We start from the raw sequence: 55,299 nt of genomic DNA on the forward strand, positions 1-55,299 counted from the left end.
TTGTAGTTTTCCAGCACCACGTCCGACTGCTGCGCCAGCTCGCGGATCAGGGCCTGGCCTTCGGCGGTCGAGATGTCGACGGTGACGGAGCGCTTGCCCCGGTTCGCGGCCAGGTAATAGGCCGCTTCGCGCGTATCGTTGCCGTCCGCATCCTTTGCATACGGCGGCCCCCAGGCGCGCGTGTCGTCGCCGGCGCCGGGCCGTTCGATCTTGATGACGTCGGCGCCCAGGTCCGCCAGGTTCTGCGAGCACCAGGGGCCGGCGAGCACGCGCGACAGGTCGAGCACGCGGATATGTCCCAAGGCTCGTGGCCCGGGAGTAGGAGTGGTTTGCATCGATGGTCTCGTTGTTGTTCGAAGGGCCACAGCTTAGCCTATCTGTACCCGGGCATCCACTCGTGGTACTGTTTCACGCATGTGGCCCTATCCCAGAATGATCGCCCACCGGGGCGGTGGCACCATGGCGCCGGAAAACACGTTGGCGGCGCTGGCGGCCGGCCTGCGCCACGGCTATCATGCCGTCGAGTTCGATGTGATGCTCTCGCGCGACGGCATCGGCGTCGTCATGCACGACCCGGACTTCGGCCGCACCGTCCTGGGCCCGGGCAGCGTCGCGCAGACGGATGCGGCGGCCATCGCGGCGCTCGATGCCGGTAGCTGGTTCGGCGCGGAACACGCGGGCGAGCCGGTGCCACTGTTCGTGCCGTTCGCCGAGTACTGCAAGGGGCACGACATCTGGATGAACATCGAGATCAAGCCTGCGCCCGGCCACGACGAGGCGACCGGCCGCTGGGTCGCCAGCACCGTCCGCGACCTGTTTCCGGACGAGAGTGACCAGGCCAGGCTGCCGCTGCTGTCGTCGTTCAGCGCCGCGGCGCTGCGGGCGGCGCGGGCTGCGGCCCCGGGCTTGCCCCGGGCGCTGGCCTTCGGCGCGCTGCCGCCCGACTGGGAAGGGCAGGCGCGCGAACTGGGCGTGCTGTCCGTCCACGTCGACCACAACCGGCTGACACCGGCCCTGGCGCAGTCCGTCAAGGCGGCCGGATTCGGGCTGTTTTGCTATACCGTCAACGATCCCGCGCGCGCCCGGCTGCTGCTGGGGTGGGGCGTGGACGCGATCTGCACCGACCGGATCGATCTGCTGGCGTGGGACTTCAAGTAGCTGCCAGCGTTATATAATCAGCGTTTTACCCAATCCAGCCAGGGCACGCGCGCCCGCACTAGCCAACCAACATGAAATCATCTGAAATCCGCGAGAAGTTCCTCAAATTCTTCGAGTCCAAGGGTCACACGATCGTCCGCTCCAGCCCGCTGGTGCCTGGCAACGATCCGACCATGCTGCTGACGAACTCCGGCATGGTGCAGTTCAAGGACGTGTTCCTGGGCCTGGATACGCGTCCGTATTCGCGCGCCACGTCCGTGCAGCGCTGCGTGCGCGCCGGTGGCAAGCACAACGACCTGGAAAACGTGGGCTACACGGCGCGTCACCACACGTTCTTCGAGATGCTGGGTAACTTCAGCTTCGGCGACTACTTCAAGCGCGACGCCATCGCCTACGCCTGGGAACTGCTGACGAAAGTGTACCTGCTGCCGGCCGAGAAGCTGACCGTCACCGTCTACCAGGAAGACGACGAAGCGTACGACATCTGGGCCAACGAGATCGGCGTGCCGAAAGAGCGCATCATCCGCATCGGCGACAACAAGGGCGCCCGCTACGCTTCCGATAACTTCTGGCAGATGGCCGACACCGGCCCGTGCGGCCCGTGCACCGAGATCTTCTACGACCATGGCGCGGAAATCTTCGGCGGCCCTCCGGGTTCGCCGGACGAAGACGGCGACCGCTTCATCGAAATCTGGAACCTGGTGTTCATGCAGTTCAACCGCGACGAAGCGGGCAACATGACGAAGCTGCCGAAGCCTTGCGTGGACACGGGCATGGGCATGGAACGCCTGGCCGCCGTGCTGCAGCACGTGCACAGCAACTATGAGATCGACCTGTTCCAGAACCTGATCAAGGCGGCCGCACGCGAAACGGGCGTGACGGACCTGGAAAGCAAGTCGCTGCGCGTCATCGCCGACCATATCCGCGCCGCGTCGTTCCTGATCGTCGACGGCATCATCCCGAGCTCGGAAGGCCACGGCTACGTCCTGCGCCGCATCATCCGCCGCGCGCTGCGTCATGGCCACAAGCTGGGCCAGACCAAGCCGTTCTTCTACAAGCTGGCCGCCGACCTGAACACGGAAATGGGCACCGCCTATCCGGAGCTGGCCGACAAGCTGTCGTACGTCCAGCAGGTGCTGAAAACGGAAGAAGAGCGCTTCGGCGAAACGCTGGAAAACGGCATGAAGATCCTGGAAGCGCAGCTGGGCAAGGATCCCCACAAGCTCGATGGCGCCACCGCCTTCACGCTGTACGACACCTACGGCTTCCCGCTGGACCTGACGGCGGACATCTGCCGCGAGCGTGGCGTCACGCTGGACGAAGCCGGCTTCGCCGAGGCGATGGAAAACCAGAAGAAGACGGCGCGCGCGGCCGGCAAATTCAAGATGGCCGCCAATGTGGAATACAGCGGCGCCAAGACGAGTTTCGTCGGCTACGAGCAGCTCCATTTCGATTCGACCGTCATCGCGCTGTACAGCAACGGTGCGCCGGTGCAGGAACTGAACGCGGGCGAGCAGGGCATCGTCGTGCTGGACACGACGCCGTTCTACGCGGAATCGGGCGGCCAGGTGGGCGACCAGGGCGCCATCCAGAGCGCGACCGCGAAGTTCGCCGTGGACGACACGCTGAAGATCCAGGCGGACGTGTTCGGCCAGCACGGTGTGCTCGACAGCGGCACGCTGAAAGTGGGCGACAAGGTCTCGGCACTGGTCGACACGGAAAAGCGCAACCGCACGATCCGCAATCACTCGGCAACGCACCTGATGCACAAGGCGCTGCGCGAAGTGCTGGGAGGCCACGTGGCGCAGAAAGGCTCGCTGGTCGATCCTGACAAAACCCGTTTCGACTTCAGCCACAACGCGCCCGTGACGGCCGAGCAGATTGCCCAGGTCGAAGCGCTGGTGAATAAAGAGATCCTGGAGAACCATCCGACCAAGGCCCAGCACATGTCGTTCGACGACGCCGTCAAGCATGGCGCCATGGCGCTGTTCGGCGAGAAGTACGGCGACCAGGTGCGCGTGCTGGACATCGGCACGTCCAAAGAGCTGTGCGGCGGCGTGCACGTCAACCGCACGGGCGACATTGGCCTCTTCAAGATCGTTTCCGAAGGCGGCGTCGCGGCCGGCATCCGCCGTATCGAAGCGGTGACGGGCGAAGGCGCGCTGGCGCTGGTGCAGTCGATGGCGCGCCGTCTGAACGAAGCGGCGGCGGCTCTGAAGGCCACGCCGGAAGAAATCACGAGCCGCATCGGCCAGGTACAGGACCAGGTCAAGTCGCTGGAGCGGGAACTGAACGCGCTGAAGTCGAAGCTGGCCTCGGGCCAGGGCGACGAGCTGGCGACCAAAGCCGTCGACGTCAAGGGCATCAAGGTGCTGGCGGCAACGATGGAAGGCGCCGACGTGGCGGCGCTGCGCGAGACGATGGACAAGCTGAAGGACAAGCTGAAGACGGCCGCCATCGTGCTGGCCAGCGTGGCCGACGGCAAGGTCAGCCTGATCGCCGGCGTCACCGCCGATTCGATCGGCAAGGTCAAGGCAGGCGAGCTGGTCAACTTCGTCGCCCAGCAGGTGGGCGGCAAGGGCGGCGGCCGTCCGGACATGGCGCAGGCGGGCGGCACCAACCCGGCCGGTCTGCCTGATGCGCTGGCTGGCGTGGCCGGCTGGGTCGAGGCCAAGCTGTAAGGGCCGCTAGGGCGGGGCAGGGAGGGCGGCATTGGCCGCCCTTTTTCTTACGCGCGCCACACGCAGCCAAAATCCAGGGACAGCCCCCTATTTTCGGGACACATTACCTGGAAATAGGCGGCTGTCCCTGCTTTGTGGTCCAGCGGTCACCAACGTAGTGCGCAGGATGCACCGTGATGACGCAGTGCATCAGCGGCCATTTTTGGTCTATACTCCGCTCCCTGCGCGTCAGATCGGGGTCTCGTTGTCTTACATGAATCTGACGTTGCAACTTTGCAACGACATATGAACAATTTTGGTGCAGTGCGTCACGCCAGGTAATTTGGAGTAGACTGTGCCGACTCTGCACAAAAATTGGCGAGAAATTTGATGAGCGAAACTCTACTCGAAACCGAAATCATGGAATTTCACAAGGAACTCGATGCACGGGGCCTGAACTGCCCGCTGCCGATCCTGAAAGCAAAAAAGGCGCTTGCCGAACTGGAAAGCGGCCAGGTGCTGCGCATCATGGCGACCGACCCCGGTTCCGTGCGCGACTTCCAGGCGTTCGCCAAGCAAACGGGCAACCCGCTGCTGTCGCACGTCCAGCATGGGGCCGAGTTTACCTTCCTCATGCAACGCAAGTAAGCTGGCAACATTCGCGGGTGCCTCGCCGGCCCGCGCGCGGCACAGAACCTAGGACAGTTCCTGCTTCAGGACTGTCCTTTGTCATTTTAGAGCGCTGCCACTAACAAAAAATCGCACGATCGTGCTTTAATTCTGTACCGGGCTAGAAATACTCATATAATCTAGCCCACATTTTCGCTAACACCACTATCACTTTTCCAAAGGCATCCCATGAAAGTCCTGGTACCTGTCAAACGCGTGGTCGACTACAACGTCAAGGTACGCGTCAAGTCTGACGGCACTGGCGTCGATATCGCCAACGTCAAAATGTCGATGAACCCGTTCGACGAGATCGCAATGGAAGAGGCGACCCGCCTGAAAGAAGCGGGCAAAGTGACCGAAGTGGTGGCCGTCTCCTGCGGCGTGACGCAGTGCCAGGAAACGCTGCGCACGGGCATGGCGATCGGTGCCGACCGCGGCATCCTGGTGGAAACCACCGCCGACCTGGAGCCGCTGGCAGTGGCCAAGCTGCTCAAGGCGCTGACCGACAAGGAGCAGCCGCAGCTGATCATCCTGGGCAAGCAGGCCATCGACGACGACTCCAACCAGACCGGCCAGATGCTGGCAGCCCTGCTGGGCTGGCCACAGGCGACGTTTGCGTCGAAAGTGGTGCTGGAAGACGGCAAGGCAACCGTGACGCGCGAAGTGGACGGGGGCCTGGAAACGGTGGCCCTGACGCTGCCGGCCATCGTCACCACCGACCTGCGCCTGAACGAGCCGCGCTACGTGACGCTGCCGAACATCATGAAGGCCAAGAAGAAGCCGCTGGAAACGATCAAGCCGGAAGACCTGGGCGTGGACGTGGCGCCGCGCCTGAAGACGCTGAAGGTCGTCGAGCCGGCCAAGCGCTCCGCCGGCATCAAGGTACCGGACGTGGCAACGCTGGTGTCTAAGCTGCGCACCGAAGCCAAAGTCATCTAATTCACTAGCGGCGCGTACAAAAACCGGGGTCAGCCGATTCGTCGGACCGCCCCTTTGGGGACAGATCCCGGACTGGGGTCACCGGGCCAACTCGCCACAGCAAACAAGGACACAGAAATCATGGTCGCACTCGTCATCGCAGAACACGACAACGCCAGCCTGAAAGGCAGCACCCACCACACCGTCACCGCGGCAGCACAAGCCGGTGGCGAAGTCCACGTCCTCGTCGCCGGCTCGAACGCCGGCGCCGCGGCGCAGCAGGCCGCGCAGATCGCTGGCGTCACCAAGGTGCTGGTCGCCGATGCACCGCACTTTGCCGACGGCCTGGCCGAAAACGTGGCCGAGCAGATCCTGGCCATCGCCGGCAACTACAGCCACATCCTGGCGCCAGCCACCGCCTACGGCAAGAACATCCTGCCGCGTGTGGCCGCCAAGCTGGACGTCGCGCAGATCTCCGAAATCACCAAGGTCGATGCGCCCGACACGTTCGAGCGCCCGATCTACGCCGGTAACGCCATCGCCACCGTGCAGTCGTCGGACAAGGTGAAAGTCATCACGGTCCGTACCACGGGCTTCGACGCCGCTGCCGCCACCGGCGGTTCGGCCGCCACGGAAAACGTGACGGCAGTGGGCGACGTCGGCAAGTCGTCGTTCGTCGGCCGCGAACTGGCCAAGTCGGACCGTCCCGAGCTGACGGCCGCCAAGATCATCGTTTCGGGCGGCCGCGGTATCGGCTCGGCCGACAACTTCAAGCTGCTCGAACCGCTGGCCGACAAGCTGGGCGCGGCCATGGGCGCCTCGCGCGCTGCGGTGGACGCGGGCTTCGTGCCGAACGACTGGCAGGTAGGCCAGACCGGCAAGATCGTCGCGCCTTCGCTGTACGTCGCCGTCGGCATCTCCGGCGCGATCCAGCATCTGGCCGGCATGAAGGATTCGAAGACGATCGTGGCGATCAACAAGGATCCGGAAGCGCCGATCTTCTCGGTGGCCGACTACGGCATCGTGGGCGACCTGTTCGAGATCGTGCCGCAACTGGTCAAAGAGCTGGGCTAACCAGCCCGCCGCAGGACTGAATCACGAGCCACGCTGGCCAGGCACAGAACGCCGGCCACCGTGGCTTTTTTCTTGGAGAAGACAATGCCTTATACCGCCCCATTGAAGGACATGCTGTTCGTGATGAACGAACTGGCCAACCTGTCGGCCGTCAGCGCGCTGCCGGGTTGCGAGGACGCGACCCCGGAGACCGTCGAAGCGGTGCTGGAGGAGAACGCGAAATTTGTCAGCGGCGTCATCGCCCCGCTGAATCATGCCGGCGACAAGGAGCCGAGCTTCTGGCATGACGGCCAGGTCACCACCAGCAAAGGCTTCAAGGAAGCGTTCCGCCAATTCGCGGACGCCGGCTGGCAAGGCCTGCAGCACCCGCAGGACTTCGGCGGCCAGGGGCTGCCCAAGCTGGTCGGCACGCCATGCGTGGAGATGCTGCAGGGCGCGAACATGTCGTATGGCCTGGTCGCGCTGCTGTCCGACGGCGCCATCGAGGCGCTGCTGACCGCAGGCAGCGACGAGCAGAAGGCCACGTACCTGGAGCCGCTCGTCACGGGCAAGTGGACCGGCACGATGAACCTGACGGAACCGCAGGCCGGCTCCGACCTGGCCGCCGTGCGCACCCGCGCCGTGCCGCAGGGCGACGGCACGTACAAGATCTTCGGCACGAAGATCTACATCACGTGGGGCGAGCATGACATGACGGAGAACATCATCCACCTGGTGCTGGCGCGCACGCCGGATGCGCCACCGGGCGTGAAAGGCATCTCGCTGTTCATCGTGCCGAAGTTCATGGTCAATGCGGACGGCTCGCTGGGCGCGCGCAACGACGCGCACTGCGTGTCGATCGAACACAAGCTGGGCATCAAGGCCAGCCCCACGGCCGTGCTGCAGTTCGGCGACAACGGCGGCGCCATCGGCACGCTGGTGGGCGAGGAAAACCGCGGCCTGGAATACATGTTCATCATGATGAACGCCGCCCGTTTCGGCGTCGGCATCCAGGGCATCGGCCTGGCCGAAAACGCCTACCAGCAGGCTGTCGCGTTCGCCAAGGACCGCGTGCAGTCGCGCGACCTGGCCGGATCGAGCGGCCCGGTCTCGATCATCCATCATCCGGACGTGCGCCGCATGCTGATGTCGATGCGCGCCCAGACGGAAGCGGCGCGCGCGCTGGCCTACGTGGGTGCGGGCTTCTCCGACATCGCCCATCATCACCCGGATGCGGACGAGCGCGCGGCCCATATGGCCATCTACGAATACCTGGTCCCGATCATCAAGGGCTGGTCGACGGAGATGAGCGAGAGCGTCACGCGCGATGGCGTGCAGGTGCATGGCGGCATGGGCTTCATCGAGGAGACCGGCGCCGCACAGCACTACCGCGATGCCAAGATCCTGCCGATCTACGAAGGCACGACCGCGATTCAGGCCAACGACCTGGTAGGCCGCAAGACGGTGCGCGATGGCGGCAAGGTGGCGCAGCACCTGATCGCGCAGGTGCGCGCGACGGCCACGCAGCTGGGCGAGCTGGAGGGCGCGGGTCATGGCGAACCCTTTGCCGCCATCCGCAAGAGCCTGGAGCAGGGCGCCGCCGACCTGGAAGCGGTGGTCGCCTTCGTGCTGGACAACGTCAAGAGCGACGTCAAGGCCGTCTTCGCGGGCAGCGTGCCTTACCTGAAGCTGGCCGGCATCGTGCTGGGCGGCTGGCAGATGGGCCGCGCCGCCGTCATCGCGCAGAAGAAGCTGGCCGAAGGCGCCGGCGACGCGTCGTTCTTTCAGGCCAAGATCGTCACGGCCCGCTTCTTCGCGGACCACATCCTGACGGCATCGGTCGGCCTGAAGAACGCCATCGTCGACGGCCACGCCGGCGTGCTGGGACTGTCGGAAGACCAGTTCTGATCCGCTGACGTTGCCAAAAAACGGAGCCTGTCACCGGTTTTCGAAAAACCGGTGACAGGCTCCTTTTTTTTCGGCGCAGGTTACCCGCGCACCAGCGTGCCGTCGCGCAGCTTGACCTTGTCCCCGGTGCGCATGGCGGGATCGGTGTTGAACAGCACCGTCTCCGTCAGGCCGCTGTCGTAGCGCACCGTCACGTGCCACTCGCGCACCTTGTTCATCTTGCCTTCCACCTGCTTGCCGGCATACGCGCCGCCAGCGGCACCGGCGAAGGTTGCCACCGTGCGGCCGCTGCCGCTGCCGATCTGGTTGCCCAGCATCGCGCCGGCCACGCCGCCGGCGATCATCCCTGCAGCCCCGCCTTCGCCGTCACGCTCCGTCATGCGCACGTCGGTTACTTTGCCGCACTCGTTGCAGGCCTTCTTTTTCGGAGCGGCCTGCGCTTCCATTGCCGTGGTGCCTGAAGCCAGCAGCATGGCAATTATCACATTGCAGAGTTTCATATGTCCTCCAGGAAAGTTGGAGGGCCAGTATCGCCCGGCGTCCGCAGGCGCAGAGGGCAGAGCGATCGAGTCTTGCTTGTGGTCAATTGGCCGCCGCCGAGCCCCTGCGTTGCGTGAAGGGCGCGCAATTGTGGGAAAACTGTCGGAGTCTTCAGCGCATTTGTAAGGAAGCGCTCACATGGCTGCGACGCTGGAGTACGCTGACTGCTGTGGTCACGCGGGAGCTGAAGAAGGGCTCCAGCCCATCTTCTTGCCTTTGCCCTGCCAGTACGTCTCTGCTGGCGGGGATTTTTTTGTTCTGCCAGAATGACAAGACTTCGGGGGAAAACATGGACCTGTCCACGCTGCTGCTGTTCGTTCCTGCCTGCTTCGCGCTTAACCTGGCGCCCGGGCCCAACAATCTGCTGTCGGTCAGCAATGCCACGCGTTACGGTTTTCGTGCGGCATGTGCCGCCGGGGCCGGCCGCCTGATCGCTTTTGCCGGGATGATCGCGCTGGCCGCTTCCGGCCTGGCCGTGGTGCTGCATACGTCGGCCACGCTGTTTTCCGTCATCAAGGTGCTGGGTGCCGCTTACCTGTTCTGTCTCGCCTGGCAGCTGTGGCGCGCCGAGCTGGCAGCGGGGCACGATGAGGGGGCGGTAAGCGCGGGCTTGCTGTCCCTGATGCGGCAGGAGTTCCTCGTCGCGGCCGGTAACCCGAAGGCCATCCTGATCTTCACGGCATTCCTGCCGCAGTTTGTCGACCCGGCCGGCCCGGTGGCGTCGCAGTTTGGACTGCTGGGCGCATTGTTCCTCGGGTTCGAGGGCGTGGCGATCGCGCTGTATGCCGCGCTGGGTACGCGGCTGCGCCTGTGGTTCCGCGCCCCGCGCAGCAAGCGCATTTTCAATCGCAGCTGCGCGGGGTTGTTGTCCGGTGCGGGTCTGGGGTTGTTGCTGGCGCGGCGGGCCTAAGACGCGCCGCGTGGCGCATCACCCGCGGACGATGGTGCCGTTGGCGCGATGCACGCGGTCGCCGTTGTGCAGGCGCGGGTCGTTGCGGAAGTTGAACGTGCCGGACTTGCCGTTGTCATAGCGTACTTTCACGGTCCAGACGCGTTCCTTGTTCATGCGGCCTTCGATATGCTTGCCGGCATAGGCACCGCCAACAGCGCCCGCGACGGTGGCGAGCGAGCGACCCGTGCCGCTGCCTACCTGGTTACCCAGCAGGCCGCCGGCCAGACCGCCGACGATGACGCCGGTGGCGCCGCCCTTGCCGTTCTGTTCCGAGACGTGCACGCTCGTGACCCGGCCGCAGTCGTTGCAGACGCGGTGCTTCTTGTGATGCGGGTCGGCCTGAGCGCCCGCCATCGTGACAGTCAGTGCGGTGGCCAGCAGCGTGGCGCGGAGTTTGGTCAGGGTGTTCATGTGCGGCTCCTTATGTGGCGATGGCCGCAGTATAGAGCTGGCATCGACCCTATGGCTGAGCAAATTGTAATCTCTTGTGACAGGGAAACGCGATCAACCGGGCAAGTCCGCGACGGTGCTGGAAAAGTCCGAGCGTCCGCGCCCGTCAGCCGTAGGCACCCCCCGTGTAAAGCAGGTCGAACAGCCGGGCCATCGTGGCGATCAGCAAACCGGCGCCGACCATCAGCGTGGCGACGAGGATGAGCGCCAGCGGCCAGCGCGATACGGAGGTCCGGCCGGAAGCGGCGTTGTAACGCGCATCCCACTTCTCGTCCGGCATCAGCCCCAGCACCAGCGCTTCAAGGCAGCCTGCCAGGACGGAGAGCGTCAGCGGCAGGTACCAGAAATACCAGTCGGCCGCCGGCGCGGAGGTCATGGCAAGGCCGCAGGCGGGCAGGGCGGCCGCGTGCAACCAGCCCCAGCGGTCCTGCAGGCCATGCAGATAGAAGCGGTGGACGCCGAGGCCGCCGAGCAGGGCTGCCAGCAATGTCGCCAACGTCTTGTTTTTGTGTCTGCTTCGCAACATGTCGACAATACAAGGTTCCGGGAAGCCAACAGTATCTTGCATAATCGGCCCGTCGTGTTGGCCGTCTGCGAGGCGATCCGAAGAATAATTAGCGATTGCCGTTGAGGCCAAGGTAGAGGATAATCATGGATTACCCCGACACAGTCCCATTGTCATTAATGCTTTGCAGTCGCAGGAGAAGCACGCTATAATCTGCGGCTTTTTCCGACTCAGCACACTTTTTGGAATTATTATGGTCGTTATTCGTTTAGCTCGTGGTGGTGCCAAGAAGCGCCCTTTCTACAACATCGTTGCAACCGATTCCCGCAACCGTCGTGACGGCCGCTTCGTCGAGCGCATCGGTTTCTACAACCCGATGGCATCGGGCCAGGAAGAGCCGTTCCGCGTTGCAGCAGACCGTCTGGCCTACTGGCAAGGCGTCGGCGCTCAGCTGTCCCCAGCTGTTGCCCGTCTGGTCGCAAGCCAAAAAGCAGCCTAAGTTTTCAGTTTGTCCGGCAAGACAGCATCCGGGGTGGAAATCCCTGACGATCTGGTACAGGTAGGCTTTGTCTCCGGTGCCTATGGGGTGGTTGGCGGAATCCGGGTGCGCCCGTTTTCCGATGACGCCGATGCCCTGTTGCACGTGACAACCTGGTGGCTGGATAAACCGGGCCTGCGCGACGTCGACGTCAAGCGGGCCAAGTTGCATGGCGGCGATGTTGTCGCCCAGCTGGTCGGTCAGACCGACCGCGATGCGGCGGAAGCGCTCAAGGGCGCCGCGGTGTTCGTGCCGCGCAGCCAGTTCCCGCAACTGGATGAAGACGAATTTTACTGGTCCGATCTGATCGGGCTGGAAGTAGAGAATTTGCAGGGCGAACGCCTCGGCGTCGTGCACGACATGATGAGCAATGGGCCGCAGTCCATCCTGCGCGTCACGTCGGCGCCCGCGGCGGAAGAAGCAGGGCAGGAACGCCTGATTCCGTTCGTGGACCAGTTTGTCATCAAGGTGGACAAGGACGCGAAGAAGATCGTCGTGGACTGGGGCCTGGATTACTGAGCCCCGTTTTAACCAGGTCCACCATGCAGTTCGACGTCGTTTCCCTGTTTCCCGAGATGTTTTCCGCGCTGACGCAGTCCGGCGTGACGCGTCGTGCCTTCGAGCAGGGGCGTTGGGGTCTGTCGTTGTGGAATCCGCGCGATTTCACGACGGACAACCACCGTACCGTGGACGATCGCCCGTATGGCGGCGGCCCCGGCATGGTAATGCTGGCCAAGCCGCTCGAGGCAACGATCAATGCGGCGAAACATCGCCAGGTGGTTGCGGGCCTGCCCGCGCCGCGCGTCGTGTTCATGTCGCCGCAAGGCCGGCAGCTGACGCACGAGCGGGTAATGGCGTTGAAGAACGAACCGGGTCTCGTGATCCTGTGCGGCCGTTACGAGGCGGTGGACCAGCGCTTGCTGGACCGCTGCGTCGACGAGGAGATCAGCCTTGGCGACTTCGTGCTGTCGGGCGGTGAACTGCCCGCGATGGCGCTGATGGATGCCGTTGTCCGGCAGTTGCCCGGTGTGCTGAACACCGACGCATCGGCCGTGGAGGACAGCTTCGTCAACGGCCTGCTCGACTCGCCGCACTACACGCGGCCGGAAGTGTACGAAGGCATGGCCGTGCCGCCTGTCCTGATGGGCGGCAACCACTTTGAAATCAACAAGTGGCGCCGTGAGCGGATGCTGGAAGCAACCGCGAAAAAGCGTCCCGACCTCCTGGAGGCAGCCCGCGCGGCGGGCCTGCTGTCGAAGGGGGACGAAAAGTTTTTGGCGGGTTTGTAAATCCGCCAGGGTGGCGGCAGCAACAAGCTGAGGCGGCCCTGTAATACCGTGCGAACAATCGTGTTCGCGTGTTTAACCCCATCCTCTACCGGGCGGTAGTTTCGAATGCGCCGGCAAGATGGTTATTGGAGTCATTAAAAATGAACCTGATTCAGCAACTCGAGCAAGAAGAAATCGCTCGCCTGGGCAAGAACATCCCTGATTTCGCGCCTGGCGATACCGTGGTCGTCAACGTCAACGTCGTCGAAGGCACGCGCAAGCGCGCCCAGGCTTACGAAGGCGTCGTGATCTCCCGTCGTAACCGTGGCCTGAACTCGAACTTCATCGTTCGCAAGATCTCGTCCGGCGAAGGCGTCGAGCGTACCTTCCAGCTGTACTCCCCGCTGATCGCTTCGATCGAAGTGAAACGTCGCGGTGACGTCCGTCGCGCCAAGCTGTACTACCTGCGCGAGCGTTCGGGCAAGTCCGCACGTATCAAGGAAAAGCTGCCGAACCGTCGCGCTACCGCGAACAAAGAATCCGCGTAATCGTAGCGGGTTGGTTCGAGAGAAGGGGTGCCGCGAGGCGCCCCTTTTTCTTTGGCGGCAAGGCGCGCGATTGTAATCGGACACGCAGTCCCCATCTCGTCACGATTGCCTGATCGTGCCTTGTGCTATGGTTTCCGTCAGCATCAATTCACCCGGAGGATTCATTGGCCAAGCCCCAGTTCGACCCGACCCAGCTCCCCATCGACAACATCGCCGGCGAAGCGCCCGTGCCGCCGGAGCGCCTGGACGCCACCTGGCTGCGCGAACGCTTTGCCGCACCCCCCGTGTGGACGCCCGAACCTTCCGACGAAAGCTGGTCGCCACGGCCGAACCCCACGCCGGCCTCCGTACTGGTGCCGCTGGTACAGCGACCGCGCGGCCTGTCGCTGCTGCTGACGCTGCGCACGGCACACCTGAACGATCACGCGGGCCAGATCGCCTTCCCCGGCGGCCGGGCGGAGCAGTTCGATGCCGATGCCGTCGATACGGCGCTGCGCGAGACGGAGGAGGAGATCGGCCTGCACCGCCGCCATATCGAAGTCCTGGGCACGCTGCCGTTGTACCAGACCGGGACGGGCTACAGCGTGACGCCGGTGGTGGCCCTGGTGGCGCCGCCGTTCGAGCTGAAGGCGGACCCGTTCGAGGTGGCGGAGATCTTCGAAGTGCCGCTGGCGTTCCTGCTGGACGGCGCCCATCACGAGCGCCGTTCGATGGCGCTGGCGGGCGCCCGCCGCACGTTTTACACGATGCCCTACGAGCAGTATTTCATCTGGGGCGCCACTGCCGGCATGCTGCGCAATCTGTTTCATTTCTGGCGCGCTTAGGCTATCGTAGCGCACATTGCGGTATTGCTATCAAAGGACATAGATGACATTTCTTTCCATTCTCTGCGCATTGCTGCTCGAGCAGATGAAGCCACTACGCGCGGATAATCCGATCTACGCCGAGATCAAACGTCTCGCAGTGCGCATGGAAACCTGGTTCAACGCGGGTCACCCCAGCCATGGCCGGATCGGCTGGTTCGTCATGATGGCAGCGCTGATCATTCCCACGGGGCTGATCTACTGGGTGCTGCAGCGCTATGACCTGATCGTCGCCGCCTTTGCGTGGAATGTCCTGATCGTTTATCTCACGCTGGGCTTCCGGCATTACAGCCACTATTTCACGTCGATCCAGCTGGCCCTGAACGCGGGCGACGAAGCGGCCGCGCGCGCGCTGCTGGCCGAATGGACAAAGCTCGATACCGTGGGCATGGAAGTCACCGAGATCTCCCGCGTCGCCGTCGAGAAGGCGCTGATCACGACGCACCGCAGCGTGTTCGGCGTGTTCTTCTGGTTCCTGATGCCCCTCGGTCCCGCAGCCGCCGTCATGTACCGCGTCGCGGAATACCTGGCGCGCGCCTGGAACGAGCCTGAACACATGCGCAATGAGGCGTTCGGCCTGTTCGCCGCGCGCGCGTTCTACTGGATCGACTGGATACCGGCGCGCCTGACGGCCGTGGCCTTCGCCATCGTGGGCAATTTCGAGGACGCCATTTACGCATGGCGCAACTTCGCCCACCGCTGGCGCGACGAGGCGATCGGCATCATCCTGGCCGCCGGTGGCGGCGCGATGGGCGTGCGTCTCGGTACGCCGCTGGAAAACGCGGCAAAAATGATGGTGCCGGCAGATGCGGGCACGGTGGACATCAGCGACGTCGAAGTGGAGACGCTGCCGGGGGATGAACCGTCGATCCGCGCGCTGCAAAGCACCGTGGGCCTGGTCTGGCGCGCGCTGTTGTTGTGGATGCTGCTGCTGTTGCTGCTGTCGGGCGCCGTGTATCTAGGGTGAGCCTCTCCAGGCTGAACCGATGCCGCGCTTCCTGCGCGGCATCGGTGCCCGGCAAAGCCGTTTACAATGCAGCCGGCGGCAGTCGCACGGGCGTAGTAATCCTTCAGCGGCGGTCGGGTACTTCGGCGCTCAGGTCTTCTATAAGATATAATACCTGAGGTTTCTCCACCGGGTTTCTCACGGGTTTCTCACGCATATCTCAGGTATTCTTCCCAGCCTATGGCCAGCGAGTTCTTTATTCTTGGGCTTACCACCGACGGCAAGCAATTCCGTCCCAGCGACTGGGCGGAGCGCCTGTGTGGCGTGATGTCCTGCTTCCGGCCGGCGGGCACGGGCGGCCGCAACGCCCACCTGCAGTATTCGCCGCTGGTGCGGCCGACGATGACGAACGGCGTCAAGGCCGTTGTCGTCAACGACACGCTCAAGGAAATCGAGCCGATGGCGTATCACTTCGTGCGCCAGTTCGCCGCCGACAACAAGCTGCAGGTCGTCGATGCCTGCCACGTGCCCCTGCCGGGCGACAAGACCTGACGGTTTCCATACCAGTTCCCCCTGGCGCCCGAATGGCGTAGGATAAGGTTTTGCCAACGCTCGTTGCGAGACCAAATGACTTCACGTACCAAGGCAGCCTCGCTGCTGTCCTGCTTTTCCCTTACCTTCTCCCTCACCTGTTCCGTCAGCTTCGTTCCCACCGCCGCCGCGGCCGACAATGTCGTCGCCAAACTCCCGGCCGGAGTCGTCAAGGGACCTTCCATCGAAGGCATCACCGAGTACCGCCTGGCCAACGGCATGAAGGTGCTGCTGTTCCCCGATGCATCCAAGCCTACCGTCACCGTCAACGTCACGTACCTGGTCGGCTCGCGCCACGAAAACTATGGCGAGACGGGGATGGCGCACCTGCTGGAGCACCTGATGTTCAAGGGCTCGCCGAACCACCGCGCCATCCCGCAGCAGTTTGCCGAACGGGGCATGAACTTCAACGGCACCACGTCGCAGGACCGCACCAATTACTACGAGGTCTTCCCGGCCAGCGGCGACAATCTCCAATGGGCGCTGTCGATGGAGGCGGAGCGCATGACGAAGTCGTTCATTGCGAAGAAGGATCTCGACTCCGAGATGACCGTCGTCCGCAACGAGTACGAAAGCGGCGAGAACAGCCCGTTCCAGGTGCTGTCGAAGCGGATGGAGAGCGTGGCCTACGACTGGCACAGCTATGGCCGTTCGACCATCGGCAACCGCAGCGACATCGAGAACGTGCGCATCGAGAACCTGCAGGCGTTCTACCGTACGTGGTACCAGCCGGACAACGCCGTCTTGCTTGTCGCCGGCAAGTTCGACCCGGCGCAGACGCTGGCGTCGATCGCCAGGACATTCGGCGCCATCCCGAAGCCGAAGCGCAAGCTGCCGCCCTTCTGGACGGTCGAACCCACGCAGGACGGCGAGCGCCAGTTCACCGTGCGCCGCAAGGGCGACGTGCAGATCGTCCTGGTCGGCTACAAGGTGCCGTCCGGCCTGCATCCGGATGCGGACCGGCTGTCGTTCATGAGCCAGATCGAAAGCGATACGCCGAACGGGCGGCTGCACAAGCTGCTGGTGGAGACCGGCAAGGCGGCGCAGGTCTTCAGCTATGGCCAGACCGGCTATGCGCCGGGCCTGCAGCTGTTCGGCGCCGTCGTCAAGGCGGGCCAGCCGATCGAGCCCGTGCGCGACGCGCTGATCGAAGCCGTGGAGAGCTTCGCCAAGGTGCCGCCGACGGAAGAGGAAATGGAACGCACGCGCCGCACCTACAACAACGCCATCGAGAAGGCGCTGAACGATCCGCAGCAGGTGGGCGTGGCGCTGTCCGAGCCTATCGCGCTGGGCGACTGGCGCCTGCTGTTCCAGGGTCGTGACAATATCGCAACGATCACGGCGCAGCAGGTGGCCGATGCGGCCGCCACGTACCTGAAGCGCGATAATCGTACGGTGGGCCTGTTCCTGCCGGAAGACCAGCCGCTGCGCGCCGTGATCGCGCCGGCGCCGGAGGCGGCCGAAGTGCTGAAGCATTACAAGCCGAAGGAAAGCAGCCTGACGTCGGAAAACTTCGACCCGAGCCAGGACAACATCATGGCGCGCACCACGCTCACGCAGATCGGCAAACTGAAGGTGGCGCTGCTGCCGAAGAAGAACCGCGGCGAAGCCGTCTCCGTAAACCTGCGCCTGCACTGGGGCGACGAGAAGAACCAGTTCAACAAGTCGATGATCGCGGCCATGACGGGCGAGATGCTCACGCGCGGCACCAGCAAGTACACGCGCGCGCAACTGGCAGACGCAATGTCGAAGCTCAAGATCAGCGGCGGCATCTACGGCTACGAGACGACCCGCGAGCACCTGGACGCGGCGGTACGCCTGATGGCCCACGTGCTGAAGGAGCCGAGCTTCCCGGAAGCCGAATTCGAGCAGCTGCGCCAGCAGTGGATCGTCGGCATCGAGGCCAATCGCAACGAGCCGCCCGCGCTGGCAAGCCAGGCGCTGGAGGAATACTTCGACCACTGGCCGAAGGGCGATCCCGCGCCGTGATGACCGTCGACGAGCAGCTGGCCGAGCTGAAAGCGATGAAGCTGGACGACATCAAGGCATACCACCGCGAGTTCTACGGCGCGTCGCACGGCGAGCTAGCGATTGTCGGCGACTTCGACAAGGATGCCATCGCCAGGACCGTGGCGGAGTCCCTGGACGGCTGGGAAAGCAAGGCAAGCTACGCGCGCATCCTCGATGCGAATGTCGACAAGCCTGCGGTGCGCAAGGCGATCGTCACGCCCGACAAGGAGAATGGCTTCTACACCGCGCGCGTCAACCTCGACCTGCGTACCGACGATGCCGACTACCCGGCGCTGGAGCTGGCCAACTTCATCTTCGGTGACGGCGGCCTGAAGTCCCGCCTGATGGACCGCATCCGCCAGAAGGACGGGCTGTCGTACGGTGGCGGGTCGGCGCTGAACGCGGGGGACATCGACCGCGCAGGCAGCTTCTCGATCAGCGCCATCGCCGCGCCGCAGAACCTGCCGAAGCTGGAAAACGCCGTGCGCGAGGAACTGGCGCGGGCAGTCAGGGAAGGCTTCACGGCCGCGGAAGTGGCGGGCGCCAAATCGGGCCTGCTGCAACAGCGCCTGCAGAACCGCTCGAAGGACAACGTCGTTGCCGCCGGCTGGACGAAGTACCTCTACCTCGGCCGCACGTTCGAATGGAGCAAGCAGCACGAGCAGAAGCTGCAGCGCCTGACGGTGGAGCAGGTCAATGCCGCGTTCCGCAAGCATGTCGATCCGGCGAAACTGGCTGTCGTTGTGGCGGGCGATAAGAAGTAGCAGTGGAAGCACCGGGGCAGGTGCCATTCCCGGGTGCCTGCCCCGGCGTGGACGCTATGGCGTCGAGAGCTCCGCCACAAAGTCATACATGTCCCCGCGGAAGATGGACCGGCAAAATTCCACCGCCCGGCCATCGCGCAGGAAACCCAGGCGCTCGACCGCCAGCCCCGCATCCCCCTGCTGTGCTTGCAGCAACTGGGCCTGCTCCGCGTTCAGCAGCAGCGCGGAGAGCCGCTGCAGCGCACGCACGGGCCGGTTGCCCGACTTCTCCAGCGCCTCGTACATCGACACGTCCACGGCTTCCAGCGAGGGCAGCGCGCCCGCGACGATGGTCGCGTATTCGAGGCACATCGGCATGTCGTCGGCATAGCGGATGCGGTTGAACCGGTAGACCGGCGCGCCCGGCGAGAGCCGCAGACGGAGCGCTTCTTCCGGCGTCACCGTGCCTTCCGAACGCTTCAGCCAGACGCTTTTCGGCGTGCGTCCGCGCGCCCGCATGTCCTCCGAAAACGACGTCAGCTTGGCGAAGTTCTTTTCGATGCGGGTATTGATGAAGTTGCCGGAGCCGGGCCGGCGCACCAGCAGGCCTTCGTCGACGAGACCGTCGATGGCCTTGCGCACGGTGATGCGGGAAATCGACAGGTCCGCCGCCAGCTGGCGCTCCGCCGGCAGCGCTTCCTCCGGGCCGAACACGCGCTTGTCGATGGCCTCGCGCAGCGCCCGCTGCAACTGCTGGTACAGCGGCAGGCTGGTCTGCCCCATGCCGCGCATGATCTCTGCAAGCGTACTCATTCCCTCTCCCGTGCGCGGCGATGCGCATTCTTCTCGCGTGCTTTTGTATGCCGAAAGGCGGCGTCGATAATACCAAAAAAAGACCATACGCAACCGGTCCGCATCAAGCGGGATAGCCGGAACCGCCTGCAGCCCCTCAGATAGCGCTATCTAACGTTAGCGGGGCAATAAGTGGTATGTATTTTCAATACAACATGCGAAAAAAATACGAGAATTGGTAGTGCTCTGGTATTGAATGGAGTTATATTGGCGCTCAATTGGTTTCGAAAGTGGCATCGGACAAAGAGCAACCGGGACCCGCCTCGAGACTGTCGATCAGAGGAGTTATTGGAGCAGCATCGCGCCTTGCATTGAGGCCGATAGAACAACGGGGGAGTACATGAAGCGCAATTTGACACCGATCGCGACCGCCGTCGCCATCATGATCGCCGGCAGCGGCCTGGCCAATGCCCAGCAGGCGGGCGACCGGAACACGGATATGACCGTCGTCACCGTGACGGGCGTGCGCGCCGCGCTGGAACAGTCGCTGAACCAGAAGCGCAATTCGGATTCGCTGGTCGAAGTGATCACCGCCGAAGACGTGGGCAAGATGCCCGACAAGAGCGTGGCCGACTCGCTGCAGCGCGTACCCGGCGTCTCCGTGGCTACGGCCGGGGGCACCGAGGGCGGCTTCGGCGAGAACGACCGCGTCAGCCTGAAGGGCACGCCGTCGAACCTGACGCTGACGACCTTGAACGGCCATACCGTCTCCAGTGGCGACTGGTATATCTCGAACATCACGGGCGGCGGGCGTTCGGTCAGCTACTCCATGTTCCCGTCGGAGCTGATCGGCCGCGTTACCGTGCACAAAAGCTCGCAGGCGAACCTGACCGAAGGAGGCGCCGCGGGCAACGTCGATATCGAAACGCGCAAACCCCTGAGCTTCAAGAAGCCGTTCACGTTGATGGGCTCCATCGAAGGCGTCTACAGCGAAGGCTCGAAAGAGAAGGACGCGCAGTTCTCCGCGCTGGCCAACTGGAAGAACGAGGCGAACAATATGGGCGTGCTGGTCCAGGTGTTCGACGAGAAGCGCACCCTGCGCCGCATGGGCCAGGAATTCCTCTGGTGGGACAAGGTCACGCCCGGCACGGCGCCGGACTGGATCCGCGCCAATCCGGAAGTGGAAGGCAAGTGGCTGTCGCTGCTCACGGGCTCCTCGCTGTTCCAGCAGGAGCGCGAGCGCAAGGGCGGCATGATCGACGTGCAGTTCAAGGTCAACAAGGACTTCAGCTTCGACATCAACGGCTTCTACACGCGCCTGGATGCCGACAACGTCAACGCCAACTTCATGCTGGCACCGTACCAGCCGCTGTCGAACAACTGGTCCGGTGTGGGCGGTGTGGTCCCGTCCAGCTACGCGATCACGGGCAACCAGATCACGTCGATCGCGTTCCCGGCCAGCTGCCCGGCGGGGCTGAACTGCAGCAATATGGGCCCGTCGGTACAGGACATCATCGCCCGCCCGGGCTCGTATTCCGACTCGAAGTTCCTGAACCTGGACTGGCAATGGCGCGCCAGCGACACGCTGCGCTTCAAGGGCCAGGTTGGCAGCACGCGCGGCACCGGCTACGCCCGCGATTACGCCTACGAGGCATGGCTGGCCTACTCGGGCACGAGCCTGACGATGCATGGCCTGGGCGCCCCGGCCACAATCACCGTCGACAATGCCGGCACGTTCAATCCGCGCACGGGCGCCGACTTCTTCGGCGGCTGGGCCTCGGACGTGACGGCCAAGGACAAGGAAACCTACGGCCAGATCGACGGCACCTGGCAGGCGCGATGGGGCGCGGTACCGAACCTGCACTTCGGCGTGCGCGCGGCCAAGCATGACCGCGACCTGACCTGGCTGCAGGGCGCCATCGCCCCAAGCGGCGGCCTGCTGGCGAACCGCCCGAAGGGCCTGACGAATTATCCGACCAGCCCGTTGGCCAACGTGCTGCAGCGACCATGGACCTTCACGGGCGAATCGATGAAGGAGTGGGGCGACACGTACGTGTCGTTCAACCAGCATGCCTACCAGAGCGAATTCCAGATCCGCGAGAAGGCGACCGCGGCCTACGTGATGGGTGACCTGGACCTGGGCCGCTTCACGGGTAACGTGGGCGTGCGCTTCGTGCGCACCGAGATCGACGTGGCCAACGGCTCGCCGAACGACGTATGGAATCCCGTGCGCTCGTCGAACACGTACAACGACTTCCTGCCCAGTATTAACCTGAAGACCAGCCTGACGCCGGACGTCGTCGTGCGCGCGGCCGCCAGCCGCACGCTGGCGCGGCCCGACTTCGGCGCGCTGGGTGCGCTGTCGCTGAACGACCTGACGTTCTCCGGCTCGGGCGGCAATCCGAACCTGAAGCCCATCATGTCGAACAACGTGGACGTGGGCGCGGAGTGGTACTTCATGCCGAAGTCGCTGCTGGGCATCAATGTCTACAACATGAACATCGGTTCGTACGTGACGTACGGCGCATCGACAGCGCAGTTCTACAACAACTCCGTCAAGGCCGTCACCACGTACAACATGAGCGCGGCGCTGAACACCAAGGCGCGCGTGCGCGGCGTGGAACTGCAGTACATCCAGGACCTGGGCAACGGCTTCGGCTTCAACGTCAACTACACCTATGCGGACGGCGAAGAGCGTGCCAAGGCGCCGAAGTCCGCCTGCGCGGACCTGGGCGACTGCAGCATGATCGGCACGTCGAAGAACTCGTACAACGCCAGCTTGTTCTATGAGAACGACCGCTTCAGCGCGCGCCTGAACTACAGCTTCCGTTCGGCGTTCCTGAACGGCCTGGATCGCAACAGCGCCATCTACCAGGACGATGTGGGCACCGTGTCAGCCTCCGTCAACTACAACCTGACGGAGAACCTCACCTTGTCGCTGGAGGGCAAGGACCTGAACGATCCGCTGCTGAAGTCGTACGCCTCGTCGAAAGACCAGCCGCGCGCGTTCTACAAGAACGGCAAGCAGATATTCTTCGGCGTTCGCGGCAAGCTGTAACGCCGTCTGCTTTATCCGGGGCAGGGCTGGTTGACGGCCCTGCCTTTTCCATTTTCGGGGAACCCATGCGTCTACTCGTTTCATTTGTCGCCGCGGCCCTTGCCGCGTGCGCCGTCCACGCGGCACCGGCCGTCGTTGTCGGGCCATACAAGCACCTGACCCAGCACCGCCCCGGCGATGGCAACGTCATCACCGTCGCGCCGACGGGCAAGCCGGAGGCGTTCGTCACCGCCGCCGGCCGCCCGGCTACCCTGACGTGGGCCTTTGCCAACGGCGAGTGCGGCGAGGAGACGTGGGACGGCCGCGCAGGCCAGGCGGTGGCCGATGCCAATGTGCAGGCGTTCGTGCGCGCGGGTATCGGCTACATCGTCTCGACGGGCGGGCAGGGCGGCGTGTTCACGTGTGCCACGGACGCGGGCATGGAAAAATTCGTCGCGCGCTACGAGTCGCCAAAGCTGATCGGCTTCGATTTCGACATCGAGGAACACCAGACGGACGCGCAGATCCGCGCGCTGGCGGACCGGATTGTCGTCGCGCAGCGCAAGCGCCCAAAGCTGCGCTTCAGCTTTACCGTGGCGACGCATGCGGCGTCGGATGGCAGCAGGACAAGCCTGAACCCGACCGCGCAGCGGGTGCTGGCCGCCGTGCGTGCGGCCGGCGTCAAGGATTATGTGCTGAACCTGATGACGATGGATTATGGTGCCGCATCCACCAAGGTGTGCGTGCTGCGCGGCGAACGTTGCGACATGGGCGCTTCGGCGCTGCAGGCAGCGCGCAACACGCACGAGAAGTACGGCGTGCCGTACCACCAGATCGCCGTGACGCCGATGATCGGCGTGAACGACGTGATCGAAAACGTGTTTACCGTGGACGACGCCGGCACGGTGGCGCGCGGGGTGCGCGAACTGGGGCTGGCGGGCCTGCATTACTGGTCGCTCGACCGCGACGTGCCATGTGCGCGGCCCGTGACGGGCGCGGACGCACAATGCAGCACGATGCCGGGCGTGCCGGCCGGTGCCTACTGGCGCGCCTTCGACGGCGCGATGCGGCGTTGAGCGGCCAGTCGTCCCGTTTCCTGTCGCTGGACGTGCTGCGCGGGCTGACGGTCGCGCTGATGATCGTGGTGAACACGCCCGGCAGCTGGAGCCACGTGTACGCGCCGCTGCTGCACGCCGACTGGCATGGCTTCACGCCGACCGACTGGGTGTTCCCCACGTTCCTCTTCGTGGTCGGCAATGCGCTGGCGTTCGCGCTGCCGAAGTACGCCGCGCTGGGGAACGGCGCAGTCGTGGTCAAGGTGCTGCGCCGCGCTGCGCTGATCTTCCTGCTGGGCTTCCTGCTGTACTGGTTCCCGTTCTTCATGCCCGACGGTGCCGCAGGCTTGCGGCCGATGCCGCTGGCCGACACGCGTATCCCCGGCGTGCTGCAGCGGATCGGACTATGCTTCGCCATGGGGGCGCTGGTACTGCATTTCCTGAAGGGCAGGGGAGCCGCCGCCTTTGCCGTACTGGCGCTGGCCGGCCACTGGTTTATTCTTGCAAAGTTCGGCGACTACACGCTGCAAGGCAATGCCGCCGGGAAGGTCGACCTGCGGCTGCTGGGCGCACGACACCTGTATCACGGCGAGGGGTTGCCGTTCGATCCGGAGGGGCTGTTGGGGACGTTGCCCGCCACCGTCAACGTCATCGCCGGGTATTACGCGGGCCGGCTGCTGCTGGCGCGCGGCGCCACGGCGCCTGCGTTGGTGCGCCTGGCTGCTGCGGGCGTTGCCTGCCTGGTTGTCGCGCTGTGCTGGAGCGCCGTCCTCCCCTTCAACAAGAAGCTGTGGACAGGGTCGTACGTGCTGTTGACCGTCGGCCTCGACCTGCTGATCCTGCCGCTGCTTGTATATGCCATCGAGATGCGCGGCGTGCGCCGCGGGACGTACTTCTTTGAAGTCTTCGGCAAGAACACGCTGTTCATTTACCTGTTGTCCGAGGTAGCTGTCATTGTCATGGTTCGGACCTGGATTGGCAGTGTCACCGTGTATGACTGGGTGTATGCGACGCTGTTCGCACCGTCGAAGTTCACGTCGCTGGTGTTTGCCGTGGGGTTCATGCTGGCTTGCTGGGCGGTGGGGTACTGGATGGACCGGCGGCGGATTTATATCAAAGTTTGATCGCTGGGGTGCGCGGCCAGTGAGCCGCATGGGTTTGTCCCCGGCAGGTGCTGGCTTCGACTCAAGTCCGCGGCATCGCGAGGGGACTGCCCCCGGGTTTTTGCCGGCACCGTCGAATTGCAAGCTAACAACCGGGGTCTGTCCTCTGGATACGCTGGCCGCTCCTTCGGAAGCCAACACGTACCTGGGACAGACCCCAGCGGCCAGCGTCGGCGACCGAGGCCCACCGCAGGCGGCAGCCTCTAAAACTTCAACCGCAACCCAACCCGATCCGCCAGCGCCGTCAACCCCAGCATCGCAGCCGTCATCGCGGCCGCATTCAGCAACCCGGCAACGCCGCCGCTTTCCAGGTAAGGCCACCAGACGCGCGGCAGGTGCAGCACGGCGGCCAGCTGCTCCCACAGGTCCGGCGCGATGTACGCAAACAGCGCATTCGTCCCGGCGGGCAGCACCAGTACCGTCCAGCGTTGCCAGCCGCGCACGTCCACCAGCCAATAGCACAGCAGGAACAGCGCCAGCACGATGGCGGCGCAGACCAGCGTGTACGAGGCCGTCGCGTGGATCTTGTTGATGCCGTGGTAGGGCCGCAGCAGCATGCCGCAGGCGAACAGGCCGGCGGCAAACCATGCCATGAAGCGCAGGCGCTGGCCATGGGCGACGGCCACCGGACCGCGCACGAACAGGCGCCCGACGATCGTCCCGGCCAGCACGTTGGCCGCCGTGGAGCCCAGCAGTTGCGGGATATTGACGAAGCCTCGCACGGCGGCAGGCAGCCAGTCCAGCGCGCCCGCCTCGCCACCCAGATACAGCGCGAGCAGCATGCCGAAGGCGCCCATCAGTGCCAGGCCGTCGCCGCGTGTGGCCAGGTAGATCAGGCTGCACAGCAGGTAGCTCCAGCCGATCATGCCGAGGATGCCCCACCACGTGTGCTGCAGATGGACGCTGCCAAATTCCTCGTTGACGGTACCGCGGAACGACAGCAGCAGGAACGCCATCAGGGCGGCACCCACCCAGAAACTCCCGTCGCGCCCCTCGCGCTGGCGCCACAGCAGCATCATGGCGACGTAGAACAGCAGGAAGTACGGGGCCCGGGGCAGAAGGGACGCTGCCGCATCGTAGCGGTAGGCGTTGGCCAGCACGACGCCGGCGATCATCAGGCTGGCGGCACGCCACAGCAGCCTGCCCAGCAGCGCCGGCGTCACGTGGCCCACGGCGCGCTGCAGCGCCAGCGGGATGGCGATGCCGACGATGAAGAGGAAGCCCGGGAAGACGATGTCCGGCAGCGCGATGCCGTCCGCGCGCGGGCCCGTGTGCTCCAGCCAGTACGGGATGGCCGGCATGCCGGCGATGTAGTTCACCCAGATCATCGCCGCGATGACGCAGCCGCGGAAGGCGTCCAGGCTGACGAGGCGGGTGGAGTTCGCTGGCATGTTCGAGAGATAAACATCGGGGGCACGGCCGGCATCCGGACATGGATGTCCGGATGTCGGACCTGACCCCGAAAAAACAGGCCCGAAAAATCAGGCAGAAAAAAAGCGGGTCGGGCCGAAGCCGTTCCCGCTTTTTGCCGGTGCAGGCAATGCTTACTGGGCAGCCTGCGCCGGCGCGGCGGCGCCGCCGACCGGCCGGTTCACCCAGATGGTCCAGTAGCGCGCCAGGTCGCCGCGGCCATCCGCGCCTTGCACGGTCTGCAGCGTCTTGATGGCTTCATCCTTCTTGCCGGCCAGCGCGTACGAGTAGCCCAGGCGCAGCTTGGCGTCTTCCGCGTTCGGCAGGCCGCCCTTGGCGATGCCTTCCTGGATCAGCGCGATGCCCTTGTCGTACTGGCCCATCGTGACGTAGGCGTAACCCAGGTTGATCAGGCCGGTGCCGTTCTTCGACTTGCGGGCCGAGGCTTCGCCGCTGCCGATGTTTTTCATGTCGTCCGCTGCCTGGCGGTCGGCCTGGGCGCGCAGCTTCTTGTGCTTGTCCGCGTTCGGGCCCTTGCCCAGCACACCGGCGGTGAAGCCGGCGTCCAGCGCCTGCTTCGCTTCGATCGGCTGGCCGGCCAGCAGGGCCAGGTCGGCCATCTCGGCATAGTCTTCCGCCGACATCTTCGATACGGCCGCCTTCTGCAGGCGGTAGATGTCCAGCGCGAAGCGGGTCGAGTACGTGGCCTTGCCCTGAGTGCGGCTCAGCAGGTCGGTCCAGTAGTCGTCCGACGGGTAGTAGCGCACCAGGTTTTCCACGGCCAGCAGATACGTCGCCTGATCCTTCGTCTTGGCGCCCGTGTTGGCCAGCAGCTGCAGCTCTTCCAGCTTCGGTGCCGTGTTCGACTTCTGCGCCGCTTCCAGATCCTTCAGCAGTTCCGTCTTGGCGGTGGCGAAGTCGTTGCTGAAGTAGTAGGCGCGGATGATGTACGGACGCATCTTGTTATCGCCGGTTTCCGTCTGGTAGCGGTTGAACCAGGTGATGGCCTTCTGGTACTCCTTGGCGTTGTAGTACATATTGCCCAGGGCCGCGATGAAGTCCTTCTGCTCGGCCGGCTGCAGCTTGCCCGAGTTGATCACCGATTCCAGCGCCGTCGTCGTCATCTGCGTGTTGTTCGTGGCCGACCCCAGCGAAATGCGCATGCGGTTCAGGACGAAGATTTCGTACGGCGTCTTGTTCGGCAGGGCTTCGGCCTGGTCCAGGCGGCTCTGCACTTCGGTGTAGTTCTTCGCGTCCATCAGCGCCTTGATCTGGGCTGGCTCGACCAGCTTGTAGATCTCCGGGCGCACGGAATCCTTCGGCGCCTCGGCGGCCGGGGCAGCCTTGTCCTGGGCGAATGCAGGGGTCAGCGCGGGCACGGCGGACAGGCCGATGGCGGCCAGCAGCAGGCTAATGCGGGCGATGCGGAACTGGGGCATGATGAAATGATCCTTCATTCAGAATGACAAACACTTATTGTCCCATAAATTGGACAACAGCCGGGGTTCGAATGGACACAATTGTAAGACTCTGTTCCCCCGTCCGACCGATTGCGGACCGTGCCTGCGTCGGGTTCGGCGAAGGCGCGGAAATGCGGCTTCCGCAAATACTCCAGAGTATTTCCACTAGAATATTTACGTATCCCATTGTTAATTATTGATGTATATTCGGCTCCTTTTGCCAAGGCCGATATGCGTCGCTTTCCTCTCCTTCATGCCGTTGTTCCCGCGTTGCTGGTGCTGGCCGGATGTTCGTCGATCGAGCGTTCCGACGCATTGCAGCAGCATGCCCTGCAGCCTGGAAAAAGCGCAAAAAGCGACGTCGTCAACACCATCGGCTTGCCCCGATCCACAGAGAAGTCCGGTGACGGCAGCAGGGAGTACTGGTACTACACGGGAAAACCGATCAGTACCAGCTACTTCATCCCGCTGCCCGTGTCGTCCACGCCGTATACGCCCAGCTCGAACCTCGTCAGCTATGCGGACATCGGCAGCAAGAATGTGATCGGCGACGAGCGCGTCGCGCTGATCTGCGTCTTCGGTGCCGACGGCAAGCTGCTGCAGGCCTACAACCTTAACGAAAGTACCAATGAAAAAAATTAGTCTCCTCCTGATCATTGCGTGCGCGGTCCTCGCCGGCTGCGCATCCGCACCTTCCGCCGTGCCCGCCATCGACGGCGCGGATATTTCGACGATCAAGTCGGAACGGATCGCCGTCAATTACAAGGTGGTGTCCAAGCAGGTGAACTACATCGAAACCCTGTACCGGGTCCTTTGGCTGGAGACCAAGACCTCCCGCCAGGACTTTTCCGGCCTGTGGTCCGCGGACGAGGATATGACGCGCTATGCCGTCGAGGCGTTGCGCGCGCAGGGATTCAACGCCGACAGTGTCCACGGTGCGATCCCGGCCCCGCAACTGACGGCGGCAAACAGCTTCCTGATCGGCCGCGCGCAGGCGGACGCGCAGATCAGTCATCCGGAGATCGCCGGAACGAAATTGCTGCCGATTCCGCTGTACTTCGGCACGTGGCCGAAGGATGCCGCGCTCGAGACGGCAACCGGCGCACTGCGGCAGAAGGGGTATCGCTACCTGGTCGACATGACCGCCATGGACCTGTACGGTAATGCGGCAGGGTATGGCATGGTGATCGTCACCGCGCAGCCGAACGTGCGTGTCGTCGACCTGACGACCGGCAAGGTGGTCTGGAACAGTAATCTCAATCACATGGAAGTGTTCCAGCTAGGCGGCGACCTGAAGAAGCTCGAGGAAAACGACCTGGCGAAGCTGAAAGAGGGGATGAAGGCCGGTATCGCGAAGCTCAACTTCCAGGCGCTGTGGGGCGTCAAATGAGGCTGCTCGTTCCTCTTGTCGCGCTGGCGCTGGCACTGAGCGGATGCAAGACGCCGTATGCCTACCAGGGCCCCGCCGGTGCGCCCACTGCCGTGTTGAAGCTGGGGACGGACAAGATCCCGTTCGTGTACATCTCCGAGACCAACGAGTGCCCCAAGGCGATGATGGACCAGAAGCAGCCGTTCACGGTCATCCCGGCCGGCCGTAAACTCTACGTGGAACCGGGCTTTTCCACCGCCGGCCTGCCCGGTGGATACACCTGCGTATCGCCCATGAGCTTCGTGCCGGAGGCGGGCAAGGAATACTTCGTCGTGTATCAGTTGCAGGCGATGCGCTGCTACGGGCAGATCCTGACGAAGAACGCGAATGGTGCCGTGCTGCCCGTGCCAACGGCCAAGGAAAAAGCCCACATGTGCATGTGGTGATGCCGGCCGGCCTCCCCGTGGCCGGCTGGCCCTTCAGCGCGCGGCGGCGGAAGGCCGTGCATCCTCTATGGCGGGAGTTTGCGCGGGCTCCGCCTGCACGCGCGACGTCAGCGGAATGAACAGCGCCATCAACGTCACGGGGATGGCGCACAGCAGCACCCAGATGAAGAAGTGCTGGTAGCCCAGGTGCGCCTGGATTTCGCCGCTGTAGAACTTGAACAGCACGAAGCCCAGCTGCATGATCCCTGTCGAAAAGGCGTAGTGCGCGGTCTGGTATTTGCCGGGGGCGACGACCTGCATCATGTACAGGATGACCCCCACGAAACCGAAGCCATAGCCGAACATCTCCAGGCTCAGTGCCGCGCCGATGACGGTGAGGTCGGTGGGCAGCCACGTGGACAGGAAGTAGAACACGAGGTTGGGCAGGTTGACGGCCAGGATCAGGAAGATCATCGCCCGCTTGAGACTGAGCCACGACGTGAAATAGCCGCCGGCGATGGAGCCGATGATAAAGGCAATCGTGCCGCTGGTGCCGTAGACGGTACCCACCTGCGCGGTGGTCAGTCCCAGGCCGCCCTTGTCCAGCGCGTCGCGCAGGAACAGCGGGCCGATGGTCTGCACCTGCGCCTCGCCGGCACGAAAGCAGATGATGAACAGGATCGACATCCAGATCCCGGGCTTTTGAAAATAGTCGACGATGACTTCCCACAGCGTGCGGGCGATGCCGGCCACGCTGGTGTTTTCGGCGACAGGGTTTTTCGCCAGTGGCAGCACCCATGCGTGGTACGCCGCCAGCGCCACCATCGTGATGGCGAGGATGACGAAGATCGTCGTCCATGCCGGCACGATGCCCTGCGTCTTCTCCAGATGACCGGCCAGGATGACGAGGCCGCCCAGCGCGATGAAGCGGCCGGCGTTGAAGAACGTCCCAGTCCAGCCGGCGTATTGCGCCTGCTGCTTCTGCGTCAGGCTGGTGATGTAGACGCCATCGCAGGCGATATCGTGCGTGGCCGCGCTGATGCCGACGCAGGCCAGCATCGCCACGCTGGCCGCGAGCCAGAACGGCAGGTGCAGGGACAGCGCGACGAGCCCGAAGAATACCCCGCTGGCCAGCTGGAACGCGACGACGACGAGCTTCTTGCTGCTGAATAGTTCGAGGAAGGGACTCCACAGGGGCTTGAAAATCCACGCCATGCCGATGTAGGCCGTCCAGTGCGCGATGTCGGTATTGGCCACGCCCATGCTCTTGAACATCATGCTGGCGATCAGCGCGACGGAAAAGAACGGCAGGCCCTGCGCCAGGTACAGCGTGGGGACCCACGTCAGCGGGCTGCGTGCGCTCTTTTGATTGTCCATGTGCTCCTCTTGTCTCTGTTTGTTATTTGACCGCGCCGTCCATGCCGCGCATGAAGAAGCGCTGCGCGAACAGGAAGGCTGCCAGTGTCGGCAGGATCGTCAGGATCGTGCCTGCCGCGATGACGCGCGTGCTGCTGCCGAACGTGCCGCGCAGGTACAGCACGCCGACGGACAGCGGGAATTCATCGGGCTTGCTCATGACGATCGACGGCCAGATGTACTCGTTCCATGCCTCGACGGCCGTCAGGATGCCCACCGTCGCCAGCCAGGGTGCGATCAACGGCAGCATGATGCGGGTGAAGATGGTCCATTCGGAGGCACCGTCCACGCGGGCCGCGTCGATCAGGTCCTGCGGCACCTCTTCGAAGGCCTGCTTGAGCAGCAGGATGGCGACGGCCGTGACGACGTTCGGCAGGATCACGCCCGTGTAGGTGTCGACCAGCGACAGTTTTGTGACCGTGATGAAGTTGACGAGGAAGTTCACCTCCGACGGCAGCACCAGCGTGGCCAGGATCAGGCCGAACACCAGCTTGCGGCCCCTGAAACGCATGCGCGCCAGCGGGTAGGCGGCCATCGAGCAGAGCACGAGCTTCCACAGCACGGTGCAGGCGGCGATGAAGACGGAGTTCCTGAAGAACGTCAGCAGTGGAATGACGCGAAATACCTCCGCGAAGTTGTCCAGCGATGGCGCCTTGGGCCAGAACGTGGGCGGGAACGCGAAGACGTTGCCCTCGGTGGAGACGGCGGTAACGAGCGTCCACCAGAACGGAAAAACGCACAGCAGCGCGATCGCGCACAGCACGAGGTAATGGGCCAGTTTCTTCATCGGTGCTTCGGCTTGAGCCAGCGCAGGCAAAGCAGGGCGATGCCGATGCACAGCAGCGAAACAATGAAGCTGGCCGCCAGCGCGCGCGGCAGCTTCAGGTGCTTCAGGCCCTGGTCGTACGCGTAATACAGCGCCGTGAACGTGGAGTTCATCGGGCCGCCCTGGGTCAGCACGTCCACTTCCTGGTAGGCCTTCAGCGCGGCCAGCACGGAGAGAATGGTGCAGACGGCAATCGTCGGGCGCAGCATCGGCACGGTGATCTTCCAGAAGCGCTGCCAGCGATTGGCGCCGTCGAGGATGGCCGCCTCCTGCATGTCCGCAGGCACCGCCTGCAGCGCCGCCAGGTACATCACCATGTACCAGCCCAGCCCCCGCCACATCGTCACGAACATGATGGCAAACAGCGCGATGCCGTCGTGCGACAGCCAGCCCACGGGCGCATCGACTAGGCGAAACAGCAGCAGGACGTAGTTCAAGGCTCCCTGCTCGTGGAACATGAAGCCCCACATGATGCCGACGACGGACACCGTTGTCACGACGGGCACGTAGAACGCCGCGCGGAACAGCCGGATACCGGGCAGCTGGTTGTTGACGAGGACCGCCAGCGCCAGCGCGCCGACCTGCACGAACGGCACCATCAGCAGGAACACGACGGAATTGCGCAGGCCCGTGACGAACATCTCGTTCTCGAAAATGTAGCGGAAGTTGTCGAGCCCGACCCAGTGCGTGGGCCGGATCAGGCTGTAGTCGGTAAAGGCAAGATACGAGCCGAAGCCGACCGGCCAGAACGAGAACACGGCCAGCACCAGCAGCGCCGGCGTCAGGAACAGCCAGGCGGCAAGGGTATGGCGGCTCAAGGCGCCACCGCCATCATCACAGCCGAGTTCGTGACAACATCGGGGTCAGGCACGAAAACTGTCACAGCCTGAGCATTGGGACCGCCAGTCGGGCGCTTCTGGCTTACTGCCGCGCTCGCGACAGTTTTTGTGCCTGACCCCTTTGTTGTCACGGACTGGGCCGGGAATTGTTTTACCAGCTTGCGGTTCCAGATCGCTACCGCCTGGTCCAGCGCCTGCTGGATATCCTGGCGCCCCGTGACACCCGCCTCGACGGCTTTGACCAGCGAACGCCGCAACTCGTCGTAGTCGGTGACGCCGGCCACGTACAGCGTGTGCGAGTGCGGCATCGACACGGCGCCTGCGACGACGGCCTTTTCCGCGGCACCGGCATTCGGTGGCACGGTGGTGAAGAACGGATCGCTGGCGGCGCGGGCCGCTGCCGGGTAGACGCTGGCGGCCTTGGCGAAGGCCAGCTGGTTGGCGTCGTTCGTCAGGTAGCGGGCAAACTTGCCGACGGCCGGCAGCAAGGCCTTGTCAACGCCCGCCGGGACGCCGAAGTGGATCAGCCAGCCGCCGTCGGCGATGCCGGTCGGGCCCAGCGGGGCGGGCGCGACGTCGGTGACGGCGTAGATGTCGCGCGCGTCCATGGCGATGCGGCCCACGGCTGTCGGCGGTGCCAGGAGCATGCCGAGGCGCCCGCCCTTGTACGCGTCGATCGCGGCCGGGAAGTTATCCTCGGCGAACAGGCTGTCCTTGAGCAGGCCGCCCACCTTGTACGTGTCGGCCAGCTTGCGGATCAGCGCCACGTGCGCCGGTGAATTGAAGACGGCGCGGCCGTTGCGGATGACGGCCAGGCCCTGCTGCATCATCAGGCCGTCGATCTTGGCCAGCGCCGGGCACAGGCCGGCCTTGCCGGTGCGCTGCGCGATCTGGCGGGCGAAGGCCAGCTGTTCGTCCAGGCTGCGCGGCGGATGGGGAATCGCGGCGGCCTTGAAGATCCGCGTGTTGTAGGCGATGACGGCCACGTTGCTGTACAGCGGGAAGCCGTACGTCTTGCCGCTGAACGTCAGGTCCTGCAGGGTGCCTGGCAGATAGCGGCCGCGTTCGAGCAATGCGTCGACCGGCTGCAGCAGTCCGTCGCGGGCGAATTCGTCGGCCCACGGCACGTTCAGGCTGACGAGCGCCGGCGGGGTGCCGGCCACGATGCGCGTCACCAGCTTCGTCTGGATGATATCCCAGGGGAAGTCGACCCATTCGACCTTGACGCCGGGATTGGCGGCCTCGTAGCTGCGCACGATGCCGTCGAAGTAGGGTGTGAATTTCGGCTTCATGCTGAAGGTCCAGAATTCGATCTTCTGGACCGGCGCCGCGGCGGCATGCACCGCGAGCAGGACGCTGGCAAGGGTCAGCATGAGCCTCATCGCGTCTGTTGGCTCAGTTGGTCTTCGTGACCTTGGACAGATGCCGCGGCCGGTCCGGGTCCAGCCCGCGCGCGGCCGACAGCTGCGCCGCCATCACGTAGAACGCCTGGATCGCGACGATGGGGTCCAGGTCCGGCGTCGCGGCGACGGGGAGCGTCAGGTCGCGCGACGCCACGTCGCCTGGCGCCGCCAGCAGCACGCGCGCGCCGCGGCCGCGCATCTCGTCGGCCAGTGCCAGCAGGCCGGCCTGCGTGGGCCGCGCGTGGCGAAGATCAGCAGCGGATAGCCTTCGTCGATCAGCGCCATCGGGCCGTGCTTGATCTCGGCGCCGGAAAACGCCTCGGCCTGCAGCGCGGACGTCTCCTTGAATTTCAGTGCCGACTCCAGCGCGACGGGGAAGCTGATGCCGCGACCGACGACCATGATGTTGCGCGCCGGCGCCAGCACGTCCAGCGCGGCCGACCAGTCGGCCTGCCCGGCCGCATGCAGCGCCTCCGGCAGCGCGGCCAGGCCGGCCTGCAGTTCGGGATCGTTCTGCCACTGTGCCACCAGGCGCGCGCCGGCCACCAGCGACGTGATGAAGCTCTTCGTCGCGGCCACGCTCTGTTCCTTGCCGGCCCGCAGCGGCATCGCCCACTCAGCGGCCTGCGCCAGCGGCGAGTCGATGTCGTTGACGAGGGCAACCGTCGTGGCGCCGCCGTCGCGGAAGTAGCGGATCGGCTCCACCACGTCCGGGCTCTGGCCCGATTGCGACACGGCGATCGTCAGCGTGTCGCGCGTCATCAACGGCGACTTGTGCAGCGTCACCAGCGACATCGGCAGCGATGCGACGATGCGGCCCAGCCGCGCCATGATCAGGTAGGCGATATAGTTGCAGGCGTGGTCCGAGCTGCCGCGCGCCACCGTCAGCGCCGTGGAGAACGACGTGCTCCTCAACCTGCGGCCCAGCTCCGCATAACGGTCCGCATCGTGCGCCAGCTGCAGCGCAACGCATTCGGACGCGGACAGGGCTTCCTTAAGCATCATTGAGGTCACAACGGTCTCCTTCGATATAGACGGCTTTCAGTTTCAGGTCGCGGTCCAGCACGACGAAATCGGACCATGCACCCGGTGCGATCCGGCCCCGGTCTTCCAGGCCCAGGTAATCGGCGGCGTGGGTCGAGACGCGCGCCGACGCGTCGGCCAGGTCGAGCCCCAGCCCGACCAGGTTGCGCAGCGCCTGGTCCAATGTCAGCGTGCTGCCGGCCAGCGTGCCGTCCGGCAGGCGCACGCCGCCCATGCATTTGTGGACGGTGTGCCGGCCCAGCATGTATTCGCCGTCCGGCATGCCGGTGGCGGCGGTGGAATCGGTCACGCAGTACAGCCGCGGGATCGCCCGCAATGCCGTCTTGATGGCGCCGGGGTGCACGTGCAGCAGGTCGGGTATCAGTTCCGCGAACTGGGCGTGCGCCAGCGCGGCGCCTACCATGCCGGGCTCGCGGTGGTGCAGGCCGCTCATCGCGTTGAACAGGTGGGTAAAGCCGGTGGCGCCATGGTCCAGCGCGGCGACGCCGTCCTCGTAGGAACCCAGCGTGTGGCCGATCTGCACGCGCATGCCTTCGTTGGCCAGCTCGCGCACGAGGCCCAGGTGGCCGGCGATTTCCGGTGCGACGGTGATAACGCGCAGCGGCGCCAGGGCTTCCAGGCGTTTGACTTCGGCCAGCGTGGCGGCACGCGCATAGTTCGGCTGCGCACCGAGCTTGCCTGCGTTGATGTACGGGCCTTCCAGGTGCGCACCCAGCACCCGCGCTTCGTTCTTGCCGCGCGCGTGCACGGCCTTGCCGATGGCGGCCAGCGCCACGTCGATGTCTTCCGGCGGCGCCGTCATGGTTGTCGCCAAAAGGCTCGTGGTGCCGTGGCGCGCATGGATCGCGGCGATCCTGTGGATCGCATCGCCGCCTTCCATCACGTCCTTGCCGGCGCCGCCGTGCACGTGCAGGTCGATGAAGCCGGGCAGGATGTAGTCGTCGGCGTTGCCCTGTGGGTCGGCCTGGCTGCCGCTGATGCCGGCGACGCGTTCGTTGAAGGTGACCGCGCCGTGGATCCAGCCGCCCGGTGTAAGGATATTTCCATGGATGTTAGCCATATGCTTGGCATCGTTCATCGACGCGACTCCGCTACAAATTCATAATAATCACTGCGGCACCACGAGTGGGTCAGTTCCACCGCGGCGCCGTTGTCCAGATAGCTCACGCGCGTGATGTGCAGCATGGCCGTGCCAGGTGCGATATTGGCCAGCCTGGCCTGCTCGCTGTTGGCGTTGATGGCGCGGATGTGCTGCAGCGCGCGCATCGGGATCGTGCCGTTCGCTTCCAGGTAGCCGTACAGCGAGTCGGTCACGTGGTTCGGGTTCGGCATGTACGCAGCCGGAATGGTCGACGTCTCGATGGCCATCACCACGTCGTCGGCCGTGCGCAGGCGTTTCAGGCGCGCCACCGGCATGTTCGGCGACAGTCCCAGCGACAGCAGTTCCAGCGGCGCGGCGATGCCGATGTCGCGCTGCAGCCAGCGCGAGCCGGCCGTAAAGCCGCGCTGGCGCAGCTCTTCGGAAAAACTCGTCAGGCGCGACAGGGGCTGTTCCAGCTTCGGCGTGATGTACGTGCCCGAGCCGCGCCGGCGCGTCAGCATGCCGCGGTCGCACAGCATGTCGATCGCCTTGCGCGCCGTCACCCGCGAGATCTGCAGCATGTCCGACAGCACGCGCTCGGACGGCAGCGCCTCGTTGGCGCGCCAGTCGCCGCTGGCGATGCCGTCGGAGAGCTTGTTCGCCAGTTGCATGTACAACGGGGTGTCGCTGGAAGCATCGGGATGGAAATCGCGCAGCTGGACAAGCACGGCTTACTCCTTCAGTTTTTGTTGGATCAGGCGCAGCGCACCGTCGGCCGAATCGCCATGGGGCGCAACGACGCGTGCCAGCAGCGCCGGCGGCAGGTAAGGGCGCATCGGCTCGCCGAGTCCCCCGCACAGGGCGATCGGCAGCGTGCCGGCCGGGTCGAGCGCATGGGCGATCAGTGCCACCTGGCGGCCCGCTTCGAGCAGGATGGCGCGCGCGGTGCCGTCCTCACTGGCGTGCTGCAGCACCAGCCGCGCCAGTTGCGCGTAGCCGGTCTGGCTGGCGTTGGCGAGCCACACCTGGATGCGGTCGCGGGTGCCGCCGCATGCGGCGATGATGGCGTCGGCAAACGCGCCGCCTGGCACACGTCCGTCCACCACCTGCTGGATATGATTGACGGCGCGCAGGCCGATCCAGGCGCCGCCCGCTTCGTCGCCGGCGGGGAAGCCCCAGCCGCCCACTTCGCGGCGGCTGCCGTCCGCGCACAGGATCTCGCCAACGCTGCCGGTACCGAGCGCGATGATGGCGCCCGGCTTGCCGGCATGGGCCCCGAGCACGGTGGTGTAGGCATCCGTTTCCAGCGCCACCGCGGCATAGCCGGGATTGGCGCCGATGAAGTTGTCGGCCCACTGCGGATTGTGCACGCCGGCCAGGCCCAGGCCGATGGCGACCGCCGCGCGTGGCGGGATGGCGAGTTCGGCGGCAGCGAATGCCAGAGCACTCGCCTCTTCGACGGACTTCCATGCATTCTGGATGCCGTGCAGCAGGCCGGATGGGCCGCCGCTGCCTTCGGCCAGCAACTTGCCGTCCGGGCGGGCCAGCCGCACGCGGGTGCCGCTGCCGCCGCCATCGACGCCGATGAGATATTCGATCATGTTGACTGTGGTTGTGAGGAGCTGTGGGGACTATAAGGGCGCCCAAACCAGCTTGTCAACAGGTATTTAACTGGTATTGTTTTCTGTTGTCAGAAGACATAACGGCTCGCGCCGGCATGTCTCGTAAGTAATTGATTAAAAGCGGTTTATGCTGGAGACGAATGGTATTGAAGTTGGTATGGCACATGACCAGTCTGGTAATACCAGGGTCAGTCGTTGCCTGCGTCGTCATGCCACGCCGGTGTCCAACACGAGCCGTGGACGGCCGTTTGCCGCCGGACGGTCCGACTGCGTTTCCAGACTGCCGCGCACCACGCCGCTGGGGCGCACGCCGCCCAAGCCGGATGCCGTCAACAGCAGCGTGTCGCCCTGAAAGTGCGACAGTTCGACGTCGCCGCTGCCGGCGTTTTCAGGCTCCTGACAGTGGTCGCGACGACGGTCAGCCTGACGCTGTCACGTCGTTTGCAATCGGCACCGGCCGGCACGGCAGCGCCAGCAGAACGGCAGAGGGAAGATGGCAGGCAGCCTGGTGATGATGTCCGCCGTGGTGGATGAGTGATACCGACACGACAGGACAAGCCTTGCAGCGACGCGTCCACGGCGGGACGGACCGCGAAACCCGGCACGGATTGCGGAAAAACGGGCGGGTGGAACCTTACCGGAACAGCTGGGGGCGCTGGCGGCGGCCGATGCTGAGGAGGGCCATCGCCACGCCCAGGGCCAGCACGGCGAGTGCGTCGGTTTTCGGTGCGGCGGCAGTGACGGTGGTGGCGTGGGCGCCAGCGGCAGCCAGCAGCAGGAACAAGGTAACGGGGATTTTTTTCATGAAGGTCCGATGAGGTGGATTGCGATTATGGCACGTCCCACGATAACCTGATAATGAAGCGGTGAAATTGTTGTTGGGAAAGGTCACAACCGCGCGTTGCAGCGCTACCTCCGTCACGTGGAGATGTCATAATGCCCGCTGGAGAATCGGACCATGATCAAGTACCTGGGAACCCGGAAGACCGATGGCGGCGTCACGCTCTATGTCTTCCTCATCAACGGCGCGGAGAAGGAAGTACGCGAGAGCGCCCTGAAGCAGTATCCGGGCTGCTATGAGGCATTGCCGGCGTCCGCCAAGGCCAAGATCAACGCCAATCGCGCATGGCTGGGCAAGCTGTAGCGCGCCTTGGCGTGTCCGCCGCACTGGCGCGGACCTTGTGCACCTGTCTGCTGAGTGCGGTGTCGCTCGGCGCCGCCGCCGTGCCCACCCACTTCGGCACCGTGCTGGGCAATGGCCTGCTGTGCCGCGACGAGACCTCCAACCGTTATTATTTCGACTACATGGTGCGGTTCTTCGGCCAGCCCTACAAGCGCGAGGGTGGCGCCTGGTGGTTCCGTACGCCCGACGCGACCTTGTGGGGCTACCCCGTGCGCGAAGTGATCGTCAGCGACGAGAGCTGGCACTACAGCTTCGTCGGCGCACTGGCCGAGGCGACGCCGGAAAAGCTGGAAGAGGCGATTGCCGCCCAGGACGGCGTGCGCTATGCGAAAATCGACCGTTCCAGGTACCCGGTGCGGGAGACGCGCTCGGGCGGGCGCATCGTGTATGCCAACCGCCAGGCGAAGATCTACTGCGCCAAGTTCAAGCCGCTGCCGCCTGCGCTGCGGTAGGCCGCCACCACAGGTTTTATGTACACGCAATACTTTCAGCTGAAGCAGTCGCCGTTTTCCATTGCGCCCGATCCGCGCTACCTGTTCATGAGCGAGCGCCATCGCGAGGCGCTGGCGCACCTGCTTTACGGGATCGGCGGCGGCGGCGGCTTTGTCCTGCTGACGGGCGAGATCGGCGCCGGCAAGACCACCGTCTGCCGCTGTTTCATGGAGCAGATTCCCGACAACTGCCGGCTGGCCTATATCTTCAATCCGAAACTGTCGGTCGAGGAGCTGCTGCTGTCGATCTGCGACGAGCTGCGCATCGAGCTGCCGGCGGGCGGCGACAGCAAGGTCAGCGTCAAGGGCTATGTCGACGCCATCAACCGGCACCTGCTGGACAACCACGCGCAGGGCCTCAACAACGTTCTCATCATCGACGAGGCGCAGAACCTGTCGGCTGCCGTGCTGGAACAGCTGCGCCTGCTGACGAACCTGGAAACGAGCGAACGCAAGCTGTTGCAGATCATCCTGATCGGCCAGCCGGAGCTGCGCACGATGCTGGCCCGGCCCGAGCTGGAACAGCTGGCGCAACGCGTCATCGCCCGCTATCACCTGGGCTCGCTGACGGCGGAAGAGACGGGCCAGTATATTGCCCACCGCCTGTCCGTCGCCGGCGCCGTCGGCCCGTCGCCGTTCCCGGCGGGCGTCATCGGTTTCGTGCACCAAGCAACGAAAGGCGTGCCGCGCCGCATCAATCTGCTGTGCGACCGCGCCCTGCTGGGCGCGTATGTCGAGAATCGCCGGCAGGTGACGAAAACCATCGTCCGGCGCGCCGCGACGGAGGTGTTTGCCGGCGAAGCGAAGCCGGCGGTACGGCGGCCGTGGCTGGTCGCTGCCGGCGGCGTGCTGGCCGGTGCCGTGCTGACGGCCGCGGCCGCATGGCATCTGACACCTGCGCCTGCCCCTGTAAAGGTCGGGGCGGCACCGGCGTTGCCCGTGCTGGCGCCAGGCGACCTGGCCGGGCACCTGAACCGCCTGGCCGCGCTGTGGGGTGTAACGCCGGGTCATGGCGATCCGTGCGCCACGGCCGTGCGCGAAGATCTGCGCTGCCTGCAGGGCAAGGCCGGCATCGACGAGTTGCGCCTCTTGAACCGTCCCGCCGTGCTGGGCATCGATGGCGGCTATGCATTGCTGACGGCGCTGAACGGCAGCACCGCGACCCTGGAGCGGCGCGGCAAGCGCGAGACGCTGTCGCTGGCCGAACTGGAACGCCGTCACGACGGCACTTACACGACGTTCTGGCGCGCGCCGCGTGCCTGGCGCGACGAGCTGTCCGCCGGCGCCCGCGGGCCGGACGTCGACTGGCTGGCGCGCCGGCTGGCGGAGCAGCGCGGCGAAGCGATGCCGCGCGAGGGCCAGCCGCTCGATGGCGCCGTGCTGCGCTGGCTGCGCGACTTCCAGGCGGCGCAGCACCTGAAGGCGGACGGCGTGGCCGGCCCGCGCACTTTCATCCGCCTGAGCCAGCTGTCCGGCGTGCGCGAGCCGCGCCTGACGGCCGGGGAGAACTGAGTGTCCTATATTCTTGAAGCCCTCAAAAAGGCCGAAGCGGAGCGCCAGCTGGGCGCCACCCCGACCATCCACGCGCCCACGCTGGGAACGGCCCCGCCTCGCACCGCTCTCATGCGCAAGCCGCTGCTGGTGGCAATGGCGGCCATGGCAGTCGCGATCGTCGGGCTGGCGGCCGTGGTGTGGCGCCAGTCGGCGACGCCTGTGCCAGCTCCTGCGTCCGCCGCTGCACCGGCCGTGCAGCGGCCTGCATCGGTACCTGCAACCGCTGCCGCTCCCGTCGTGCCTGTACCGCAGCCTGCGCCCGTCGTGGCTGCGGTACCGACGACACCGTCCGCACCGCTCAGCCGGCCCGAGCCCGTCACTCCGCCGGCGCCCGTGGCCGCGGCACGGGCTGCGGCACCCGCACCCGCACCCGCACCCGCACCCGCACCCGCATCCGCACCGACGCAGGCGGCCAGGTCAGCCGAGGAACCAGTGCAGGCGCTGCACGACCTGCCGGAACCGATCCGCCGCGCCATCCCGGCCTACACGATGGACGGCTACATGTATTCGGCCAATCCGGCCGACCGGATGATCCTGATCGACAAGGTGCTGCGCCGCGAAGGCGAGGAAGTGGCGCCCGGCCTCGTGCTGGAGAAGCTGTTGCCGAAGGGGGCCGTGTTCAGCTTCCGCGGCTACCGCTATCGCGTGGCATTCTGACCACGCGCACGCCTGCGGCGTCATGCGGGCGTCATAAGTCTTCGTCATGCTCCTGTTGTTGTCTTTTTTGTAAACACGACAGGAGTCTCCGAGAATGAAGCTGAACATGTTGTCCCTGCTGGTTTCCGCCACCTTGCCCGTCCACGCGGCGGCCATCTCCCCGGATCGCGCAGCCACGGAGCCGGGCAGCCTCATCGTGCTGCTGGCCATTGTCGTCCTGATCTGCCTGGCGACAGGCCGCGGCGGCGACGGTCCGTTCCGCCACGAACCCTGAGCGCGAAGCTGCCCGCCCCCGGTTGATTCCCATCGTCGTGCCCTATAATGCGGGCACATTCAACGGGGAGGGCAGATGCAACGCGAACTATCCCCGGCGCGCCGCGTCATCGGCGTCGTCGGGCGCTCCGGCAGCGGCAAGACCACCTTGCTGGAAACGGTTGTCGCCACCCTGGCACAGCGTGGCCTGAAGGTTAACGTCATCAAGCACAGCCATCACGATCTGGAGCTGGAGCCGCCCCGCAAGGACAGCGCGCGGATGCGCATGGCGGGCGCGGCCGAGGTGATGGTGGCGTCCCCTTATCGTTTCGCCATCGTGCGCGAGCTGCGGGGCGCGCCGGAACCCGGCCTGGACGAGCAGCTGGCCCGCCTCGCGCCGGCCGACCTGACGCTGGTGGAAGGCTTCAAGTCCTGGCCCTTGCCGAAGCTGGAGGTGTACCGCGCCGCCGCCGGCCAGCCGCCCCTGTACCCGGACGATCCGCATATCCTTGCCGTGGCCTCGGACAGCCCCGCCCCGGACGGACTGCGTCCCGGCGTTGCGTGGCTCGACCTGAACGCGCCCGCCACCGTACTGGCTTGGATCGACGACATCCTGGGCAGCGCTGATTTAAACCGGCTCCTCCCTCAAGTTCGGCGCCGGCATGCCGTAACCCTGAGAAGCCGCTATGGCGCAACCGGGAGGTGGTATGGACGTGATGGGCATTGCAAAGCTGGCGACTTCGATCGCCGATACGGGCCTGAAGCAGGAAGTCGGCATCACGATGCTGAAAAAGGCACAGGACGCCCAGGCCGCCAGTGCCGCCGCGCTGCTGTCGGCGCTGCCGCAACCGCAGAGCCTGCCGGCGCATCTCGGCAACCACGTCAATACGACGGCCTGAAAGTCGGCCGCAGTACACGGCGCCGCGCTTTTTCATTAGAATCGCTCTTTCTGGCCGGCACCGGCCTGTTACCAAAGGACGAACATGAACAAGCAAGCCATGCTGGCCGCCGCGCTGGCGACCGTCTGCGCCACGACTGCTGTCACGGCCACCGCGGCCGAGGGCGACGAACAGGAGAAATGCTACGGCGTCGCCAAGGCCGGCCAGAACGACTGCGGCTCGGCCGACGGCGCGCACGGCTGCTCGGCGCTGGCCAAGACCGACAATTCGCCGATGGAGTGGAAGTGGGTCGCCAAGGGGACCTGCGAAAAGCTCGGCGGCAAAACGACTCCGCCTGAAAAATAATGTCCCTCCTGGCCGGCGTCGGCCTGCGCGTGCCGCATTACCGCGCTTTTCTCGACAACCGGCCGGCCGTCGGCTGGCTGGAAGTCCACACGGAAAACTACCTTGCGCCGGGCGGCTGGGATGCCCACGTGCTGCAGCGGTTGCGGCGCGACTATCCGATCGGCCTGCACGGCGTGGCGCTGGGGCTGGGCTCGGCGCATGGCATCGACGAGCGTCACCTGGCCCGCGTACGCGACCTCGTCGGGCGTACCGAGCCGATGCTGGTGTCGGAGCACCTGAGCTGGGGCGCCGTGCCGGGCCGCCACCTGCACGACCTGTTGCCCGTCACGCTTGACGCGGCAATGCTGGACCTGTTCAGTGCGCGCATCGAACGCGTGCAGGACGTACTCGGCCGGCGGATCCTGATTGAAAATGTGTCGAGTTACGTGCGCTTTCGCGGCGACACGATGGGCGAAGCGGAGTTTCTTGCCGCGCTGGCAACGCGCACGGGCTGTGCGCTGCTGCTCGACATCAATAATCTGTACGTCAACCAGTGCAACCACGGTGAGGACGCGCTGGCGGCACTGGCCGCCATTCCTGTCGGGCTGGTCGGCGAGTTCCATCTCGGTGGCCACCGCGTGACGCCCGATGCGGTCATCGATGACCATGGCAGCGCGGTGGCGGAAGCGGTCTGGACCTTGTACGAAGCGGCATTGGCGCGCTTCGGCGCCGTACCGACGCTGATCGAGTGGGATAACGACGTGCCGCCGCTGCCGGCATTGCTGGCGCAGGCCGAGCGGGCGGAGCGGCTGGCGGCCGGGTTTCCCCGTGCCGCCGTCGTGGCGCCGGAGGGGAAACCTGCTGCGAACGTGGAAACCGCCGCGCTGGCGGACCTGCAGCGACGCTTTGCCGATGCGGTGATCGCGCCTCATGGAACGGCCGCCATCGCCGCCGAACTGCGCGCTACCGACGTGGCGCGGCGCATGGCCGTCTATCGCGGCAATCTGCATGGCAGCTGGCACAAGGCGCTGGCATCGGCCTATCCCGTCGTCAGGCAGCTGGTGGGTGACGAGTTCCTGGCCGCGCTGTCGGCCGAATATGGCGTTGCGCACCCGTCCGAGGAAGGCGACCTGAATTGTTTTGGGCAGCACTTTGCCGCATTTCTGGACGGTTTTCCGCACGTTGCCGGCTTGCCTTACCTGCCGGACGTGGCGCGGCTGGAGTGGCTGCTGCACCTGGCGCACTACGCACCGGCAGCGCCCGTGCTGGAGGCAACGGCCTTCGCGGCGCTGACGCCGGAACAGTTTGCGGACAGCTGCGTGACGTTGCACCCGGCGGCAAGTCCGTTCGCATCGCGCTGGGCCGTGGTGCCGCTGTGGCAAGCACACCGCGACGACACGGCGTTTCCCGCCATCGACGTGCCCAGCCAGGGGCTGGTCTGCCGGCCGGGCTGGCGCGCCGACGTGACGATAGAGGATGCCGCCTGCCATGCGGCGCTGGCGTCGCTGGCGAACGGCAGCACGATAGCCGCCGCGTTCGACGTGGCGTATCGGCTCGATGCAGGTTTCGATGGGGGCGCCGCATTGCGGCGCTGGCTGGGGTGCGGTGCGTTCACGGCATTGGAACCGGCAGGGCCGTAGCGGCCCGGGCGACCCGCGGCGGCCGCGGTTAGTGGAAAGCCCGCAGCACTTTCGCTTCGCCGTCCCTGTCGCCGTGCAGGCGGCACCGGGCTTCGGTGGCGTCGATCATCCGGGCCAGCTGGGCTTCCTCGCAGCGCTCCAGCTCTTCGTTGGCGACGGCCAACGCCTGCGCCAGCTTGTGCCGCGCCGTGTGGTACAGGCCGTGATCGTAATGCCCCGTATTCTTCAGCAGTTCTTCCGCGTTCTCGATCACCTGGCGCAGGTCGCCGATCAGGCGGTGTTGCGTGACGATTTTCGTATCATGGCCGTTCGTTTCGGAGCCGTTCATGGTCGTTTCCTCCTGGTTGCTGATCTGTAACTGTAACGGTGGCACCAGCGCAGAGGGTTGCGACAGGTCAGGCGCCGTCGGCGCCTCCGTCACCGACTACCACGATACGCACATCGCCCAGCGTGACCTGCTGGCCGCTGCGGATCTTCGCGGTCTTGCGCAATTCCTGCTTGCCGTCGACACGGACCTGGCCGCTGGCGACGATCTGCTTGCCGGCGCCGCCGCTGTCGCACAGGCCGACCACCTTCAGCAACTGGTTCAGCTCGATATATTCCGATGTTAATTCAAATTCTACTTTTTGCATTCTATCCTCAGTGAAAACAGTTGCCGCCCGCTGTTGCAAATAAATACACCTATGTTGTAAATAAGTTACGCAAAGCGGGCGGCATGGACGCCCTTGTCAGCCCTTCGCGTCCGGCCGGGTCATTGCCAGCGGCACGATCCACCCTTCGAACTGCTCCGCCGTGACGAACCCCAGCGCCAGCGCGGCGTCGCGTAACGTGGTGCCTTCGTGCTGGGCTTTCTTGGCAATTTGCGCGGCGCGATCATACCCGATGTGCGGGGCCAGCGCCGTGACCAGCATCAGCGAGCGTTCCATCAGTTCGCCGATGCGTTCGCGGTTGGGTTCGATGCCCTGGGCGCAATGTTCGTCGAAGCTGCGCATGCCGTCGGCCAGCAGGCGCGCGCTCTGCAGGAAATTATGCGCCAGCAGCGGCTTGTAGACGTTCAGTTCGAAATTGCCGGAAGCGCCGCCCATCGTGATGGCCACGTCGTTCCCGAACACCTGGCAGCACAGCATCGTGATGGCTTCGCATTGGGTTGGGTTGACCTTGCCCGGCATGATCGAGCTGCCTGGCTCGTTCTCTGGAATGGTGATTTCGCCCAGGCCGGAGCGGGGGCCGGACGCCATCCAGCGCACGTCGTTGGCGATCTTGAACATTGCAGCTGCCAGCGTTTTCAAAGCGCCATGCGCCGCGATAAGGGCCTCGTGACCGGCCAGCGCGGCAAACTTGTTGTCGGCGCTGCGGAACGGCAGGTTCAGCCGCTCTGCCAGTTCGGCCGCGATCCTGGTGGCGTATTCCGGGTGCGCATTCAAGCCCGTGCCGACGGCGGTGCCGCCCGCAGCCAGCTCCAGCACGGCGGGCAGGGCATTGGTGAGCGCTCGCTCCGCATGGTCCAGCTGGGCAACGTAGCCGGAAAATTCCTGGCCGAGGGTCAGCGGGGTCGCATCCTGCAGGTGGGTGCGGCCGATCTTGACGATGTCGGCAAATGCCTGCGCCTTGGCGTCCAGCGTGGCGCGCAACTGGCGCAGTGCCGGCAGCACGTCGGTCGCGACGGCCGTGGCGGCGGCCACATGGATCGCCGTCGGGAAGATATCGTTGGACGACTGGCCCTTGTTGACGTCGTCATTCGGGTGCAGCTTGCGCTCTTCGCCGCGCACGCCGCCCAGCAGTTCGGAACCGCGGTTGGCCAGCACTTCGTTCATGTTCATATTCGATTGCGTGCCGGAACCCGTCTGCCAGACGGCCAGCGGAAATTCGCCCGCGTGCCTGCCTTCCAGGACTTCATCCGCAGCGCGCGTGATGGCGTCCGCCTTGGTGCTGTCCAGTACGCCAAGGTCCACGTTGACGCGTGCCGCCGCCCGCTTCACCTGCGCCAGCGCGGCGATCAGCTCCGGCGGCATGCGTTCCGTGGAGATGTGAAAGTGGTGCAGCGAGCGCTGCGTCTGGGCGCCCCACAGCCGGTCCGCCGGGACGTCGATCGGGCCGAAACTGTCGCGTTCGATTCTGCTTTCCATGAAAATCCTTTGCAATGGTGTTGGATTAATAGTGTTTCATTGACACGTTCGAGTGTAGCGCAGCGACGATTTTTGGGTGCGGCACTTAAATAATCCTGAAACGTGCCGTTATAGACTTACGTTCAGGAAATAATCCAGCCATGTCCAAGCTCACTTCCACCGCCGCCATCGTTCTCGGGATCGCCGTCGCCGGCGTTGATGCCGCCGAGCTGGGCGAAGCCAACGTGCGTTCGCATGTGGGGGAACAGCTGGTTGCGGACGTCGAGCTGGTCGACCTGACCCCGCAGGACCTGGCCGACCTGCAGGTGCGCCTGGCCAGCCGCAACGTGTTCCAGGGCGCGAACGTGTCGATGAGCCCGGCGCTGGCCGGGATGAACATCACGATCGCGAAACGCGACGCGCGCCGCGTATTGCACCTGACGACCAGCGCGCCCATCCAGTCGGAAGTGCTGCATCTGTATTTCGAGCTGACGAGCGCCGGGCGCCAGAGTGTGCGCGGCGTGTCCTTGTGGCTGCGTGCCGCGCCCCCGGCACCGCCCGCGCCCACACCGGTACCGGCGGCGCAGCCGACCAGGGTCGCGGGCGCGCCGGTCGTGTCGTCGGCGCCCGAATCCTCCCCGCGGTCCCGTCCGTCCGGTATCGCGATACAACTTGCCACCGCCGGGACGCCGGGGCGGCAGGCAACCAGGGCCGAGGCGGAGCTGATGGGCGCCGTCGAGCGCGCGTTCGCCGCGCGGTCGGCCGGAAAGACGGCAGCACCGGCGCCAGCGCGTGCCGTGCCGGCGGTTGGAGCAACGGTAATCGAAAAGCCCGCATCCACGCCGATCAAGGCCGTTGAGAAGCCGGTGCCAGCCGTTCATAAAATTGTCGAGAAGCCTGCACTGGCCGATCATAAGGTCACTGAAAAACCCGCGCCCGCGACCGCAAAGGTCGCCGGCAAGACCTCACCCGCGCCGGCAAAGCCCGCGGAAAAGCCGGCAGTATCGATCGTGCCGCCGCTGCCTGTCATCGCGAAGCCGACGGAGCCGGTCCCGGTCGGGCCGGCCGCGGACAAGGCATTACTCAAGAAGCTGGCCGAGCTGGAAGCCAAGCTGAAGTCGCTGCAGGCGGCGGTGGCGAAAAATGCGGCTGCGCCGCCAGCGGCTGCCGCACCGGCCGCCGCACCGGCCACAACTAGGTCGCCGGATACCAAAGCGCCGGCACCGGCCGCTGCGGCGCCGGCCGCCGTGCCGGCGAGCCACGTCGAGCAAAGCGCTGCGGTCGTCACGGCAACGGAGCCGCCGGGCCGCACAGCGGCCGGCAAGATCACGGATGCGCGTGCGGACAAGGCAGCGCTGGACAGGGAGGTTGCGTCGACAGCTGCGGCGGCGCGCGAAGCCGGCCAGCCGGCCGCACCCGCGCCCGCGCCGGAGGTAAGGAAAGCGGCGCCGCCGCCCCAGGAGCCCGTCAAGGAGAAGAAGATGTCGCGGCCGAAGGTGCTGACGATGATCGCTGCCGGCAGCGTGGCACTGCTGCTCGTCGTCGGCGTCATCGTCCATCTGGTGCGCCGCCGCAAGGCGAAACAGGCCAGCGCGCAGATCAAGGTGTGGCAGAGCTGGCGCAAGAAGGCCATTGCCGAGGCGGCAACGGCGGAAGAGGAAGCGCCCGCCGAAGCCGGGGCTGCCTGAGCCGTCCATTGCCGGTCTGCTCCCCCGGCAGACATGAAAAAAGCGCCCCATGGGCGCTTTGTTATTTCAGCAACGGATCTCAGCCGTTCAGCTGGCCCATCCATGGCTCCGTCACGTCGCGCACGGCGCGGTCGTTGGCGAGAATCTGCCTGAGCAGGTCGATCTTGCGCTGGCGGGCCGAACCTTCCAGCTTGGGCACGCCGCCAATCGCGGGCACGGCAGCGGCTGCACACTGATTTTCCAGCCGATCCAGGCCATTCCAGTCGCCCATCTGCGCCGCCACCGCCATCTTGCCCGTCAGGCCGGCAATGTTTTCGTACATGGAGAGAACTTCGGTGGAGGTCATGATCAGCCTTCAAAAACGTCGATGGAGTACCGCTTGTCTGGATTAACGTCAGGCGTGAGCGGAACTTTAGGGTTTTTGAAAAATATTTTGAAATTCTTTTTGGGCTTGCCCAATCGATAACGATCGACCTTCAACCCGGCAACGTATACACGTACAGCACAGGCAGCAGCAGCAGGACGAACGCTGCCGCGCCCAGGCTGTTCGCCGCGGCCCGGTTCCTCACGCGGCGCGTGCAGGCCGAGTACAGCAGGTAACCCGTGCAGGGGACGTGGGTGCCCGCCATCAGTACCCAGGCAACAAAGCAGACCAGGCCGGGGCCAAAGCCAGGCTGCCCGGAAGGGCCGCGTGGCGCCGTGGCCCAGCCGTGGCTGGCCCATATCATCGGTATGGTGCCAATGGCGATGATGACGGCGCAGAGAATGGTGCGGAGGTTGGTCGGCGGGGAGGCTGTCGGAGTCATGCCCGAACTATATCGATGCCAATCAGTTGCTATCGAAACATTTCTTCCAGCCCGGCGCTGAGCTCGTCCAGCGGCGGCATATCGTCGATCAGCATTTCCGTCGTCAGCCCCAGGCTGGCCGCCACGTCCGCGGGGGCGCTTGCCCGTAACTGTTCTTCGGTTTGCTGTTCCAGCTCGGCACGGGCGCGCCATGCGCCGAGGTGGACGAGGGCGGACAGCCGGTTGACCGGGCTCGTCGCGAGCGGCGTGGGGAACGCTTCGATCGCGTCCGAGAATTCGGCAGGGAACTGCCAGCGGCGGGCCAGTTCCGCCCCGACCTCGGCATAGCCGAAGCCCAGCGTGCGTTTTTCGACGTCAAGCCGATGCTGGGCCAGCGGCGCTGTATTCGCGTCCAGTGCCTGGGCCTGCTCGGGCGCCGCCGAATGCAACAGGAGTTCGCCGATCGCGTGCATCATGCCGATCGTAAATGCCAGCTCCTGGTTGTCGCGCGTCTTCTTTGCCATCCATTTGCCGGCCACGGCCGTGTGCATGCTGTAGCGCCAGAACTGCTTCAGATCCAGCCCTGTCACTTCCTTGAAGCCATTGACGAGGCCGGAACTGATGACGAGCGTGCGCACGGCAACAAATCCCAGCATCAGTACGGCGTCCTCGACGGTACCAATGCTGCGCGACACGTTGTAATAAGCGGAGTTGGCAAGGCGAAGCAGTTTCGCGCTCAGCACCGGATCGAGCGCGACTTTCCGCGCCACATCCTCGGTGGACACGGACGCCTTGTCGAAACTCTGGATCAGATCCTGCACGACCTTCGGCGCTGTGGGCAACGCGGCTGGGTTATCGAACAATTCCTGCAGTGTCATCGTGCGTCTCCTGTCTCATGTTGCTTTGAGTAAATACATGGTTGAACTATAGCGGACATTCCGGCCGCGCAGAAGGGCTGTTTGCCTCTCGCCCGATGCCACTTTACTGCGGACCGCCGCATGATGGCGCAGGCTGTCGCAGCGGAACGCCCTTGGCCGCGCTCCGGAGCGGGCACACATACATCGTGCGCAATCTGGACGACTGGTAGACGGCGTCGACATGCGGGCCGATCAGGTGCGGTACCTGCCTGGCCGTGCGTCTGGCTATGACAAGTACCCGGCCGGAATAATTGTTTGACAATGTTAGGGAGCGTACGGACGGCAATACTTCTCCGCCGTATGATTTCTCCAACGACACGCGCAACCGATATCTTCGACACGCGTGTGCCGGAAAAGGCGCGGACCAGTGGGGTCCGCCAGCCGCAACATAGAGGAGCTTGACCATGAACAGCGATCAGATCAAAGGCAAGGCAAAGGAAATCGGCGGCAAAATCCAGCAGGAAGCCGGCGAGCTGGTAGGCAGCTCGAAGCAGCAGGTCGACGGCCTGAAAAACCAGGCTGAAGGCAAAGTGCAGAAAAAAGTGGGCGACGCCCGCGATGCAGTGGACGACGCGCTGGACACCAATAGCACGATCGACCGCGGCAACCGTTAACACCGGCCCAGTGCCGTCAGCAAAAACAGCCGCTCAGCGGCTGTTTTTGCTTGCCAGCCGTGCCGGCTACTCGGTATCGGGCTTCAGGTGCTTGCGGAAGAAGGCATCGATATAACCCTGCACGTGGCGCCGCTGCACGCGGTTTGAAATGCCATGCTTGGCGCCAGGGTAGGTCATCAGCTCGAACTGCACGCCGCGGTTGACGAGCGCGTCGATCATCTTCGTGCTGTTGGTGAACAGGACGTTGTCGTCCGCCATGCCGTGGATCAGCAGCAGCTTCGACTTCAGGCCGTCCACGTGGGCGAACACGGTGCTGTCCTTGTAGCCCTCCGGATTGTCGGCGGGACGGTCCATGTAGCGTTCCGTGTAGTGGGTGTCGTACAGCTTCCAGTCCGTCACGGGTGCGCCGGAGACGCCGGCGGCAATCTTGTCCGACCCCTGCGACAGCAGGCGCAGCGCCATGAAGCCGCCATAGCTCCAGCCGTACACGCCGATGCGCTTCGCGTCGACGAAGCCCTGCTTGCCCAGCCAGTCGATGCCCGTCAGCTGGTCTTCCACTTCCACCTTGCCCAGGTTGCGGTAGATCGCATCCGTGAACGCGCGTTCGCGCCGCGACGAGCCGCGGTTATCCAGGCGGAACACGACATAGCCCTGCTGCGCCATGTACTGGTCGAAGGTGTCGCCCCAGCGGCGCGCCACGTGCTGCGCGCCCGGGCCGCCATACGTCGACAGGTAGACGGGATATTTTTTCTTGGCGTCAAAATGATAGGGCTTGATCATCGACCAGTACAGCGTCTGGCCGTCCTTCGCCTTCATCGTGCCGTATTCGGTCGGCAGGTGGTCCGCCTTGTACTTGAACCAGGGGTGTTTCGCATCGACCTCGTTATGCTGCAGCCACGTCACCATCGTGCCATCCGGCTTGCGGATCGACACCTGCGGCGGGTTGGCCGGGTCGGACCACGTGTCGACGAACACCTCGCCGTTGCGGGCGAAGCTGGTGTCGTGCCAGCCGTCGGCCTGCGTCACGCGCTTCGGTTTCGCAGCCGTGCTGCCGTCGAGTGCCACGACGTACGCCTGCTTGTCCGGAATCGCATCCTTGTTCGACGCGAAGTACACCTTGCCCGCCCTTTCGTCGACGGCCAGCAGGTTATCGACGCGCCACTCGCCCTGCGTCAGCGCGTGCTTCACCTTGCCGTTCATGTCGAACAGGTACAGGTGATTGCGTCCGCTGCGCTCGGACGCCCAGATGAAGCCGGAGCCGTCCGCGAGGAAGCGCAGGTCGTCGTTAATCTTGGTCCACGTCTTCTCCGTTTCCGTCACCAGCACGCGCTGCGCGAGCGAGGCTGCATCGACCGCGATCAGTTCGAGCTTCTTCTGGTCGCGCGTCTGGCGCTGGAACACGAGCTGGCGGCTGTCGGCCGTCCAGTCGGCACGCACCAGATAGATGTCCTGCTCCGGGCCCAGGTCCACGTCGCGCGTCGTGCCCGTGGCCGGCGAGACGATGCGCAGTTCGACGATCGCGTTCTTGTCCCCGGCCGCCGGGTAGCGCTGCTCGACGACATCGGTGCGGTCCGCATAGATCTCGAAGCGGCGCGCCACCGGCACCTGCGCTTCGTCGTAGCGGCGGTAGGCGATCGCGGAATCGTCCGGCGCCCAGTAGTAGCCGGTGAACTGGTGCATCTCTTCCTGCGCGACGAATTCGGCTTCGCCGTTGTGCAGCGTGCCCTTGCCGTCGGTCGTCAGCGCGCGTTCCTTGCCGGTGGCGAGGTCGATCACGTACAGGTTCTGGTCGCGCACGAACGACACGTATTTGCCCTTCGGCGAAATCTTCGGGTCGGTCACGTTGCCCGAGGCGACCAGCCGGGCCGCATCGGGTTTGCCGACGTCGATCAGGTACAGGTTGCCGGCGATGGGCACCAGCAGGCGCTTGCCGTCCGGCGACCAGCTGTAGCTGACGATGCCTTTCAGGCTGGCCGTGCGCTCGCGTTCGCGGCGGGCCTTCTCGGCGTCCGACAGGTTCTCGTCGGGCACCAGGGTCTTCGAGTCGACCAGGCGGCGCGTCGACTTGTCCTTCATGTTGAATTCCCACAGGTCCAGCTGGAACTGGTTGTCCTCGCGGCCGCGCAGGAACGTCACGCGGGCGCCATCGGGCGAGACCTTCAGTGCGCGCACGCCGGGGCCGGCCAGTGCGGGATCGTCGTAGATGCGGTCGAGGGTGAGACGTTCGGCCGATGCCGAGCCGACGGCCAGCAGGGCCAGGAAGCTGAGAATGAAGCGCATGAAGGAAGCCAAATATGGAAGAGTCAGGACCGCGTGACAATACCAGAGACGGCCCCCGCTGACCAACCGCGAATCTTCGAAATACGGGCGCGCGTGCCGACTATTGTTCGGCAACCGCCAGCGCGCGCGCCTTCGAGAGCCGCAGCAGCGACACCGTCAGCAGCACCGCCGCCACCGTCAGGCCCAGTACGAGTCCGATCCAGAAGCCCGTGGCCGACAGCGGCTCGGCTGGCGCGAACGGCACCCAGTCGGGCGCCAGTCCCAGCACGCACCCAAGCGGCAGCGCGACGCCCCAGAACGCGATCAGCTGGATCACCATCGGGCTGCGCGTGACCTTGTAGCCGCGGATCGCACACGACGCGGCCACCTGGGCAGCGTCCGACAGCTGGAACAGCGCGGCGAACAGCAGCAGATGCGCGCACATCGCCTGCACGGCCGGGTCGGACGTGTAGGCCGCGGCGATCTGGTGCCGGAACACGGCAATGAAAACGGCCGACAGCACGGCAAAACCCACCGACATCGACAGGCCGACCAGCGAAGCGAAGCGGGCCTGCTGCGGATTGCCTTCGCCCAGCGCCTGGCCGACGCGGGTGATCATGCCGATGCCGAACGACAGCGGCACCATGAACGTCAGCGACGCGAAATTGAGCGCGATCTGGTGCGCCGACACGGTGACGACGCCGAAGCGCGCGATCAGCAGGCTGACGGCGCCGAACACGGACACCTCGGCGAAGTACGTCACGCCGATCGGCACGCCCAGTTTCAGCATGCTCCAGATCTCCGGCCAGTGCGGCCACTCCCAGCGCGTGAACGGATAGGTCTGGCGGTAGGCGGGTGCGATGCGGATCCACAGCACCATTGCGATCAGGTCGAGCCAGACGACGACGCCCGTCGCCACCGCGCAGCCCAGCGCGCCCATCTTCGGCATGCCCAGATTGCCGAACACGAGCACCCAGTTGATCGCCACGTTCACGAGCAGCCCGATGATGGCAATCACCATGACGGGTTTGGTGTGGTTGATGCTGGCGCTGTATCCGTACAGCGCGCGGTAGGCCGCGAACGGTATCAGGCCGATGCTGATGATGTGGACGAACATCGACGCGCGTTCGCTGACGGCGGGTGCAAGGTAGAGATGGTCGAACAGCAGCGTGGCCAGGTTGGCCATCAGCGCCGCAAACAGCCCGACGCCGACGGCCTTCCACAGCGCCTGGCGCACGGAGTGCGCAATCTTGTCGAAGGCACCCGCGCCCACCTCGTGCGCGACAACCGTATTAATGGCCATCATGATGCCGTTGACGGTGACGAGGATGATCGACCAGACCGACGCCCCCAGCGACACGGCCGCCAGTTCGTCGGCGCTCGTATGCCCCGTCATCGCCACGTCCGCCACCGCCATGCCGACGGTGGCCAGCTGGCCGACCAGCACGGGCCACGCCAGTTGCCACAGGCTCGATGCTTCGCGATGGACGTTGGAACGGGAGAAGGAATAGGGCATGGGCGAATAGGGTCGAATAAAGTCGCTGCGGGAAGCGCCATTCTACCAACCCGACGTCCTCGCGCAGGGCCGGCGCGGTAGGAATTTGTTACAACGACATGTGTGCGCCGCCCGGTACCGGCGCGTTGAGCCGGTACCGATAACAAGAACGGAGTATTCATGAAACGCCTCCTTGCCACGCTGGTGGCTTCCACGCTGCTGTCCCAGGTCGCCAACGCCGGCGAGTTGACGCTGTTCGAGCACCACGGCCTGCGCGGCAACCAGGTCACGCTGCATGGCGACGCACCGAACCTGCGCGACGGAGGGTTCAACGACAAGGCGTCCAGCCTGATCGTGCGTTCCGGCACGTGGGAGGTATGCGAGCACAAGGACTTCGGCGGCTACTGCGCGCTGTTCCGGCGCGGCGAATACCCGGACCTGGAACGCTTCAACAACAATATCTCGTCGGCCCGCGAGGTGCAGGGACGACGAGGCTGGCGCGACCGCGACCGCGACCACTATGGCGACGGGCGCCGCGATGACCGTCCCGATGGCTGGCGTGAAGGCGAGGAGGAGCGCATCGGCCATGAAGGCTGGCGCGGTGGCGGGGAGCGGCGCGGCGAGGCGGTGCAGCTGTTCGCCGGCGCGCGCTTCGAAGGCAGGACCGTGGATGTGGATGGCGACGTGCGCACCTTGCGCGATGCAGACTTCAATGACCGCGCCGGCTCCCTCGTCGTCCGCCGCGGCACGTGGGAAGTGTGCGAACACGCCGACTACGGCGGCCAGTGCGTGGTGTTCGGACCGGGGCGCTATCCCTTCCTGGAAGGGATGAACGACCGCATTTCGTCGCTGCGAAGGGTGCGCTGAAGGACGCGCGATTTTGATGTAACCTGTGCTCTTCAGGACTGACCTGGAGAGCACATGGAATACAAGGACTACTACGCCACGCTGGGCGTGCCGAAGACGGCCAGCGAGGACGAGATCAAGAACGCCTACCGCAAGCTCGTACGCAAATACCATCCCGACGTAAGCCGCGAAACGGATGCCGATGCGAAAACCAAGGAACTGAACGAAGCATACGGCGTCCTGGGCGACGCCGAAAAGCGTGCCGCCTACGATGAACTGGGCAATGCGCCGCGCCAGGCGGGGCAGGGCTTCCGGCCGCCGCCCGGTT

General features: G+C 65.0%; 55 protein-coding genes and 3 pseudogenes (2 of these 58 running past the window's edge). 34 read left to right on the forward strand and 24 right to left on the reverse strand.

Annotated elements, in window-relative coordinates:
* Nucleotides 1-335, reverse strand: partial view of a CaiB/BaiF CoA transferase family protein gene (locus E1742_RS22550; RefSeq protein WP_134387339.1) — the 5' end (the start) only. The gene continues 910 nt to the left of window position 1, outside the view; 335 of the gene's 1,245 nt are visible here — the first part of the coding sequence; its start codon is at nt 333-335; its stop codon lies off the left edge, out of view.
* A gap of 79 nt (nt 336-414) precedes the next feature.
* On the opposite strand from E1742_RS22550, the gene ugpQ reads away from it, so the two are divergent.
* From ugpQ to E1742_RS22580, 6 genes are all read left to right on the forward strand, one after another.
* Nucleotides 415-1,158 (forward strand): glycerophosphodiester phosphodiesterase, encoded by a 744-nt coding sequence (ugpQ, locus tag E1742_RS22555; protein WP_134387340.1) that lies wholly within the window; start codon nt 415-417, stop codon nt 1,156-1,158.
* Between the two features lie 71 nt (nt 1,159-1,229).
* The gene (gene alaS / locus E1742_RS22560) at nt 1,230-3,839 is read left to right on the forward strand and encodes an alanine--tRNA ligase (RefSeq protein WP_134387341.1); all 2,610 of its coding nucleotides are present in this window, start codon (nt 1,230-1,232) and stop codon (nt 3,837-3,839) included.
* 399 nt (nt 3,840-4,238) lie between these two features.
* Nucleotides 4,239-4,466: a sulfurtransferase TusA family protein gene (locus tag E1742_RS22565; RefSeq protein ID WP_107141178.1), complete on the forward strand. Its 228-nt coding sequence runs from the start codon at nt 4,239-4,241 to the stop codon at nt 4,464-4,466.
* A 210-nt stretch (nt 4,467-4,676) separates the two neighbouring features.
* Nucleotides 4,677-5,426 carry an electron transfer flavoprotein subunit beta/FixA family protein gene (locus E1742_RS22570; protein WP_134387342.1) on the forward strand — a complete coding sequence of 250 codons (750 nt, stop codon included), beginning with the start codon at nt 4,677-4,679 and terminating at the stop codon, nt 5,424-5,426.
* Between the two features lie 120 nt (nt 5,427-5,546).
* On the forward strand, nt 5,547-6,479 hold the full coding sequence (locus E1742_RS22575; protein ID WP_134387343.1) for an electron transfer flavoprotein subunit alpha/FixB family protein: 933 nt from the start codon (nt 5,547-5,549) through the stop codon (nt 6,477-6,479).
* 84 nt (nt 6,480-6,563) lie between these two features.
* Entirely contained in the window at nt 6,564-8,366 is a 1,803-nt protein-coding gene (locus E1742_RS22580; RefSeq protein ID WP_134387344.1) for an acyl-CoA dehydrogenase, read from the forward strand.
* An 80-nt stretch (nt 8,367-8,446) separates the two neighbouring features.
* Here the strand turns inward: E1742_RS22580 and E1742_RS22585 are convergent, their stop codons facing one another.
* A complete protein-coding gene (locus tag E1742_RS22585; RefSeq protein WP_134387345.1) occupies nt 8,447-8,866 on the reverse strand; it encodes a glycine zipper 2TM domain-containing protein in 420 nt (139 codons plus the stop codon).
* Between the two features lie 329 nt (nt 8,867-9,195).
* On the opposite strand from E1742_RS22585, the gene E1742_RS22590 reads away from it, so the two are divergent.
* On the forward strand, nt 9,196-9,816 hold the full coding sequence (locus tag E1742_RS22590) for a LysE family translocator (protein ID WP_134387346.1): 621 nt from the start codon (nt 9,196-9,198) through the stop codon (nt 9,814-9,816).
* 18 nt (nt 9,817-9,834) lie between these two features.
* On the opposite strand, the gene E1742_RS22595 is transcribed toward E1742_RS22590, so the two are convergent.
* Both E1742_RS22595 and E1742_RS22600 read right to left on the reverse strand, forming a co-directional pair.
* Entirely contained in the window at nt 9,835-10,269 is a 435-nt protein-coding gene (locus E1742_RS22595; protein ID WP_134387347.1) for a glycine zipper 2TM domain-containing protein, read from the reverse strand.
* A gap of 145 nt (nt 10,270-10,414) precedes the next feature.
* Nucleotides 10,415-10,834 (reverse strand): NINE protein, encoded by a 420-nt coding sequence (locus E1742_RS22600; protein WP_189568688.1) that lies wholly within the window; start codon nt 10,832-10,834, stop codon nt 10,415-10,417.
* A gap of 232 nt (nt 10,835-11,066) precedes the next feature.
* On the opposite strand from E1742_RS22600, the gene rpsP reads away from it, so the two are divergent.
* From rpsP to E1742_RS22640, 8 genes and pseudogenes are all read left to right on the forward strand, one after another.
* Entirely contained in the window at nt 11,067-11,312 is a 246-nt protein-coding gene (gene rpsP, locus E1742_RS22605; RefSeq protein WP_134387348.1) for a 30S ribosomal protein S16, read from the forward strand.
* Nucleotides 11,313-11,321: 9 nt separating this feature from the next.
* The gene (gene rimM, locus E1742_RS22610; RefSeq protein ID WP_134387349.1) at nt 11,322-11,870 is read left to right on the forward strand and encodes a ribosome maturation factor RimM; all 549 of its coding nucleotides are present in this window, start codon (nt 11,322-11,324) and stop codon (nt 11,868-11,870) included.
* Between the two features lie 23 nt (nt 11,871-11,893).
* On the forward strand, nt 11,894-12,640 hold the full coding sequence (gene trmD / locus E1742_RS22615; protein ID WP_134387350.1) for a tRNA (guanosine(37)-N1)-methyltransferase TrmD: 747 nt from the start codon (nt 11,894-11,896) through the stop codon (nt 12,638-12,640).
* Nucleotides 12,641-12,780: 140 nt separating this feature from the next.
* Entirely contained in the window at nt 12,781-13,167 is a 387-nt protein-coding gene (gene rplS, locus E1742_RS22620) for a 50S ribosomal protein L19 (protein ID WP_134387351.1), read from the forward strand.
* A 164-nt stretch (nt 13,168-13,331) separates the two neighbouring features.
* Nucleotides 13,332-13,991: a CoA pyrophosphatase gene (locus E1742_RS22625; RefSeq protein ID WP_134387352.1), complete on the forward strand. Its 660-nt coding sequence runs from the start codon at nt 13,332-13,334 to the stop codon at nt 13,989-13,991.
* Nucleotides 13,992-14,034: 43 nt separating this feature from the next.
* On the forward strand, nt 14,035-14,997 hold the full coding sequence (locus E1742_RS22630; protein WP_134387353.1) for a CobD/CbiB family protein: 963 nt from the start codon (nt 14,035-14,037) through the stop codon (nt 14,995-14,997).
* A 219-nt stretch (nt 14,998-15,216) separates the two neighbouring features.
* Complete coding sequence (locus tag E1742_RS22635; protein WP_134387354.1) at nt 15,217-15,528, forward strand: DUF3579 domain-containing protein; 312 nt, start codon at nt 15,217-15,219, stop codon at nt 15,526-15,528.
* Nucleotides 15,529-15,603: 75 nt separating this feature from the next.
* Nucleotides 15,604-18,341, forward strand: a pseudogene (locus E1742_RS22640) (M16 family metallopeptidase).
* A 54-nt stretch (nt 18,342-18,395) separates the two neighbouring features.
* Here the strand turns inward: E1742_RS22640 and E1742_RS22645 are convergent.
* Nucleotides 18,396-19,133 carry a GntR family transcriptional regulator gene (locus E1742_RS22645; protein ID WP_134387355.1) on the reverse strand — a complete coding sequence of 246 codons (738 nt, stop codon included), beginning with the start codon at nt 19,131-19,133 and terminating at the stop codon, nt 18,396-18,398.
* Nucleotides 19,134-19,512: 379 nt separating this feature from the next.
* On the opposite strand from E1742_RS22645, the gene E1742_RS22650 reads away from it, so the two are divergent.
* The 3 genes from E1742_RS22650 to E1742_RS22660 all read left to right on the forward strand — a co-directional run bounded on the left by E1742_RS22650 (nt 19,513) and on the right by E1742_RS22660 (nt 24,328).
* Nucleotides 19,513-22,170 (forward strand): TonB-dependent receptor, encoded by a 2,658-nt coding sequence (locus tag E1742_RS22650; protein ID WP_166793541.1) that lies wholly within the window; start codon nt 19,513-19,515, stop codon nt 22,168-22,170.
* Nucleotides 22,171-22,235: 65 nt separating this feature from the next.
* The gene (locus E1742_RS22655) at nt 22,236-23,225 is read left to right on the forward strand and encodes a glycoside hydrolase family 18 protein (protein ID WP_134387357.1); all 990 of its coding nucleotides are present in this window, start codon (nt 22,236-22,238) and stop codon (nt 23,223-23,225) included.
* Nucleotides 23,156-24,328 carry an acyltransferase family protein gene (locus E1742_RS22660; RefSeq protein WP_134387358.1) on the forward strand — a complete coding sequence of 391 codons (1,173 nt, stop codon included), beginning with the start codon at nt 23,156-23,158 and terminating at the stop codon, nt 24,326-24,328. The genes E1742_RS22655 and E1742_RS22660 overlap by 70 nt, the downstream gene beginning before the upstream one ends.
* 242 nt (nt 24,329-24,570) lie before the next feature.
* Here E1742_RS22660 and E1742_RS22665 read toward each other — a convergent pair whose 3' ends face one another.
* Both E1742_RS22665 and E1742_RS22670 read right to left on the reverse strand, forming a co-directional pair.
* Nucleotides 24,571-25,758, reverse strand: coding sequence for a DUF5009 domain-containing protein (locus tag E1742_RS22665; RefSeq protein WP_134387359.1), 1,188 nt, complete (start codon nt 25,756-25,758; stop codon nt 24,571-24,573).
* Nucleotides 25,759-25,911: 153 nt separating this feature from the next.
* Nucleotides 25,912-27,216 carry a tetratricopeptide repeat protein gene (locus tag E1742_RS22670; RefSeq protein ID WP_134387360.1) on the reverse strand — a complete coding sequence of 435 codons (1,305 nt, stop codon included), beginning with the start codon at nt 27,214-27,216 and terminating at the stop codon, nt 25,912-25,914.
* Nucleotides 27,217-27,423: 207 nt separating this feature from the next.
* Here E1742_RS22670 and E1742_RS22675 point away from each other — a divergent pair, with 207 nt between their 5' ends.
* Genes E1742_RS22675 through E1742_RS22685 form a run of 3 tightly spaced genes read left to right on the forward strand, consistent with a single transcriptional unit; the run spans nt 27,424 to nt 29,052 of the window.
* A complete protein-coding gene (locus E1742_RS22675) occupies nt 27,424-27,879 on the forward strand; it encodes a hypothetical protein (protein WP_134387361.1) in 456 nt (151 codons plus the stop codon).
* Entirely contained in the window at nt 27,866-28,627 is a 762-nt protein-coding gene (locus E1742_RS22680) for a hypothetical protein (RefSeq protein WP_134387362.1), read from the forward strand. The genes E1742_RS22675 and E1742_RS22680 overlap by 14 nt, the downstream gene beginning before the upstream one ends.
* Nucleotides 28,624-29,052 carry a hypothetical protein gene (locus tag E1742_RS22685; protein WP_134387363.1) on the forward strand — a complete coding sequence of 143 codons (429 nt, stop codon included), beginning with the start codon at nt 28,624-28,626 and terminating at the stop codon, nt 29,050-29,052. Before E1742_RS22680 ends, E1742_RS22685 begins: the two co-directional genes overlap by 4 nt.
* A gap of 33 nt (nt 29,053-29,085) precedes the next feature.
* On the opposite strand, the gene E1742_RS22690 is transcribed toward E1742_RS22685, so the two are convergent.
* From E1742_RS22690 to E1742_RS26265, 9 genes and pseudogenes are all read right to left on the reverse strand, one after another.
* Nucleotides 29,086-30,408, reverse strand: coding sequence for an MFS transporter (locus tag E1742_RS22690; RefSeq protein WP_134387364.1), 1,323 nt, complete (start codon nt 30,406-30,408; stop codon nt 29,086-29,088).
* 22 nt (nt 30,409-30,430) lie between these two features.
* A complete protein-coding gene (locus E1742_RS22695) occupies nt 30,431-31,234 on the reverse strand; it encodes a carbohydrate ABC transporter permease (protein WP_134387365.1) in 804 nt (267 codons plus the stop codon).
* The gene (locus tag E1742_RS22700) at nt 31,231-32,091 is read right to left on the reverse strand and encodes a carbohydrate ABC transporter permease (RefSeq protein ID WP_134387366.1); all 861 of its coding nucleotides are present in this window, start codon (nt 32,089-32,091) and stop codon (nt 31,231-31,233) included. The genes E1742_RS22695 and E1742_RS22700 overlap by 4 nt, the downstream gene beginning before the upstream one ends.
* Nucleotides 32,088-33,485: an ABC transporter substrate-binding protein gene (locus E1742_RS22705; protein WP_206076700.1), complete on the reverse strand. Its 1,398-nt coding sequence runs from the start codon at nt 33,483-33,485 to the stop codon at nt 32,088-32,090. The genes E1742_RS22700 and E1742_RS22705 overlap by 4 nt, the downstream gene beginning before the upstream one ends.
* 22 nt (nt 33,486-33,507) lie before the next feature.
* Nucleotides 33,508-34,520, reverse strand: a pseudogene (locus tag E1742_RS22710) (SIS domain-containing protein).
* Entirely contained in the window at nt 34,510-35,637 is a 1,128-nt protein-coding gene (gene nagA, locus E1742_RS22715) for an N-acetylglucosamine-6-phosphate deacetylase (RefSeq protein WP_166793542.1), read from the reverse strand. Before nagA ends, E1742_RS22710 begins: the two are co-directional and overlap by 11 nt.
* The gene (locus tag E1742_RS22720; RefSeq protein WP_134388296.1) at nt 35,634-36,311 is read right to left on the reverse strand and encodes a GntR family transcriptional regulator; all 678 of its coding nucleotides are present in this window, start codon (nt 36,309-36,311) and stop codon (nt 35,634-35,636) included. Before E1742_RS22720 ends, nagA begins: the two co-directional genes overlap by 4 nt.
* Nucleotides 36,312-36,371: 60 nt before the next feature.
* The gene (locus tag E1742_RS22725; protein ID WP_134387368.1) at nt 36,372-37,241 is read right to left on the reverse strand and encodes a glucosamine kinase nucleotide-binding domain-containing protein; all 870 of its coding nucleotides are present in this window, start codon (nt 37,239-37,241) and stop codon (nt 36,372-36,374) included.
* 655 nt (nt 37,242-37,896) lie between these two features.
* Nucleotides 37,897-38,067 carry a hypothetical protein gene (locus E1742_RS26265; RefSeq protein ID WP_166793543.1) on the reverse strand — a complete coding sequence of 57 codons (171 nt, stop codon included), beginning with the start codon at nt 38,065-38,067 and terminating at the stop codon, nt 37,897-37,899.
* Nucleotides 38,068-38,220: 153 nt separating this feature from the next.
* Here E1742_RS26265 and E1742_RS22730 point away from each other — a divergent pair, with 153 nt between their 5' ends.
* From E1742_RS22730 to bufB, 9 genes and pseudogenes are all read left to right on the forward strand, one after another.
* Nucleotides 38,221-38,406 (forward strand): hypothetical protein, encoded by a 186-nt coding sequence (locus E1742_RS22730; protein ID WP_134387369.1) that lies wholly within the window; start codon nt 38,221-38,223, stop codon nt 38,404-38,406.
* Nucleotides 38,388-38,897, forward strand: a complete 510-nt coding sequence (locus E1742_RS22735; protein WP_134387370.1) for a hypothetical protein — start codon at nt 38,388-38,390, stop codon at nt 38,895-38,897. Before E1742_RS22730 ends, E1742_RS22735 begins: the two co-directional genes overlap by 19 nt.
* A gap of 18 nt (nt 38,898-38,915) precedes the next feature.
* Nucleotides 38,916-40,448 (forward strand): ExeA family protein, encoded by a 1,533-nt coding sequence (locus tag E1742_RS22740; RefSeq protein ID WP_134387371.1) that lies wholly within the window; start codon nt 38,916-38,918, stop codon nt 40,446-40,448.
* Nucleotides 40,449-41,147, forward strand: a complete 699-nt coding sequence (locus tag E1742_RS22745) for a general secretion pathway protein GspB (RefSeq protein ID WP_134387372.1) — start codon at nt 40,449-40,451, stop codon at nt 41,145-41,147.
* Nucleotides 41,148-41,241: 94 nt separating this feature from the next.
* On the forward strand, nt 41,242-41,421 hold the full coding sequence (locus E1742_RS22750) for a hypothetical protein (protein WP_134387373.1): 180 nt from the start codon (nt 41,242-41,244) through the stop codon (nt 41,419-41,421).
* Between the two features lie 75 nt (nt 41,422-41,496).
* Nucleotides 41,497-42,003: pseudogene (gene mobB, locus E1742_RS22755) on the forward strand (molybdopterin-guanine dinucleotide biosynthesis protein B); the annotation flags it as partial.
* Between the two features lie 82 nt (nt 42,004-42,085).
* On the forward strand, nt 42,086-42,298 hold the full coding sequence (locus E1742_RS22760; RefSeq protein ID WP_229466256.1) for a YjfB family protein: 213 nt from the start codon (nt 42,086-42,088) through the stop codon (nt 42,296-42,298).
* Nucleotides 42,299-42,382: 84 nt separating this feature from the next.
* Entirely contained in the window at nt 42,383-42,643 is a 261-nt protein-coding gene (locus tag E1742_RS22765; protein WP_134387374.1) for a BufA1 family periplasmic bufferin-type metallophore, read from the forward strand.
* Nucleotides 42,643-44,262, forward strand: a complete 1,620-nt coding sequence (gene bufB / locus E1742_RS22770; protein WP_134387375.1) for an MNIO family bufferin maturase — start codon at nt 42,643-42,645, stop codon at nt 44,260-44,262. The genes E1742_RS22765 and bufB overlap by 1 nt, the downstream gene beginning before the upstream one ends.
* Nucleotides 44,263-44,290: 28 nt before the next feature.
* Here bufB and E1742_RS22775 read toward each other — a convergent pair whose 3' ends face one another.
* From E1742_RS22775 to fumC, 3 genes are all read right to left on the reverse strand, one after another.
* Nucleotides 44,291-44,590 (reverse strand): hypothetical protein, encoded by a 300-nt coding sequence (locus E1742_RS22775; protein ID WP_134387376.1) that lies wholly within the window; start codon nt 44,588-44,590, stop codon nt 44,291-44,293.
* Between the two features lie 67 nt (nt 44,591-44,657).
* Nucleotides 44,658-44,894 carry an RNA-binding S4 domain-containing protein gene (locus E1742_RS22780; RefSeq protein ID WP_134387377.1) on the reverse strand — a complete coding sequence of 79 codons (237 nt, stop codon included), beginning with the start codon at nt 44,892-44,894 and terminating at the stop codon, nt 44,658-44,660.
* A gap of 96 nt (nt 44,895-44,990) precedes the next feature.
* Nucleotides 44,991-46,388 (reverse strand): class II fumarate hydratase, encoded by a 1,398-nt coding sequence (gene fumC / locus E1742_RS22785; RefSeq protein WP_134387378.1) that lies wholly within the window; start codon nt 46,386-46,388, stop codon nt 44,991-44,993.
* A 140-nt stretch (nt 46,389-46,528) separates the two neighbouring features.
* On the opposite strand from fumC, the gene E1742_RS22790 reads away from it, so the two are divergent.
* Nucleotides 46,529-48,055 carry a type IV pilus assembly protein FimV gene (locus E1742_RS22790; protein WP_134387379.1) on the forward strand — a complete coding sequence of 509 codons (1,527 nt, stop codon included), beginning with the start codon at nt 46,529-46,531 and terminating at the stop codon, nt 48,053-48,055.
* A gap of 79 nt (nt 48,056-48,134) precedes the next feature.
* On the opposite strand, the gene E1742_RS22795 is transcribed toward E1742_RS22790, so the two are convergent.
* The 3 genes from E1742_RS22795 to E1742_RS22805 form a co-directional block, all read right to left on the reverse strand.
* Entirely contained in the window at nt 48,135-48,401 is a 267-nt protein-coding gene (locus E1742_RS22795) for a flagellar protein FliT (RefSeq protein WP_134387380.1), read from the reverse strand.
* A gap of 130 nt (nt 48,402-48,531) precedes the next feature.
* A complete protein-coding gene (locus tag E1742_RS22800; protein WP_134387381.1) occupies nt 48,532-48,861 on the reverse strand; it encodes a hypothetical protein in 330 nt (109 codons plus the stop codon).
* A gap of 29 nt (nt 48,862-48,890) precedes the next feature.
* The gene (locus E1742_RS22805; RefSeq protein ID WP_134387382.1) at nt 48,891-49,718 is read right to left on the reverse strand and encodes an HDOD domain-containing protein; all 828 of its coding nucleotides are present in this window, start codon (nt 49,716-49,718) and stop codon (nt 48,891-48,893) included.
* A 443-nt stretch (nt 49,719-50,161) separates the two neighbouring features.
* On the opposite strand from E1742_RS22805, the gene E1742_RS22810 reads away from it, so the two are divergent.
* Nucleotides 50,162-50,371 (forward strand): CsbD family protein, encoded by a 210-nt coding sequence (locus E1742_RS22810; RefSeq protein WP_134387383.1) that lies wholly within the window; start codon nt 50,162-50,164, stop codon nt 50,369-50,371.
* A gap of 66 nt (nt 50,372-50,437) precedes the next feature.
* Here E1742_RS22810 and E1742_RS22815 read toward each other — a convergent pair whose 3' ends face one another.
* Together E1742_RS22815 and E1742_RS22820 are read right to left on the reverse strand one after the other, a co-directional pair.
* Nucleotides 50,438-52,651 carry a S9 family peptidase gene (locus tag E1742_RS22815; RefSeq protein ID WP_134387384.1) on the reverse strand — a complete coding sequence of 738 codons (2,214 nt, stop codon included), beginning with the start codon at nt 52,649-52,651 and terminating at the stop codon, nt 50,438-50,440.
* 100 nt (nt 52,652-52,751) lie between these two features.
* The gene (locus E1742_RS22820; protein WP_134387385.1) at nt 52,752-54,146 is read right to left on the reverse strand and encodes an MATE family efflux transporter; all 1,395 of its coding nucleotides are present in this window, start codon (nt 54,144-54,146) and stop codon (nt 52,752-52,754) included.
* A 159-nt stretch (nt 54,147-54,305) separates the two neighbouring features.
* On the opposite strand from E1742_RS22820, the gene E1742_RS22825 reads away from it, so the two are divergent.
* Both E1742_RS22825 and E1742_RS22830 read left to right on the forward strand, forming a co-directional pair.
* Nucleotides 54,306-54,992 (forward strand): beta/gamma crystallin family protein, encoded by a 687-nt coding sequence (locus tag E1742_RS22825; RefSeq protein ID WP_134387386.1) that lies wholly within the window; start codon nt 54,306-54,308, stop codon nt 54,990-54,992.
* A 54-nt stretch (nt 54,993-55,046) separates the two neighbouring features.
* On the forward strand, nt 55,047-55,299 hold the start of the coding sequence (locus tag E1742_RS22830; RefSeq protein ID WP_134387387.1) for a DnaJ C-terminal domain-containing protein. Its footprint extends 692 nt past the window's final position; 253 of the gene's 945 nt are visible here — the first part of the coding sequence; it begins with the start codon at nt 55,047-55,049; its stop codon lies off the right edge, out of view.

It is taken from the genome of Pseudoduganella plicata, from assembly GCF_004421005.1.
GTDB classification, from domain to species: Bacteria; Pseudomonadota; Gammaproteobacteria; order Burkholderiales; family Burkholderiaceae_D; genus Rugamonas; species Rugamonas plicata.

Bases quoted from the DNA above. Each gene is read 5' to 3' on its own strand.
- E1742_RS22635 (WP_134387354.1), top strand. From the start codon at position 15,217: ATGGCCAGCGAGTTCTTTATTCTTGGGCTTACCACCGACGGCAAGCAA.
- E1742_RS22645 (WP_134387355.1), bottom strand. From the start codon at position 19,133: ATGAGTACGCTTGCAGAGATCATGCGCGGCATGGGGCAGACCAGCCTG.
- E1742_RS22565 (WP_107141178.1), top strand. From the start codon at position 4,239: ATGGAATTTCACAAGGAACTCGATGCACGGGGCCTGAACTGCCCGCTG.
- E1742_RS22750 (WP_134387373.1), top strand. From the start codon at position 41,242: ATGAAGCTGAACATGTTGTCCCTGCTGGTTTCCGCCACCTTGCCCGTC.
- E1742_RS22765 (WP_134387374.1), top strand. From the start codon at position 42,383: ATGAACAAGCAAGCCATGCTGGCCGCCGCGCTGGCGACCGTCTGCGCC.
- trmD (WP_134387350.1), top strand. From the start codon at position 11,894: ATGCAGTTCGACGTCGTTTCCCTGTTTCCCGAGATGTTTTCCGCGCTG.
- E1742_RS22805 (WP_134387382.1), bottom strand. From the start codon at position 49,718: ATGACACTGCAGGAATTGTTCGATAACCCAGCCGCGTTGCCCACAGCG.
- E1742_RS22730 (WP_134387369.1), top strand. From the start codon at position 38,221: ATGATCAAGTACCTGGGAACCCGGAAGACCGATGGCGGCGTCACGCTC.
- E1742_RS22630 (WP_134387353.1), top strand. From the start codon at position 14,035: ATGACATTTCTTTCCATTCTCTGCGCATTGCTGCTCGAGCAGATGAAG.
- E1742_RS22825 (WP_134387386.1), top strand. From the start codon at position 54,306: ATGAAACGCCTCCTTGCCACGCTGGTGGCTTCCACGCTGCTGTCCCAG.
- E1742_RS22690 (WP_134387364.1), bottom strand. From the start codon at position 30,408: ATGGACAATCAAAAGAGCGCACGCAGCCCGCTGACGTGGGTCCCCACG.
- E1742_RS22725 (WP_134387368.1), bottom strand. From the start codon at position 37,241: ATGATCGAATATCTCATCGGCGTCGATGGCGGCGGCAGCGGCACCCGC.
- alaS (WP_134387341.1), top strand. From the start codon at position 1,230: ATGAAATCATCTGAAATCCGCGAGAAGTTCCTCAAATTCTTCGAGTCC.
- E1742_RS22695 (WP_134387365.1), bottom strand. From the start codon at position 31,234: ATGAAGAAACTGGCCCATTACCTCGTGCTGTGCGCGATCGCGCTGCTG.
- rplS (WP_134387351.1), top strand. From the start codon at position 12,781: ATGAACCTGATTCAGCAACTCGAGCAAGAAGAAATCGCTCGCCTGGGC.
- bufB (WP_134387375.1), top strand. From the start codon at position 42,643: ATGTCCCTCCTGGCCGGCGTCGGCCTGCGCGTGCCGCATTACCGCGCT.
- E1742_RS22660 (WP_134387358.1), top strand. From the start codon at position 23,156: ATGCAGCACGATGCCGGGCGTGCCGGCCGGTGCCTACTGGCGCGCCTT.
- E1742_RS22650 (WP_166793541.1), top strand. From the start codon at position 19,513: ATGAAGCGCAATTTGACACCGATCGCGACCGCCGTCGCCATCATGATC.
- E1742_RS22655 (WP_134387357.1), top strand. From the start codon at position 22,236: ATGCGTCTACTCGTTTCATTTGTCGCCGCGGCCCTTGCCGCGTGCGCC.
- E1742_RS22570 (WP_134387342.1), top strand. From the start codon at position 4,677: ATGAAAGTCCTGGTACCTGTCAAACGCGTGGTCGACTACAACGTCAAG.
- E1742_RS22720 (WP_134388296.1), bottom strand. From the start codon at position 36,311: ATGCAACTGGCGAACAAGCTCTCCGACGGCATCGCCAGCGGCGACTGG.
- fumC (WP_134387378.1), bottom strand. From the start codon at position 46,388: ATGGAAAGCAGAATCGAACGCGACAGTTTCGGCCCGATCGACGTCCCG.
- E1742_RS22800 (WP_134387381.1), bottom strand. From the start codon at position 48,861: ATGACTCCGACAGCCTCCCCGCCGACCAACCTCCGCACCATTCTCTGC.
- E1742_RS22685 (WP_134387363.1), top strand. From the start codon at position 28,624: ATGAGGCTGCTCGTTCCTCTTGTCGCGCTGGCGCTGGCACTGAGCGGA.
- rpsP (WP_134387348.1), top strand. From the start codon at position 11,067: ATGGTCGTTATTCGTTTAGCTCGTGGTGGTGCCAAGAAGCGCCCTTTC.
- E1742_RS22670 (WP_134387360.1), bottom strand. From the start codon at position 27,216: ATGCCCCAGTTCCGCATCGCCCGCATTAGCCTGCTGCTGGCCGCCATC.
- E1742_RS22775 (WP_134387376.1), bottom strand. From the start codon at position 44,590: ATGAACGGCTCCGAAACGAACGGCCATGATACGAAAATCGTCACGCAA.
- E1742_RS22760 (WP_229466256.1), top strand. From the start codon at position 42,086: ATGGCGCAACCGGGAGGTGGTATGGACGTGATGGGCATTGCAAAGCTG.
- E1742_RS22795 (WP_134387380.1), bottom strand. From the start codon at position 48,401: ATGACCTCCACCGAAGTTCTCTCCATGTACGAAAACATTGCCGGCCTG.
- E1742_RS22680 (WP_134387362.1), top strand. From the start codon at position 27,866: ATGAAAAAAATTAGTCTCCTCCTGATCATTGCGTGCGCGGTCCTCGCC.
- E1742_RS22740 (WP_134387371.1), top strand. From the start codon at position 38,916: ATGTACACGCAATACTTTCAGCTGAAGCAGTCGCCGTTTTCCATTGCG.
- ugpQ (WP_134387340.1), top strand. From the start codon at position 415: ATGTGGCCCTATCCCAGAATGATCGCCCACCGGGGCGGTGGCACCATG.
- E1742_RS22815 (WP_134387384.1), bottom strand. From the start codon at position 52,651: ATGCGCTTCATTCTCAGCTTCCTGGCCCTGCTGGCCGTCGGCTCGGCA.
- E1742_RS22595 (WP_134387347.1), bottom strand. From the start codon at position 10,269: ATGAACACCCTGACCAAACTCCGCGCCACGCTGCTGGCCACCGCACTG.
- E1742_RS22735 (WP_134387370.1), top strand. From the start codon at position 38,388: ATGGCTGGGCAAGCTGTAGCGCGCCTTGGCGTGTCCGCCGCACTGGCG.
- E1742_RS22575 (WP_134387343.1), top strand. From the start codon at position 5,547: ATGGTCGCACTCGTCATCGCAGAACACGACAACGCCAGCCTGAAAGGC.
- E1742_RS22590 (WP_134387346.1), top strand. From the start codon at position 9,196: ATGGACCTGTCCACGCTGCTGCTGTTCGTTCCTGCCTGCTTCGCGCTT.
- E1742_RS22580 (WP_134387344.1), top strand. From the start codon at position 6,564: ATGCCTTATACCGCCCCATTGAAGGACATGCTGTTCGTGATGAACGAA.
- E1742_RS22585 (WP_134387345.1), bottom strand. From the start codon at position 8,866: ATGAAACTCTGCAATGTGATAATTGCCATGCTGCTGGCTTCAGGCACC.
- E1742_RS22780 (WP_134387377.1), bottom strand. From the start codon at position 44,894: ATGCAAAAAGTAGAATTTGAATTAACATCGGAATATATCGAGCTGAAC.
- E1742_RS22600 (WP_189568688.1), bottom strand. From the start codon at position 10,834: ATGTTGCGAAGCAGACACAAAAACAAGACGTTGGCGACATTGCTGGCA.
- E1742_RS22810 (WP_134387383.1), top strand. From the start codon at position 50,162: ATGAACAGCGATCAGATCAAAGGCAAGGCAAAGGAAATCGGCGGCAAA.
- nagA (WP_166793542.1), bottom strand. From the start codon at position 35,637: ATGAACGATGCCAAGCATATGGCTAACATCCATGGAAATATCCTTACA.
- E1742_RS22665 (WP_134387359.1), bottom strand. From the start codon at position 25,758: ATGCCAGCGAACTCCACCCGCCTCGTCAGCCTGGACGCCTTCCGCGGC.
- E1742_RS22705 (WP_206076700.1), bottom strand. From the start codon at position 33,485: ATGCTGACCCTTGCCAGCGTCCTGCTCGCGGTGCATGCCGCCGCGGCG.
- E1742_RS26265 (WP_166793543.1), bottom strand. From the start codon at position 38,067: ATGAAAAAAATCCCCGTTACCTTGTTCCTGCTGCTGGCTGCCGCTGGC.
- E1742_RS22790 (WP_134387379.1), top strand. From the start codon at position 46,529: ATGTCCAAGCTCACTTCCACCGCCGCCATCGTTCTCGGGATCGCCGTC.
- E1742_RS22820 (WP_134387385.1), bottom strand. From the start codon at position 54,146: ATGCCCTATTCCTTCTCCCGTTCCAACGTCCATCGCGAAGCATCGAGC.